The organism is Micromonospora sp. NPDC004704 (assembly GCF_053601675.1).
In genome coordinates this window covers 1-57671 of record NZ_JBSGCD010000011.1, presented here as the reverse complement: position 1 = coordinate 57671, position 57671 = coordinate 1, and the positions used below count along the sequence as shown (strand labels likewise).

Sequence of the window (57671 nt, the reverse complement as noted above, 5' to 3'; positions counted from 1 at the left end):
GTCCGGCTGCGGCAAGACCACCGCGCTGCGGGTCCTCGCCGGGCTGGAGGAGGCCGACTCGGGGCGGGTCCTGGTCGACGGCGAGGACATCACGAACCGGCCGGTGAACCGGCGCGACATGGGGATGGTCTTCCAGGCGTACAGCCTGTTCCCGCACCTGACCGCGCGGGAGAACGTGGAGTTCGGGCTGCGCCTGCGCGGCCGACCCGCCGCCGCCCGGCGGGAGCGGGCCGGCGACATGCTCGACCTGGTCGGCATCGGCGGTCACGCCGACAAGTACCCGCACCAGCTCTCCGGTGGTCAGCAACAGCGGGTGGCGCTCGCCCGCGCGCTCGCCATCCAGCCCCGGGTGCTGCTGCTCGACGAGCCGCTGTCGGCGCTCGACGCCAAGGTCCGGGTCCAGTTGCGCGACGAGATCCGCCGGATCCAGATCGAGGTCGGCACCACCACCCTGTTCGTCACCCACGACCAGGAGGAGGCCCTGGCGGTGGCCGACCGGGTCGGGGTGATGCGCGGCGGACGGCTGGAGCAGTTGGGGCCGCCGGCGGAGATCTACCTGCGTCCGGCGAGCGCGTTCGTGGCCGACTTCGTCGGCCTCAGCAACCGGCTGCCCGGCCGGGTCAACGCCGACACGGTGGAGGTGCTCGGCGCCACCCTGCCGCTGGTGGAGCCGGCCGACGCACCGTCGGACAAGACCGTGCCGGTGACCGCGCTGGTCCGCCCGGAGGCGGTCGACGTGGTCGCCCATCCGGACGGCAGCGGGCGCGTACTCGCGGCCAGCTTCCTCGGCCCGATCAGCCGGGTAACGGTGACGATGCCGGACGACACCCTGGTGGTCGCCCAGGTCTCCAGCTCCCGCCTGACCGAGTTCACCCCCGGCACCCCCGTCCGCGTCACCCTCCACCCCTCCCCCGTCGCCCTGGCCCGCTGACCCGCGCTTCCCGCGCTTCCCGCGCATGCGGCTGCTGTAGAGAAAGAGTGGCTATTCCGAGCTGGATGGCCACTCTTTCTCTACAGGAGGGGTCCAGCTCAGGGGATGGTGATGACGATCTTGCCTCGGCCGTGGCCGGTTTCCATGGCGCGGTGGGCGTCGGCGGCGCGGGAGAGGGGGAAGGTTTCGCGGATGTGTAGGCGGAGCAGGTTGCGGTGGTGCAGGTCGACCAGTTCGGCGAGCCGGGCGGCGGAGCGCAGGGCGGGGGTGAGCAGGATGCCGAGCGGTTCCGCCTGGTCGTGCTCGACCAGGGTGAGGATCCGCTTGCGGTCGGGCACCAGTTCCAGCGAGACCCGCAGCGCGTCGCCGCCGGCCCCGTCGAGCGCCGCCGAGACACCGCCGGGCGCGAGGGCCCGGACCCGGTCGGCCAGACCGTCCCCGTACGCGACGGGGGTGGCGCCGAGCCCGCGCAGGTAGTCGTGGTTCTCCTCGCGGGCGGTGCCGATGACGGTGGCGCCCCACAGTTGGGCGAGTTGCACCGCCACGGTACCGACCGCGCCGGCCGCCCCGTGAACGAGCAGCACATCCCCGGGACCCACGCCCAGGGTCTGGAGGGCGATGTGGGCGGTCTGCGCACCGGCGGTGAAGCCACCCGCGACCGTCCAGGGCAGGGACTCCGGCTTGGGCGTGATCTGGTCGGCGGGGATGACCAGCTGTTCGGCGTAGCAGTTGAGCTGGCCGAAGCCGAGCACCTCGGCGCCGACGGTCACCCCGGTCACCTCCGGCCCGACCTGGTCCACGATCCCGGCGAACTCGTTGCCGGGCACCCGGGGGAAACCCCGCCCGGTACCGGGCGGGGTCCAACCGGCACGGACCGCGCAGTCGTACGGCTGCACTCCGGCCGCCTTTATCCGGACCCGTACCTGGCCGGTGCCCGCCTGCGGGGTCTCCAGTTCCATCAACCGGAGCACCTCCGGGCCGCCGAACTCGGTGAACGCGGCTGCTCTCATCGCCACACATCCTCTCCTCGTGGAGAGGACAGTCTCCGACCTCAACATTGATTGAGGTCAAGCGTCGCGGACACCGCTGTCCCGCCCGGGCCGGAGCATCGCCGGATGCAGCAGGGGGGCCTCCCCGCGCCGGTACAGCACCGCCGGCCGACCCGTCGGCGGAATTCGCCGCTCCTTTGTGGCCACCACGAAGTCGTCGACCCCGGTGACCTTGCGATGGAAGTTGCGCGGGTCGAGCCGTACGCCCCAGACCGCCTCGTAGACCGCGCGCAGGTCGCTGATGGTGAACAGTTCCTGGCAGAACTCGGTGGCCAGGGGCGAGTACTCCAGTTTGGCGCGGGCCCGGTCGGTGGCGTCGCGCAGCAGCACATGGTGGTCGAAGGCGAGCCGGCCGGGGCTGAGCAGATCGTCGTCGACCGGCGCCCACCGGGCCGTCGCGGCGTCCGTGCCGGCGACCGGTGTCGGCAGGTCCGGTGCGATCGCCAGGTACGCGACCGACGCGATCCGCCCGCGCGGGTCCCGGTCCGGGTGCCCGTAGGTACGCACCTGCTCCAGGTAGAGCCGCCGACCGTCAATCCCGGTCTCCTCGGCGAGTTCGCGTACGGCGGTGTCGTCGAGATCCTCACCCGCCCGGACGAACCCGCCCGGCAGGGCTGGTTGGCCCATGAACGGCTCCTTGCCCCGCTCGATCAGCAGAACGTGCAACCGGCCCTGACGGATGGTCAGGATGACCAGGTCGATGGCGATCCGGAACGGGCTCGGTGGACGGGCAGGCACAGTGCGAGGGTAACCATAGAGTCCGCCCGTACCCGTCAGGCGGTTCGCGGCCGGCGGGTGGGACGGACCCCGGTTCGCCCGGATCGGACCGGCCCGACCGCTCGACCGGCGCGGTCCGGCGGCGGCGGTCATGCCGGGCCCGTGCCGATCCCGCGCGGCCCGCCGCTGATCGGCGCCGGCTGCCCACTGGCCCAGATCAGGTCGAACTCGCTGGCAAAATGGCGGTACCAGATCGGATCGCGACCGGCGTTGAGGGTGATCACCGCCTCCGGGCCGGCCGGCCGGTGGGAGTAGATGTCGACGGAGATCCGGCCGTCCACCTTCGCCGGGTCGACCAGGGTCAGGCCGAACGCCGGGACGAACTGGAGGAAACGCACCTCCAGCCGGCCGGTCACGTCGAGGCCGGCGGCCAGATGCTGCAACAGGTCGATGGTCGGTTGCAACCGGTGTTCGAAGACCCGCGCGTTGTCCGGTACGGCGTTGCGGCGGGCCGCCTCGCGAGGGCCGGGGCCGTCCGGGTCGAGGATGGCGACCCGGATCGACGCCCCGGCCGCCAGTCGCCGCTCCAGGTCGTGCAGGTGGCTGCGGATGGTCCGGCTCAGGGTGACCCCGACCAGGCGGATGTCCTCCGCGTCGTCGATCCGCAACACGGTTCCCGGGCCGGCGGCGGTGATCAACCGGTCGACGGACTCGGTCAGGCCCACCCTGCCCAACGACTTCGCCAGGTCCCGGATCGCGGAGTCGAGCCGGCGCATCCGCCGGCGGCCGGTCAACAGGTCGAAGACGATCAGACCGAGGATGGACAGGGTGGCGGCCGAGACGATCGCCGGGCTCGCCACGTCGAGAAGGCTGAGCAGGCCGACGGCCAACGCCAGGCTCGCGGTGAGGTACGCCTCCAACTCCCGACCCGCCAGTCGAAACCACCACGACCTGCGGGCGGGCGTACGCAACTCCTCCCGTCCCGGTCGCGGACCGCCGGCCGGCCTCACTGCCCGGCCCCGGTCAACCAGAGGTACGGCAGCAGCCGTTCCATCACCGCCGCGGCGTGCCGGGCGGCGAGGTCGTGATGCTCGTGTCCCTTGTTCCGGTCGGCCAGATCCGAGATGCCCCGGATGGTCAGCCACCCGCGCAGCGTCTGGTCGACGTTGATCTCCTCGTAGAACGCCTGGGCCACACCGCCCGCCTCGGTCTCCACCGCGAGCGTCCGTTCGTTGAACCGCTCCAGGTAGATCCGGATATCCGAGTCGGCATCAGTGATCACCGCGTCGCCGGATCCGACCGGACCACGGTGGATCCGGAAGTGCTCGTCCGGCTCGAGTTTGACGGTTCCCCGGTGCCGTACGAAGAACTCGTTGAGCCGGTGCAGCAGGACCGGCGCGATCGTCTGCGCCTGTCCCCGCCGCAGGATCCCGGTCGGTGTCTCCTTCCGGGCGTCGTAGTAGATCACCTCGTCGGAGATCACCACGTCGCCGATGTCCAGCCTCGACCTGATCCCACCGGCGATGCCGACCAGCAGGACGATCGGCGGCCGGTAGTGCTGGCGCAGGTCGCGGTAGGCGAGGGCGGCGGACCGGGGGCCGTGTTGCAGGGTCTGCATGGCGACCGTACGGAGGGTGCCGTGGTCGGTACGGACCGACGCCTCGTGCACCTGCGCCCCGCCGAACATCTGGTACGACGTGTAGTCCGTCATCCGGCCCAGCACGTCGACCACCGCCGACATCTCCTCCGGCAGGACGGTGAGGATGCCGATGTCGGCCCGCTGCCCGCCACCTCCCCGGTCTTCCCGGCCACGGCCGGCGGCCCGATGCCGGGGCGGTTCCGGCTCATGGTGGATCGTCTGGTTGCCGACGGCGGAACCACCGACGGTGATACTGCCCGATCCGGTGACCAGCGCCCCGATGTTGCGGGTGCCGTCGCGGTCCTCCGTCTCCCCTCCCATCAGGCACCCGCGCCGGGTACGGGCGCCGGTGCGGCTCCCTCCTGCTGCTGGGTCCCGATCGCGTCGCCGTACACGTTGATGCTGCCGCTGCCGGTGACCACCGCACCGGCGCTGAGCAGGGTCATCGCCCGCTGCCGGTACTCGCTGGTGTCCACGCCCCGACTCTGGAGGAAGTCGAGGATGGCGGCCAGGACCCGGCGCTCGATGACCCGCTGGTACTTCACGATGTCCTGGCTCTGGGTGTGGTTGCGGGCGTCCGGTGCGGTGCCCATCTCCCGGACGCTGGACTGGGCCCCGTAGTCGTAGCCCAGGGCCAACTCACCAGCGGCGGACGCGCTCGACCGGGCGAACGAGGCGACCACGCCGTCGTATCCGGCGCGGAGCAGGTTGAGCGGGGCCAGCGCGACGGTCAGCGGACTCCCGACGATGCCGCCGAGGATTCCCTTGAGGTAGGCGGTCGGTCCGGTGCCGTCCACCTGGTCGATGATCCGGTACCGCTCGTTGCAGGGTGGCAGGGCCATCGAGGTCAGTTCGGTGTAGAGCGACTTGCCCTGCACGGCGAAGTGGACGTACACGGTGGTGACCAGCTCACCGTGCCAGGAGACCACCTGGCAGACCAGGTAGTGCCGGGCCGGCGCCGTCGGGTACCGGACGACCTGGTCGACCTGTTCCTGCGGCAGGTACGGAACCAGCCGACTGGCCTCCGTTCCGGCGAGGAACACCCGGTCGGAGACGGTGAGCCCCGGCAGTTGCTGTTCCGGGTTGGCGGTCCCGATCAGGCCCCGCAGGTGGTCGCGTACGTGCGCGATGATGTCCTGTGCCTTGAACGGTGGCTGCTCGAACTCCCGTTCGGCCTCCGGCCGGTGCCGGCCGAGCGGGTCGGCGCCGCGGACCAGCCGCTGGGCGAAGCCCCAGGACTTCAGGATGTTGCCCGAGCCGATGAACGGCCAGTATCCGGCGTAGATGACGACGTTCCCGCCGCCCTGACGGTGGATCTCGTCGAAGCGCGGCGACGGCGCGGTGGTGGCGATCGGCTGCCCCGGCGCGAGCCGGTCGAGGTGCCACTGCCGCCACGCGCTCATGGCGACCGGCACCGCGATCAGCAGGGGCAACAGGACTAAAACGCCCAGGGTCAGGACGGTGTTGGCGGCGTAGATCTCCTCCAGGTCCTCGCCGGCGGAGAGGGCGGAGACGATGAAGGGGAGGCTGAGCAGAAACAGCGCGATCGTGGCGATCGTGTACTGAAGGAACAGCGTGAGGATCCGACCGAGGACGGCCAGGCCGCTGGACGGTTTGTCGCTCTGCATCTCCACCGCGGTCTTGCGCAGGACCCGCCAGGTCGCGACCCCCAGGTGGATGAAGAGCAGCACGTTCAGCGCGGCGAGCGCGGCGAACGGTGCGGCACAGAAGGAGATGACCAGCAGGCCGACGATGATCGCGTCGCGGATGTTCGCCATCTTCGCCGCGCGCAGGCAGTGATCGAGGACGGTGATGACGTCGTAACCGTACGACGGTGCGACCAGTCGCCTGACCTGGTGGTAGACCTGGTTCAGGCTCGCCCGACGGAAGCGGTCGTCGAGGTACGCACCGGCGCTGAGGTGCCGGGTGGCGCTGGAGACACGGTGCACGGGTGCCGGGCCACCGTTGGTGGATCCGTCGGGGTAGGCGCCGGGTGGGGCGGGTGCGGCCCGGAACTGGTCGGAACCGGTCGCCTGGTGCGGGAGTTCTGGATTCGTCATGACGTCCATCCATCGACTGTCGATTGTGCCGGGAGGCTTGCCGGACCTGCGTCGTGGAGCTGGCGTTGCGAGGTCGTGCCGGACGACGGAGCGGTTGGCGGTCGATCACCCGACCATTTTCGTCAGACTGACACTAAGTCGAAGGTAGAAGCCGATCCAAGTTCATGTCAAGTAGACGATTAGGTGTCGACCAGCAACAACAGCCCCGGCCGGTTCAGCGATGCGCGATAACGTAACCACCGACAGTGATCGACTGCGTCGGGTGAGCGGTCGCCCGCCGACCCCGACAAGCCGGCGACCGGGTCCACTGTGCCGGTTCCGACCGGCTGATCGACGCACCCGGACGTGCCGGTCGGACACCGCCCCACCTCGGTCGATGGCGGAAACGATCCGTCCGCGAGGGACGCCGGCACCCGCCTCCCGACCACCGTCCACCACCCGTACCGAGTACGGCGCCGAGAATCCCCGCCATCGGTCTCCACTGGTCCGACCAGGCCAATTTCACACTTGACCGATCGGAATTGCCCGGATCCGGTCGGATCACCGACAGAACCACGTGGATCGATCGTTGACGGCGGGCGCCAGGCGTGGTCTGATCGCGGTCGCGAAGATATCTCGCATTCTGCGAGCCAGCAGGGAGGACAACACATGTCCATGTTCCGTCGTACCGCGCTCGTGGTCGCCCTCGTCGCGACCCTGAGCTCGGTCGATGCGCTGTCGGCCACCACCACGGCCCGATCCGGCGCGGCAGCCAGACCGGTCGCGGAGGTCGCGGCCCTACCGACCGCCGCGGTGGCGCTCGGCGACAGTTTCATCAGCGGCGAGGGCGCCGGGGCGTACACCCCGGTGGTCGACGTCAACGGCGTGGCCCAGGGCTTTCCGGGCTGGTCGGCGCCGAACAACAACGCGTTCTTCTGTCACCGGTCCGCCAACGCCTCGCTCAACCAGGCGAACCTGCCCGGCATCCAGAGCCGGTTCAACCTCGCCTGCTCCGGCGGCCAGCCGTACGACATCGCCACCGCCTCGGTCAACCGGGCGAAGGGCCGTACCGTCGCCTCGCAGCTCGACCAGCTCCGCGCGGTCGCGCAGACCCACGACATCGACCTGGTCCTGATCGGACTCGGCTCGAACAACAGCTCCTTCACCTTCGGCGACGTCGCGTCGAAGTGCGCCAACCGGTTCGTCGCCGACGCCTGGACCGGCTGGTGGGAGTTCTGGGCCTACCTCGGTGGCCCGGTCGAGCAGGCCCCGTGCAGCTCCGGTGACCTGGCCACCCCGGCACAGGTCAGCGCCGCCACCGCCGAGACGACCACCGCCGTACGGCAACTGCTCAGCACCCTCGACCAGATCGACCCCGACGGCCAGCACCGGGTCGTCTTCCAGGACTACACCAACCCGCTCCCGTTCGACCTGGAGTCCAGGTTCCACGAGGAGGACGGCCGCGACGACAGCCGGGACAAGTTCCGTGACCTCGGCGCGGAACGGTACGCGGCCGGCTGCCCGATCCACCGCGCCAGCCTCGCCGCCGGTCACCTCTTCTCCGGCAACCTCGGCTCGCTGGTCCAGTCGGTGCACAACACGATGCGGGCCGAGTTCCCCGGCGACGACCTGGTGTACCTCAACGTCCAGCGGGCCTTCGACGGCGCCCGGCTCTGCGAGGCGGCGAACAGCCCGGCCGGTACGCTCGCCACCCCGATCCGGCTCCAGGACGGGCCGACCGGCGTCTTCCTGCAGAGCCTCTCCGGGTACGACAAGATCGCCATTCAGCGGATCGCGAACAGCTGTGTGTCGTACTTCCAGACCTGCCAGGAGTCGTGGCACCCGAACGCCGCCGGACACGCGGTCCTCGGTCAGTGCCTGACCGGGGCAGCCGCCACGGTCAACCGCACGGTGGCCTGCGTACGGTCCGGCAACGGGGCGATCAGCGTCTCCTGATCGCTTCCCAACTCTGCGACGGCACCGGCCGCCGCCTCCCGCGACTGCACGGGGGACGGCGGCCGGTGGTGTTCAGGACGGTCCGGTCAGCTCCACGGGTTGGCGGGCTGGTCGTTGATGTGGGCCCAGAACCGGGTGTTGGCCGCCGGGGTGCCGTTGGCCCAGAAGCTCCACCCGCTGCGGAGCGTGAACCGACCGGCGCTGTAGACCCCGTCGTGGAACTCAGCCATCCGCCAGCCGGCACCGAAGCTCGTCGCGCAGACCGCGTTCGCCGCCGCCAGGCTGGTGAGCTGCGAACCGAGCACCGGGGCGGTGATCTGCACGCTGCCGCTGGACCAGCCGGCGTACTGGTTCGGCACGATGCCGGCCGGGACCGGGGCACCGGTCCCCAGCAGGCAGAGCAGCGGCAGGGACGCGGTGGCCGGGGTGTCGCCGAGGTAGGCGTTGGTCAGTTCGTCGGCGCCGACCCGTACCACGTTGTCGGCGCGCTGCTCCAGCACCCGCCAGGTCATGCCGGCGTGCGTCACCGGCACGGTTCCGGTGTACAGGAGCAGGTTGGGTGAGCCGGTCCCGACGTTCGACAGCACGTTGGGGGTGGCCCGGCCGAGGATCGCCGCGGTCACCGTGGCCGGGGTGGCGGTCGGGTTGGTGGCCAGGTAGAGCGCGGCGGCGCCGGCCACGTGCGGGCTCGCCATCGAGGTGCCGCTGATCGTGTTGGTGCCGGTGTCCGACGAGGGCCAGGCCGAGGTGATCGCGGTGCCGGGGGCGAACAGGTCGAGGCAGGGACCCCAGTTGGAGTACGTGGTGTCCCGGCTGTCGGCGCTGGTGCTGGCGCCGACCGTGATCGCGGTGGGGGTACGGGCCGGGGAGAGGGCGCAGGCGTTGCCGTTGTTGTTGCCGGCGGCGAGCACGTACGTGACCCCGGAGTTGATCGAGTTGGTGACCGCGTCGTCGATCGGCTGGTACGCCCCACCGCCGAGGCTCATGTTCGCCACCGAGGGACCCGAGTGGTTGGCGGTGACCCAGTTGATCCCGGCGATGACGCTGGCGAAGCTCCCGCCCCCGCCGCAGTCGAGGACCCGTACGGGGACCAGGCGTACCGCCTTGGCCACCCCGTACGTGGTGGAGCCGATGGTGCCGGCGACGTGGGTGCCGTGACCGTTGCAGTCGTTGGTGCCGTTGCCGTCGGCGATGGCGGTGTAACCGGGGAAGACCCGACCGCCGAACTGGGTGTGGGTGGGCCGGATCCCGGTGTCGATGACGTACGCGGTGACGCCGGCGCCGGTCTGGTCGTAGTTGTAGGTGTTGTCCAGCGGGAGATTGCGTTGGTCGATCCGGTCGATGCCCCAGGTGGCGGGAGTCTGCGCGACGTCGATGCCGACCCGCTGGTCCGGTGCCAGGTAGGCCACCGAGGGGTCGTCGCGCAGGGCGGCGATCTGAGTCGGGGTGAGCCGGGCGGAGAAGCCGTTCAGGGCGGCGTCGTACCGGTGCTCGATCGCGACGCCCAGGGCGGCGGCCCGGGAGACCGCGGACCCGGCCCGTGCGGCGTCGGCGGTGCCGGGTTTCCCGTTCAGCACCACGATGTAACTGCCGGGGATGGCGGTGCCGGTCGCGGCGAGCAGTGGCGCCGGTCCCGCGACCCGGCCGGGATCGGCGCCGGAGGCGACACCGGGGGCGGCCAGACCGCCGGCCACCAGCGCGACGCCCAGGACCACGGACGCGGCTGAACGCCACCGGCTACGGACGGGTCGAGCGTCGTGCGGGGCCGGTCCGTTGCCGGATCCGACGTGCTGACTGTCGTACATGGACAGTGCCTCCTCGGGGACGACCGATCGGCCCGAGAGCCCATCTGATCAGGGCTTTTCCGGATCGAACGGCAAGCGATGACCTTCAATGGCTGGCCACACTTTTTCATCGATCCGGTCGCGAGTCACCACATTGGACAGTGCTACTTGTCGATCTATCACCATCAATGTCAACTGACATTTGCGCTCAGACGGGCACACCGCCGAGGATCAGCCGGCCGTACCGGAAGTCCGGCCGCCCAGTGCCCGCGCCCGGTGCGCCGCGTCGGCGACGAGCCGCCGCAGCGACCCCGGCTCCACCCCCGGCCCGGCCACCACCGCCGGCAACAGTCCGTCGAGGTCCAGCTCCGGCAGACCCGGCGGTACGGGCGGCAGCGCGGCCACCGGCAGCGCGAACGCCTCCGTCGCGGCGACCCCGACCGGTCCCGCCCCGAACCCCGGCACCGGGCTCGATGGCTGCCGTCGCAGGTCCCCGAGCAGCTCGGCGGCGCCCCGACCGCGCAGGAGCAGCAGCACGAACGGATCCGCGTCGATCAGCCACGCCGACTGGTAACAGAGCGCCGCCGCGTGCCGGCACGGGAACTCCCAGTCCGGGCAGGAGCAGTGCGGTTGCAGGTCACCGATCCCGGGCAGCAGCCGTACGTCGACGTCGTGTGCCGCGTCGACCAGTTCCTGCGGGACGTCCCCGTCGAGCAGGGCGGCGAGGTGACCCGCCTTCGCCGTGATCGCCCCGAGCAGCCGCTCCCACTCCGGGCCGGTGAGCCGCTCCACCTCCACCACCGTCCGGTACGAGCCACCGGCGTCGTCGTACACGGTGGCGGCGAGCCGCCCCGGGCTCACCGTGATCGAACCGACGTGTCCCCCGTACGCGAACCGCCGCCCCTTGCGGAGCTGGATGCTGTCCAGCGCGGTCTCCTCCATCGCGGTCAGCCAGGCCCGTCCCCACCACGACCGGGCGAAGCGCGGGATCCGGCGCAACCCCTTCGGGAACGCCGGAAAGCCCAGCACCTCGCCGCCGCCACTGCCGCCGTCGGTCATGCCGTCTCCCGCAGGGTCACCAGTTCGGCCAGTTCGTCGTCGGTCAACTCGGTCAGCGCCGCCGCGCCACCGGCCAGGACCGCGTCGGCCAGCCCGCGCTTGTCGGCGATGGTCCGGGCGATCAGGTCCTCCACCGTGCCCTCGGCGATCAGCCGGTGCACCTGCACCGGCCGGGTCTGCCCGATCCGGTACGCCCGGTCGGTGGCCTGGTCCTCGACCGCCGGGTTCCACCAGCGGTCGTAGTGGATCACATGGTCGGCGCGGGTCAGGTTGAGCCCTGTCCCGGCGGCCTTCAGCGAGAGCAGGAACACCGGGACCTCGCCGGCCTGGAACCGCTCCACCAACTCCTCGCGCCGGTGGACCGGGGTGCCGCCGTGCAACAGCCGGGTGGTGATCCCGCGCCCGGTGAGGTGCCGTTCGAGCAGCCGGGCCATGGCCACGTACTGGGTGAAGACCAGGGCCGCTCCCCCACCGGCGAGGATCGTGTCGAGCAGCTCGTCGAGCAGTTCCAGCTTGCCGGACCTGCCGCGCAGCCGGGGCTCCTCCTCGGCCAGGTACTGCGCCGGATGGTTGCAGATCTGCTTCAACGCGGTCAGCAGCGCCAGCACCAGACCCCGACGGGCCATCCCGGTGCTGAGCCGGATCTGCTCCAGGGTCTCCCGGACCACCGCCTCGTAGAGCCCTGCCTGCTCCGGTGTCAGGGTCACCGGCCGGTCGGTCTCGGTCTTTGCCGGCAGCTCCGGGGCGATCCCCGGATCCGTCTTGCGCCGGCGCAGCAGGAACGGGCCGACCAGCCGGGCGAGCCGGTCGAGGTCGGCCGCCCCGTCCGGGCGCACCCATCGCTCCCGGAACGCGGGCAGCGGGCCGAGCAGCCCCGGCGTGGTCCAGTCGAGGATCGCCCACAGCTCGGTCAGGTTGTTCTCCACCGGTGTGCCGCTCAGCGCCACCCTGGCCCCGGTATTGATGGTCCGCAACGCCTTGGCGGTGTCCGACGTCGGGTTCTTGACGTGCTGCGCTTCGTCGGCGACGACCATCCCCCAGCGCTGACCGGCCAGCCGGGCGGCGTCCAGCCGCATGGTGCCGTACGTGGTGAGGGTGAACCCGTCGGCCGGGTCCAGATCCCGACCGGTCCCGTGGAACCGGCGTACGGGCACACCGGGGGCGAACCGGCGGATCTCGCGTTCCCAGTTGCCGAGCAGCGAGGCCGGGCAGACGACCAGGGTCGGCCCGGCGGTCTCCGGATCCCGGCTGCGGTGCAGGTGCAGGGCGATCAGCGTGATGGTCTTGCCGAGTCCCATGTCGTCGGCGAGGCAGGCGCCCAGGCCGAGCGAGGTCATCCGGATCAGCCAGCGCAGACCGCGAAGCTGGTAGTCGCGCAGGGTCGCGGCCAGTCCGGCGGGTGCGGGCAGCGGCTCGGAGCCGCCGTCGGCGTCGACGATGCGCCGCCGCAGGTCCTCCAGCCAGCCGGTCGAGCCGACCCGCACCGACCGCCCGTCGATCTCGACCGTGCCGGTCAGCGCGGCGCCGAGGGCGGCGACCGGGCTCAGCGCAGGCAGGACCCGTTGCCGGGCCCGGCGTACGGTCTCCGGGTCGACCAGGACCCACCGACCGCGCAGCCGGGCGATCGGCCGGTGCGCCTCGACGAGCTGGTCCATCTCCGCCGCGCTCAGCGGGGTCCCGCCGAGGGCCACCTGCCAGTTGAACTCCAGCAGCCGGCCGTCGCCGAACAGCCCGCCGCTGCCGGCCGGCAGGTCCCGGCCGCCGCCGAGCAGCGCGGTGGTGCTCAACTCGGCGACCAGTTCCCGGGGCCAGTGCACCGCCACCCCGGCCGCCGCCAACCGGGCGGCGCCGCCACCGAGCAGGTCGGTGACCTCGTCGTCGTCGAGTACGAGGGTGTCCGGCACCGCGTCGTCGAGCAGGCGCCCCAGCGGCGGGAACACCCGCCCGGCGCGGCGTACGGCCAGGCTGGTGTCGGTACGGGCACTGTCCGACCGGCCCGCCCACGATCCCGCCCCGCCCGTCGGCGCCCAGAGCGTACGGGCGTCGACCAGCGAGCCGGGGTCGCCCCGGTCGGCGACCTGGAGCACCGCCCGCAGCGGCTGGGTGCCGACGTCGTCCGGATCGGCCTCGATCCGCAGCGACAGCCGGATCCCGGTGTCCACCGCGGCGATCTCCCCGGCCCAGTCGCGCAGTTCCGCGGCGGGTTGTGGTGCGTCGGCGGCGTAGGGGCCGGTGGCGTCGGGGCGCCGGGGCAGGGTGTCGGCGACCGCGTCGAGGAACCGGCGTACCAGCGTCACGGCGTCGGGGAGCCGGGGCGGGTCGTGCTCGGGCAGCGGGATCGCCCGCGCGGTGGCCGGCATCGCGGCCCCGAGTGCGGCGACCCGCTCCAGGTCGGACTCGTCGAACGGGCCGATCCGCCAGGCGTCGAACCCGTCCGGGGAGATGCCCGGCAGCAGCCGCCCCCGGCCGACCAGGTGCAGGGCCTCGTCGGCGGCGGCACCCCAGAACACCGCCGCCGGGTGGGCCGTACCGTCGTCGCGGCGGGCCCGTACGAGCAGCGGCAGGGCGTCGCGTACGGGCAGCCGGCGGGCCTCGACCGTACGGGTGGTGACCGCCGTCGGGTCGGCCGGATCCGGGGTGAGGACGGTGAGCTTGCCCGGCTCGCCCACCGGCTCCGGTGCACCCTCGGCGGTCCAGAAGGCCACCGTCCCGGCGCGGGGCGGATCGGCCGGCTCGAACAGGACGGCGCACCGCGTCAGCTCGACCCGCGGCCCCTCCCCGGTGGGATCGCCCGCCGCGACCAGCCCGCCGGTCACGCGCCCAGCCTGCGGTAACGGCGTACGGCGAGGGGGAAGAAGACCACGATCAGCAGGGTAGGCCAGAGCACCGCCATCAGCAGGGCGTGCTGGGCGATCCAGGAGTCACCACCCCACCCGGGGTTGCCGAACAGCTCCCGGGTCGCGGCGACGGTCGAGGAGAGCGGGTTCCACTCGGCGATCGCACCGAGCCAGCCCGGCATGGTCTGCGGCGCGGCGAAGGTGTTGGACAGGAACCCCAGTGGCCACACCAGGATCTGTACGGCAACCAGCGCCTCCGGGCCCTTGGCCAGCAGGCCGAGCCAGATCCCGACCCAGAGCAGCGCGAAGCGCAGCAGCAGGAGCAGCCCGATCGCGGCTGCCGCCCGTACCGGGCCCTGGTGCCAGGACCAGCCGACGGCGAGCCCGCAGCCGATCATCAGGGCCAGGCCGACGACCGAGTTGAGCAGGTCGGCGGTGCCGCGACCGACCACCACCGCCGACGGTGCCATCGGCATCGACCGGAACCGGTCGGTGACGCCCCTGGCAGCGTCGGTGGCGACCGCGGCGAACGTCGTCTCCAGCCCGAAGACCATGGTCAGGGCGAACATCCCGGGTAGCAGGAACTCCCGGTAGTCGCCGCCGCCCGGCACGGTCATGCCGCCCCCGAGCAGGTAGCCGAACATCAGCACGGTCAGCACCGGGAAGAGCAGCGCGATGACGATCTGCCACGGCTGCCGGGCCCAGTGGGAGAGGTCCCGATGGGTGATCGTCCAGCCGTCGGCGACGGCCCAGCGCAGCCGGCCGAGCACCGACCGGGGCGGGGGTGGGGCGAGGGTCGTCACGCGGTCACCTTCTGGTTGTCGGAGGCGGCGGTGCCACTGTCATCGGCGGTGGCCGGCCGCCCGGTCAGGTGCAGGAAAACCTCGTCGAGGGTGGGGCGGCGCAGCGAGATGTCCTCGGCGTCGACCCCGGCGGCATCGAGTCCCCGGACGACGGCGGTGAGCGCGGGGACCCGGTCCGCGACGGGTGCGCTGATCCGCCGGGTGTCCGGGTCGACCTCGGGCTCGGCGCCGGTGATCCCGGCGATCACCGAGGCGGCCACGGGTAGTTGGGCGCCGTCGGTGACCACCACGTCGATCCGGTCCCCGCCGAGCCGCGACTTGAGCTGGTCGCTGCTGCCCTCGGCGATGCTCCGGCCGTGGTCGATCACCGAGATCCGGTCGGCGAGCTGGTCGGCCTCGTCCAGGTACTGGGTGGTGAGCAGGACCGTGGTGCCGCCCGCGACCAGGCCCCGGACGGCGTCCCAGACCTCGGCACGGCTGCGCGGGTCGAGGCCGGTGGTCGGTTCGTCGAGGAAGAGTACCGGTGGGGCGAGGATCAGGCTCGCGGCGAGGTCGAGCCGCCGGCGCATGCCGCCGGAGTAGCGGCCGACGGGTTTGTCGCCGGTGTCGGCGAGACCGAACCGGGCGAGCAGTTCGTCGGCCCGGCGCCGGGCGGTGGCCACGGGCAGGTGGTAGAGCCGGCCGAACATGACCAGGTTCTGCCGGCCGCCGAGGATCTCGTCCACCGCGGCGTGCTGGCCGACCAACCCGATCTGGGTGCGTACCGCGACCGGGTCGCGTACGACGTCGTAGCCGGCGACCAGGGCCCGGCCGGCGTCGGGTCGGAGCAGTGTGGTGAGGATGCGTACGGCGGTGGTCTTGCCGGAGCCGTTCGGCCCGAGCAGGCCGTGCACCGTGCCGGGTTGTACGGAGAGGTCGAATCCGTCGAGTGCGGGGCGCCCACCGTAGCGCTTGACCAGACCCTCGACCTGTACGGCTGCCGCTGCCACTACCATCCGGACCCCTTAAGATCGTACGGCGTACGGAGCAGACCGTACACCGTACGGTTGGCGAGTGCCAACCCGAATCGCGAGCGTCCCCGGGAGCGACCATGACCACCGAGTACACCGGCAGCGGAGACCCGGCCCGGAGCATGGCCCTGCTCTGGCGCGGACCGGAGAAGCCGGCGCCCCGCTCCGGGCTGACCGTCGACCGGATCGTCGACACGGCGATCGAGCTGGCCGACGCCGAGGGCCTCGCCGCCCTGTCCATGCGCAAGCTCGCCGAGCGGCTCGGCGTCGGGGTGATGTCGCTCTACACGTACGTGCCGAGCAAGGCCGAACTGGTCGACGTCATGCTCGACGCGGTGCTGGGGCGGATGGACCGGCCGGACGAGGGTGACCTGGACTGGCGGACCCGCCTCGAACACATCGCCAGGGAGAACCTGACCACCTACCAGCGACACCCGTGGATGCTCGAGGTCGCCGTCCAGCGCCCCCCGATGGGCCCGCACCTGATCGCCAAGTACGACTACGAGCTGCGGGCGCTGTCCGGTATCGGGCTGACCGAGGTGGAGATGGACTCGGTGCTCACCCTGCTGCTCGGGTACGTCGCCGGTGCGGCCCGGGGCACGGTGGAGGCGGCCCAGGTCGAACGCCGGACGGGGATGACCGACGAGCAGTGGTGGGCCGCCCAGGCCCCGCTGCTGGAGCAGGTCCTCGACCCGGACAGGTACCCGGTCGCGAGCGCGGTCGGCAGCGCCGCGGGCGAGGCGAACCAGGGCGCGTACGACCCGAACGGGGCCTTCGAGTTCGGCCTGGAGCGGGTGCTCGACGGGATCGAGGTCTTCGTCCGACGTACGGATCACTCCGCCGGCCGGAGCCAGCCGGCGGAGTGAGTCGCCAGCTACCGGCCGATGGTGTCGAGTTCCGCGACCGCGTCGGCCGACAGCTCCAGGTCGGCCGCGGCGATGTTCTCCCGCAGGTGGGCCAGGGACGAGGTGCCGGGGATGAGGACCATCGCGGGCGACCGTTGGAGCAGCCACGCGAGCGCGACCTGCTGCTCGGAGACTCCCAGCCGGGCGGCGACGTCGACGAGCGTGTCGTGCTGCAACGGGGTGAAGCCGCCGAGCGGGAAGAACGAGGCGAAGGCGATGCTCTCCGCGGCGCACCGGTCGAGCAGGTCGTCATCCTGGCGCCGGGCCAGGTTGTAGAGGTTCTGCACGGTGACCACCGGCGCGATCGCCTGCGCCTCGGTGAGCTGCCCCGGGGTGACGCCGCTGAGCCCGAGGTGACGGATCAAGCCTTCCTGGCGCAACTCGGCCAGGGCACCGAACTGCTCGGCGAGGGGTTCGTCGGAGGTGCCCTCCGCCGAGCCCACCCGCAGGTTGACCACGTCGAGGACGTCCAGGCCGAGGTGCTGGAGGTTCTCCCGTACCTGGGCCTTGAGGTCCTCGGGACCCAGCGATGGGATCCAGGAGCCGTCCGCGCCCCGGCGGGAACCGACCTTGGTGACGATCCGCAGGTCGGCCGGGTACGGGTGGAGGGCTTCCCGGATGATTTCGTTGACGACCACCGGACCGTAGAAGTCGGCGGTGTCGATGTGGGTGACCCCGAGTTCCACCGCCTCGCGCAGTACGGCGATCGCCTGGTCGCGGTCCTTCGGGGGACCGAAGACGTGGGGTCCGGCCAGTTGCATGGCCCCGTAACCCATCCGGCTGACGGTGAAGCCGTCGATGCCGGTGAAGACGCCTCCGGTGGCAGTGCGGGTCATGTCGCCTCTTTCGCGTCGAAAAGTACATTCAGGCTATCGACCCCAGTAGCGACCAGCTCGGTGTCCGCGCTACTGGGGTCGGCCCGTGTGCTCCTCGACTGTGCGCCCTCGTGGACGCGGGTGACTGAGTCCCGGTTTTCCTGGGAGTGGCAGGGCCACCCAACCCGTCTAGTCCTGCCGTCCCTGCCATTTCGCGAGGAAGATGCGACCGAGGTAGCCGGTGATGATCCAGGCGCCGATCGCCGGGAGCAGCCGGAACTCCATCGCCCCGACGATCATCGCGATGGTGACCCCCAGCGCCACCGCCCCGACCACCAGGGTGACCAGCCCGAGGGCACCGGCCTGGAGCCGGTTGGCGGTGACCCGCCCGCCGGCCGACACGGCACCGGTCGAAGACGCCGCCGTTCCCGGTCGGGGGATCTGCTCCGGGTCACGGGCGGGCAGGTCGACCCGCAGCTCCGCCGGCACCCGGTCGTCGATGTCCAGCGCCTCCGCGCCCCGGTACAGGGTGGGCTCGATCCGGACCGCGATCGCGTCGGTGCCGATGAGCTGACGTCCGCCGTCCGGCCAGGCCAGCAGCACCGCGCACTCGTCGAACCGTACGGTGTCCGGCTCGCCCTCCGTCGGCACCAGGCTGACCCCCGACTCCCCCACCACGAGCCGCGACGACACGTTGCCCAACCCCTGGTACGTCGTGCCGCGTACCGCCTCCTCGGAGCCGGTCGGCGCGGCGGTGAAGCCGGCCCAGTCGGCGGTACGCCCGTGCGGTGTCATCAGCAGCGCCGAGCCGAGCGCGATCCCGGTCACCTCGTGCACCTGGTCGACCGTCACCGCCTTCAGCTCCCGCACCAGCTCGTCACCGGAATGCAACGGGTGGCCGGTGAGCAGGTTGAACGCGGCTCCGGGCAGACGTGCGGCGTCGGCCTCACCGGTGGCGAGCGACTCGGTGGACTTGCCGACCACGGCGGTCACGTCGGCCTCGTCGATCCGCCCCACCCGCAGCTTCGCCAGGACGTCCACGAAGCCGCCGAGCACCGCGTCCTGCTTCTCCGGCAGGGCGTCGGCGATCGCGGTGATGACGGCGAACCCGTCGCCGCGCGGGTCGTAGTTCGCCGCCGCCGTGTAGGACAGCCCGCTGCGCTGGCGCAGGCTGCGGAACAGTTCCCGTTCGAGTACGCCGGTGAACACGGTGGCGGCGGCGGTCCTCGGCACCACCGCGTCCCACGCGGTCGCCCGCGACGAACCGTGGAAGAAGGCCGGGGTGACCGGCAGCGCCGAGGACGCCACCGGTACGGTCTGCCGCTGTCCCGACGGCAGGTCGAGCGTCAGGCCCGGCGGCACGTCGTCGCCGGCGATCCAGAGCACCGCGTTCTCCCGGGTGAAGTACCGGGCCACCCAGTCCCGCAGGTCGTCGGCGGACAGCCCGGACAGCCCCCACTCGGGGTAGCTGAGCAGGCCGTAGTCACGGGCGCCGTGCCGCCACAGCGACATCTGGTCGGTCGCCGAACCGTTCCGGCTGCTCCACTCCGTACGCAGGATGGTCTTCTCGGTTTCCAGCCGGTCGGTGGCGAGGTCCCGCAGGGACCGGCAGACCCCGACCAGGAAGGCGGTGATGTCGGCGGCCGACCCCTGCATGTGGAAGTACGTGATGACGCTGCCGGTGGCCCCGTTGTAGTGGTAGTCCGCGGTGCCGACCGGGAAGAGCACCAGGTGTTCCAGCAGGTGGGTGATGCCCCGACGGGCGAGCGTCTCGTCGGCCTGCCCGACCCGGAACATCAGCCCCGCGTGCATCGGACCGGTGGTTCCGGCGAGCAGGGTCGGTACGCCGTCGACCTCGATCTGGCGGATCATCGCGCGCCACCCTTCTTGATCGCCCGGTCACGGAACTGCGTGAACAGATCCACCGGGTTGCCGAGGTAGGCCCACGGTGTTTCGCTGGCCAGCGGTCCGAGCCCGGCGAAGAGCCGGGCGGCCGACACGTAGTCGTCCATCATCGTGAGCATGAAGGCGAAGGTGTTCTCCACCGCGACCCAGCCGACCGTCCTTCGGTACGCCGGATGCAGGATCGACCGGGCGGCCGCCTCCTGCACCTGTTCGCGTACCTCGGGCTTGCGGAAGTAGCGGGCCCGTTCGTCGCCCTTCAGCTCCAGCAGCGCGTGTTCGATGTGCGCCTCCAGGACGAGGACCGCGTTCGGTGCCCCTTCCGGCGCGGCGAGCATCTCCGTACGGGCGAAGCCGTGCATCTCCTCCAGCGTGCCGCTCCACTTCGGAGCGAGCTGCTGGAGGAGTTGGGACTGTGCGGGCAGGTGGTGCGGGTCGTGCTCGGCGAGCCGGTCGTACCGGCGGCGGGCTTCCGACTTGCCCAGTTCCAGCCCTCGGGCGGTGATCAGGCGCTGGGTCCAGATCGCCGCGTCGCTCGGGTCGTACGCGGCGGCGTCGATGAGCACCTGTTCGGCTTCGCGGAGGATCTCGTGGAAGCAGATGAACTGGAGCCGGCTGACGTTCTGTGCACGTGCCCCGGTGCGTACCTTCCATGCCTGCTCGATCAGCCGCGAGCCCAGCAGACCGGCGGCGAGGGTGTCGGCCGGGTCGGCGCCGAGCCGCTCCCGGGACAGTTGGTCGGCCGTCTCGGACTCTCCCGCGAAACGGATCAGCCGGGTACGTCCCGCCGTTTCCTGGTCGGCGAGGATCGCGGTCACGCCGTCCCAGTCCCGGCTTTGCAGGGCGGTACGGAGGCGGGGCAGTTCGGGGTAGGCGGCGGCCGGATCCGCGGTGACGGCCAGGGGTGGGGCGGCGGGCATGGCGAAGATCATAAGCAGTGTCGCCCCGATCCGGTGGCCCCGGGCGTGACGCCCGGAGCGCGTCCCGGATCCGCGGTTCAGAGGGTCACGGGTAGGGCCGCGAGGCGCCAGGTGCCCGGATCGGGCAGCCGGCCGGATCCGGTAGGTGTGTCGGCGAGCGCGAGGTCGGGAAAGCGGTCCAGCAGCCGGGTGAGCGCGACCTCGGTCTGGGTCCGGGCCAGCGCCGCCCCGAGACAGAAGTGCGGGCCGTGGGCGTAGCCGAGGTGGGCCGACGGTGCACGGGCCGTGGCGGCACGATGCCACGGCCCGCGCAACACGTCGTACGGGCTGCGCCCAGCCGTCGGGCCTCCGGTCAGGCTCGTGTGCGGAACGGGGCAAGGGTCGCACGGATCTGGTCACCCGCGCCCCAGTCGTCGTCGAACTGGGCCAGCACGGCGAGGTGTTGTCGAAGCTGGACAATCGGCATGCGGGCCCGCCAGTCGGCATCAAGCGAGGTCAGGTCTGCATAGACGTCGAAGAACCGGTGCGCCTCGGGCGGGGGCGAGGTGGACCACACATGGGCGAGGTCGACCTCGGCCCACATGTAGGACACCGCCGGGTCGATCAGCGCGGGCTGCCCGTCCGCGGTGGCCAGGATGTTCTGTGCCCACAGGTCACCGTGCGTCAGACAGGCCGGCCGATCCGGCAGCAGGTCGGGCAGCCGGTGACACAGCCGCTCCAGCGCCGCTCGGTCCCCGCGGTTGAGTGCCGCCTCGACGCGCGGCTGCCCGAGCCATCGAAGCAGCCGGTGCTGCGCGAAGAAGGCAAAGCCGTCGTCATTCCAGGTATTGGTCTGACGGCGGCGGCCCAGCCAGTTGTCGCGGTGCCATCCGAAGCGAGGGTGGGTCGTGCTCGTGTGCAGGCGGGCGAGCAGGTGCGCGAACTGCTCCCAGAAGATCTCGCTGCGCGGCCTCGGCCGCAGCACCGACAACACCAGCAGTTCCCGGTTCGCCAGGATCACTTCGGGTGTCGCCACGCCGCCGAGCTCACGCAGGGCGGCCAGCCCTTCGGCCTCCGCGACGAAGACATCGTCGGCGGGCGCGTCGGTGAGGGCCTTGACGAACACCGGCGGCGCGTCCCGGCGGGTGGCTATGCCCGCGAGCGCCGCGAGCCCGCCCGTCGCCGGCTCCACCGTGACGACCTCGCGCATCCCGGCCCGGAGCAGGCACTCACGCAGGAACGACGTCGAGCGTGTCACGACGGACTCCTCCCGTCCGGGGTCTTGCTCGCCAGATCCGTCTTCTTCGTGGGCGGCAGCCACCGCCGCATCCGCTGGGACCCGACGGTGGCTGCACACTCCCACGAACAAAACCCCCACGAGCAGGACCCGCGTCACCACAGGTCCGGACGGATCTCCTGTTGGAGCCTAGGACAGGTGGGTGGGCTCCACCGGCGGCAGCGGGTCGGAGTAGACGACCGTGAGCGAGGTGTTCGCGGGGGTGAACCGCTTCCACTGGGTCTGGTTGGTCTCGCTCGCGGCGCGCAGCCCGACGGTGGCGGTGGTACTGGACGCGGACGCGCCCTCCTGGATCAGGTTACGCAGGGCGGCGCCGCCGAACGCCACGTTCCGCGGCGACTGCCCACACCCGCTGTACGCGGATGCGCTGACCTGGCCGAGCTGCGCCACCCAGGGCCCCTGGGTGCTCCAGGTCGTCGACGGGCTGATCGGGGAGGTCTGCCAGAGCTGCACCGGGGTGGGCTGGCACGACCAGGAGTGGTTGAGGAGGATCTGGAAGGTGGCGTTCTCGATGACCTTCCCCTGCAACGTCGCCGTGTCGAACTGGAACAGCGAGCGCCACACCCCGGTCGAGCCGGCGTCGGAGAGGTAACCGACCCGAGCCACACTGTCCAACCAGTACGGCTGGTTCGGGTACTGGCTGCTCACCGAGGTCCAACTCGCCGAACCCGACCAGTTCTGGCTGAGTGCCGCGGCGTCGCCGGTGGGCAGCGAGAACACCGCTCGCCGGGTCCCGTCCGGGTTGGCGTAGACCCGCTGGGTGGCCGTACGCCATCCGACGATCTCCACCGACGCGCCGGTGGCCCGGGCGCGTGCCGCCTCGTCGGCGCCGGCCGGGGATGCCGCGGATCCGGCCGAGGCCGGTGCCGCCACCAGACCGAGCAACAGACCGGCCAGCACAGTGGACGTACCGAGCATCCGGCTCAGACTGAACTTTCGCCCCCGCATGGACATCGCCTCCAGGACATGTCTGCATCGGCGTCCACCGGTCGCGGGCGCCCGAGCGTGGAGCCTAGGGACGGGGTCGGCGGACCGGAAGGGTGGATCGACACGTTGACGCCAGAATGTCAGGCCGCTTGACGGACGAAACATCACAATCGATGATCTAGGCATCGGCGGTCGGTGACCAACAAACCACCGACAGGCAGACATGATGACCTACGGGGAGGTTGCCATGCCGGACGACCGCGGCCCGATCAGCGACCGCGAGCGCCGGATCGTCCACCTGATCATCGCCGACTACAGCGACGAACAGATCGCCGCGGACCTCTTCGTCGCCGTACGGACCATGCAGCGCCAGTTGCGCCGCCTGATGGATCGGGTGGGGGCGCCGAACCGCTGTGCGCTCGGTGCGATCGCGGCCCACCGGGGCTGGCTCACACCCGAGGCGCTCGGCGAACCCGACTCCCCGCACCGGCCGGAACACGCGCCGACGGCAACGACTCTGGCCGCCTGACGTACGCCGGGGCTCACCGTCCCGCCGGGCCCGCATCCTGGCGACAGCGGACCAGAGAGAACCGGCCGGGGACGAGTCCGACCTGATGTGAGCAACCTTCGGCAAATGGCCGGGTTGCACCGTTTGCCATGTATAGGCTCTGCGTCACGAACCGTCACCGACCGTCACGAGTACGACCGAGGCGGGGAGGTACTCAGCTACCGCGACGCGGAGGCAGTCGATGATTCTCGGACGTACGTTGCGCGCCGTTGCGGCCCTCTTCACCGCCGCCACCCTGACCGCCGTCGCCGCGCCGACCGGGACAGCCTCGTCCACCGAGGTGCCACCGGCGGTCACCGGCATCGCACCCGCGCGAGTGGACGTGCCGCCCGCCCTCGCGGACGCGCCGCCCCTGATCACCGACGTGCCGCCGGTGGCCACGGATGTGGCGCCCGAGGTCACGGACGTGCCGCCGCAGGTCGCGGACGTACCACCGGCCTTCAGGGTCGTACCGCCCTCGGTCACCAGCATTCCGCCGACGGTCAACAGCACCGACATCCGGTTCTCCCACCCGGCGCAGACGCTGCACTACGGCACCGCCGAACAGGTGGGACTCGACCCCCGGTGGATCGACCAGATCGCCGTCGACATCAACAGCTACCTGCAACCGTCCCCGACGTACCCGGAATATGCCGGCGCGGTCGCGCTGGCCGCGCACCAGGGCGTGATCGTGGCCCACGACGTCGCGGGGTACGCCCTGCGTTACGCCGACGACACCCCGACCGAGCTGCCACGGGACCAGTGGATCGCGATGCAGGCGAACACCATCTTCGACGTGGCCTCGATGACCAAGCTGTTCACCGCGATCGCGGCGGTGCAGCTCGTCCAGGCGGGCCGGATCGGCCTGAACACCCCGGTCGCGCAGTACATCCCGGCGTTCGCGGCGAACGGCAAGGCCACCATCACGATTCTCAACCTGCTCACCCACACGTCCGGGCTGCCCGCCGACCCGGACCCGTCGCTGTGCGCGTACGCGAACAACGACGAACGCTGGGCGGCCGTCTACGCGGTGAAGCCGATCGCGCCGCCGAACACGATCTTCCTCTACAGCGACATGAACATGATGACCCTGGGACAGGTGATCGCGACGGTCACCGGACAGACCCTCGACCGGGTGATCGCGGAACAGATCACCGTGCCGCTCGGCATGACCGAGACGATGTTCAACCCGCCCGCGTCGCTCAAGCCCCGGATCGCCGCCGAGGAATACCAGCGGTCGATCGGTCGGGGCCTCGTCCGGGGCAGCGTGCACGACGAGAACGCGTACTGCCTCGGCGGGGTGTCCGGTCACGCCGGGGTCTTCTCCACCGCGTACGACCTGGCGGTGCTGGCCCAGACCCTGCTCAACGGCGGGGACTACGAGGGCACCCGGATCCTCTCCCAGGAGTCGGTACGCGAGTTGTTCACCAACTACAACCAGATGTTCCCGGGCCACGCGCACGGCCTCGGCTTCGAGCTGGAGCAGCGCCGTTACATGGGTGCGCTCAGCTCACCGGTGACGGCCGGACACACCGGATTCACCGGCACCTCGATCGTCATCGACCCGCTGGCGCACTCGTTCGCCATCCTGCTGACCAACCGGGTGCACCCGAGCCGCATCTGGGGCAGCAACAACCAGGCGCGGGCCGCCGTCGGCACCGACCTCGCGCTCGCCCTGCCCGTACGCCTCGTGCGGGGCGAAACCGACTGGTTCGCCGGGACCGCCAGCAACACGAATGCCACGCTGACGATCCCGCTCGTCGTACCCGACGGCGGCGCCGGCCTTTCCTTCGACCTCTGGTACGACACCGCCGACACCGACCTCGGTGCGGTGGAGGCGTCCTCCGACGGCGGCGCGACCTGGCGCCGGGTTCCGCTCTCACTGCGGCCGGACGGCCACCCCTGGCAGACAGACGGGGCGTTCTCGGGCTTCGAGGGCCGGCAGTGGTTGCAGGCGTCGGCACGGTTGCCCGGCGGGGTCACCGAGCTGCGCTGGCGCTACACCACCGGCCCTGCCCCGCACGGTCGCGGCGTCTACGTCGACGGCGTACGGGTGGACGGTCCGGAGGGTCCCCTGTTCGACGACAGCCGACCGGAGGACGGGGCACTGTTCCAGCCGGACGGATGGACGAGAAGCCGGACCTGATCCGTACCGGCAGCGGTCAGCCGGGCGTACCTCCTCAGGAGATGAAGTCCTGGGCGGTGAAGATGCCCTTCCTCGCCAGGACAACGGGCTTGTGGAGCCTGCTCACGGTAAGGAACGGGATGAAACCCGGGTCGTAGAAGTCGCCGTGCGGATCGAGGTTCTTGACGGCCTGGGATCCCGGCGCCGAGTTGCGCTGGAGCGCGTACCACTGGTCGATGACAAAGGCGTCCGGACCCCAGGTCGAATGGTCACCCAACGCACTGCCCTGCGCCCGGTCCACCACGACCAGTGCGTGAGACGCCTCCCCCGGGGTGGCCATGAAACACACCTCGATAGTGCTGGTCGGGTTGAACAAATCCCTGAACATCGACCCCAGGTGTGCCACCACCAGGCAACAGATGTCCACGCACGTCCCCAGGCACACCCCCTTCTTCGCCGCGAGAAGGCGTTCCTGACCGACCCGCAGGTACGCCCGCCCCATGGCGGCGTAGATCTCCGGGTCGGTCTTGCCCCGGAGTTCGGGGTCCAGCCCGAGCTTGATCTGGGCGCTGAGGGGCTTCAGTTGCGCCCCCGGGCCCACGAGGCTCGGCGCCCAGGCGGTGTACCCACTCTGCGTCACCAGGTCGTTCTGGTTCAGCGTGTTCCAGGGGTTGGCCACCACCACATTCGCCAGCACGGAGGAGTTGATCGCCTTCTGTACGCCCGTCATGATCTGCGCCTTCGTCTTTACTACGGTGTGAACTGCCTCGGTCACGGCGAACTCCTCAGTCAGCGCGGTTCGGGGTTACCGCGCTCAACCTTCCAATGCGAACGCGGCTCAGGTATGTATACCGTCACCACCCGTGGCGACACCCTCACGAGTCGCATGCGAGACAGCCGGGCAATTCCACAGCGCGGCCGGCTTGACCTTGACACAGTGACAAGGTCTTGACTGGGGTCAGGGAGGTGGTCCCGATGACCATGCCAAAACAGGACACGGATGCGATTCGAGCCCTCCGGGGGCTGGAGCACAGCAGCTCGTCGGTACGGCTGCGGGCAGCGCTGGCGGTCGGTACGACCCCTGACCCGCAACTCATCGACAAGCTCATCGAGCGGTGCGCGATCGAGCCCGAGTTCTACGTACGCGAAATGCTCACCTGGGCACTCACCCGCCAATCAGCGGCACTGACGGTCCCGAAGCTGATCGACGAACTCCGCTCGGAGCGTACGCAGGCACGAAGCCAGGCGTTGCACACGCTCTCCAAGATCGGGGATCGGCAGGCGTGGCCGGCGATGACCCGGGCGCTGCTGACCGACGCCGACGACGAGGTGGCCCGGAGCGCCTGGCGGGCAGCGGTCATACTCGTGCCCGCAGGTGAGGAACCCCAGTTGGCCGGAGTGCTGGCGACACAACTCGGGCGGGGCAAGCGTGAGACGCAGTTGAGCCTGAGCCGGGCGCTGATCGCGCTCGGCGAGATGGTCGTGCCAACGCTGCGCGCCGCGATGACGGATCCCGACCCTCGGGTACGTCAGCACGCGATCGCCACGGAACGGCTGTCGCGCGACCCGGATGCCGGATTCGAGTACGCGATCGATGAGGCGAAGCGCGTCATGGCCCTGGGTGGGACCGGTCAGGAGGGGTGACAGGCAGTGTTGATCGGTGATGTGGCGCGACGGTCCGGGGTCAGCGCCCGCATGCTCAGGCATTACGACACGCTGGGCCTGGTACGCCCAACGGGTCGTACCCACGCCGGCTATCGGGAGTACTCCAGCGAGGACATCCGCCGGATCTTCCATATCGAGAGCCTGCGGTCACTGGGGTTGTCGCTGCGTGAGGTCGGGCGCGCACTCGACGAGCCCGGCTTCACGCCCTCGGTCCTGGTTGACGACCTCATCGGGCAGACCCGGAAGCGCATTGCGGCTGAGACGGAGCTGCTCACCCGACTCCAACGGATCGGTGCCGCGGAACCCGCCGGCTGGGAGGAGGTCCTCCAGATCGTCGCGCTGCTCCACGCGTTGGGGTCGGAGAGCGCCGGGAAACGCCAGCAGGCGGCCCTGTCCTCCGTGGTTCCGGTGCCGGTGGAGGCACTGGTCGAGGCGGTGCTCAACGAGACGGACCCGAACGTCGCCGGAGCCCTCCGATGGGCATTGGCGCAGTCGGGCGATGCCGGCTTGGCACCGCTGGCGCAGGGCCTCGGCGCACCAGCAGCCGACGTACGCAAACGCGCCGTCCAGTCCATTGCCGAGATCCCGAGCGGTGACGCGACCGTACTGCTGCGGGAAGCCCTCGCGAACTCGGACCTCGTGGTCCGCAGGTACGCGGCCCTGGCGCTCGGGGCACGCGGGGTGGCCGACGCGGTCCCCACGCTCGTCGACATGATCGTCGCGGAGACGAACGACGTCGACGCGGCCGACGCGCTGGGCGCGCTGGCAAGTGATCCCGCGTTGGCGGACCAGATCGCCACCAGGCTCGTTGACCGCCTCGCCCCCGACACCGTGGAACCGCCCGCACGTTTGCGGCTGACCCAGGCGCTCGCGGACATCCCGGGGACCACGGCAACACGTGCGCTCGCGGATCTGTCGAATGACGACGACCGTGCCGTCGCCCTCACCGCCACGTACATCCTTAAGCTGCGCGACGCGCGCTAACGAACCTCCCCGGACGGCCACCCAGATCATCGGGACGACGCCGCTGACGCTGTGGCGGTCCACTGCCCCTGGAGCGGCAGCAAACCGTCACAGCCGGCGTGGGGGCGTCGGACGAAGTCAGTCAGTGGTGCTTGGCGAGGGTCACGAAGGCGCGCCACACGTCCGGGACGAAGGTCAGCGCCGGACCGGTCGGGTCCATGCTGTCCCGCACACCGACAACACCGGGAAGGTTCTTCGCCACCTCGACACACGTCGAGCCCCCGTTGTCGCTACGGGTCGACTTCCGCCAGATAGCACCGGTCAGATCCATAACGCTGCCGCCCTTCTGATCGGTACATGCAGATCACTCTGCGGGAGACTCGTCCACGAGTGCCGGTTCAAGACCGCTTCGCGAGGAGCACGAAGGCCTGCCACGCGTCCGGGGCGAAACTCAGGGTGCCGCCGTCCCGATCCTTGGTGTCGCGTACCAACACCCGGCCGGGCAGGTTGTCCGCGACCTCCACACACGCGCCACCGTTCGTCCCCGACCTGGTCGACTTCCGCCAGACGGCACCGGTCACGTCCATCATGCAACCGCCTTCCTGATCAGTCCGAATGATCACCCTGCGGCAGACGCGTCCACGCTCGGCCAGCTCAGGGCCGCTTGGCGAGGGTCACGAAGGCGCGCCACGCGTCCGGGACGAAGGTCAGCGCCGGACCGGTCGGGTCCTTGCTGTCCCGCACACCGACAACACCGGGAAGGTTCTTCGCCACCTCGACACACGTCGAGCCGCCGTTGGGGCTACGGGTCGACTTCCGCCAGATGGCACCGGTCAGGTCCATGACGCTGCCGCCCTCCTGATCGGCTCGGGTGATCGCTCTACGGGAGACACGTCCACCGTGCCGATTCAAGACCGCTTGGCGAGGATGACGAAGGCGCGCCACGCGTCCGGGCCGAAACTCAGGGTGCCGCCGTCGCGGTCCTTGGTGTCGCGCACGAACACCCGGCCGGGCAGGTTGTCAGCAACCTCCACACAGTCGCCGCCGTTCGTGCCCGACCTGGTCGACTTCCGCCACTGAGCGCCGATCATGTCCATGTCTGGGCCACTTCCCTCACGATGTCCAGCGTCTGCCTGGCGGGGAGAGCTTCGCTGGTCAGCTTGTCCCACCGCACACTCAGCCTAGCAACGTCCACCTGCCGCTCCACGATGTCGGCGTCGAGTTGGTTGTCGATGTAACCCGCCCGAGCCCCGTTCGGCAGGTCGGCGATGACGAACCCGCCCTGCAGGCCCGAGTACAGACCGTGGTCGAGCGGGATGACGCTGAGGTGGATGTTGGGGTGCCCGATCTGGGCGAGCAGGTGTTTTGTCTGCTCGGCCATCACGTCGGGGCTCCCACACCTGCGGCGGAGCACCATCTCGTCGATGACCAGGAAGATCTCCGGTGGGTCCTCCCGCTCCAGAATCGCCTGCCGCGACATCCGCTCGGCGACCTTCTCTTCGAGTCGGGCGCCCGACAGGCCACCTACCTGGAACAGCGCTCGCGCGTACGCCTCGGTCTGCAGCAGGCCGGGAACGAACGCGGGCTGATATCCACGCAGCGCAAGGGCCTCGCGCTCGTACTCAAGCCACTCGCGGAGCCAGATGGGCGAGCCGTAGTCCCGGACCAGTTCCTCCCAGAGGTTGATGAAGAAGCCGCCGGTCTCCAACGCCTCGTCCGCCAGCTTGAGGAACTGTTCGGTGGGCGTTGCCTTCCCCTGCTCGATGTTGCTGATCTGCGAGTCGGAGCAGAAGGTCCGCTGGCCCAGTGCGACCTGAGTCATGTTCGCGGCGACACGCCGACGCCTGAGTTCACGGATCAGATATTCCGAGGGCGAGATTCCCACGCGTTCCACACCTCTCCAGGATTTCAAGTCTGGTCCCATCACAACAATGATCAATGGCGATCGCCTGACGATGCGGGCGGATCGGTTCCGAGAGTATGCGTATCCACAGCAGAGTGTCACTAGCGGAACTGCTCGGAGCTGTCGGCAAAAGCCCGGGTGGGACTGCGGGGCCGCCTCGCGCCTTCCCCCAACCCGTATGTGCGGCGGGGCGGCCCCTTCCATTCCGGAGAGGAGACAGATATGCAGAACCACGACGGTGATCAGCCGGCTGTGCCCGTACCGCCGCCGCGTGAAATGGCCCCGGACCTTCCGCCGGCCCCCGGCACCCGGCGACGTCCGCGAAACGCCGGCCGATTTGGTACGGCGGACAATGCGTTGCCGAGCGAGTTCTTCGCGGTCGGGGTTTCCGGCCGCGTCCGGCGCGACCGCACGGTGTGAGGCATGGAGGAGTTACCGGTCGGTCGGCGGGTGGCCTACTGGCGGGGGCGGCGGAAGATGTCCCAGCAGCTTTTCGCCGACCGGATCGGTAAGTCCAAGAGCTGGGTCGACAAGGTGGAACGGGGCGAACGCCGGCTGGACAGCCTTTCGACGCTGCACCACCTCGCAACGGTCCTACAGGTCGGCGTCGAGGCACTGCTCGACCGCACGGCGCACACCGCCCGCGTCAGGCCGGCTGGCTTGATCGACCTCGAACCCGTCCGGATGGCCCTCGCCCGCTTCGCCCCGGCCGCCGGGTCGGGTGGAACGAACAGCCGCCCGCTGCTGGACGAGCTGAGCCGGTCGGTCGGGCACGCGTGGCTGACCTTCCAGCACGCCAGGTACGAAACCCTGGTCAGCGCGCTGCCGAAGCTCCTGCGGGATGCGCAGGCGGCCGAGACGGGCCACGCCCGGGACGGTGCTGCACGCGCCGCGCACCTGCTCGGGGAGGTCTACCAGGTCATCTCGTCGGTGACGCGGAAGCTGGGCGCGGTCGACCTGGCTCGGCTGGCCGCCGAACGGTCGATCGCGCTCGCGCAACGCGCGGACGATCCGCTGCTGGCCGGCACCGGGACGACCAGGTTCGCCAACGCGCTCCTCGCGGCCGGCGACAGTCGAGCCGCGTTCGAGGCGAACGTCGTGATGGCGCACCGTCTTGCGCCGAACGGCGCCACCTGGTCAGATCCCGACCGGGTCTCCGTGTACGGGTCGCTGCTGTTGCAGGGGGCGATGGCGGCGGCCCACATGGGCGACGATGCGAGCGTACGAGAACTGCTCAGGGAGGCGAAGGTGGCTGCCGACAGGTTGGGCACCGACGACAACCGGTACCGGACGTCGTTCGGGCCGACGAACGTCGAGCTGCACCGCGCGGCAGCAGCGGTCGAGTTGGGCGAGGGTCGGCGGGCGGTATCCGTCCACTCTCGACTTTCCCGGCGGGCCTTCGATCGGCTGCTGCCGGAGCGCCGGGCGCAGCACCTGCTCGACGTCGCGCGCGGTCACCTCCTGGTCGGGGACCTGACCCGCGCCGGGGAGGCACTCTTGGAAGCCGACCGGCACGCGCCAATCGAGGTCCGGGGTCGGCCGGTCGCACACGGCGTGATGACGGAGATCCTTCGGCAGACCAGGGGCGTACCGCCGGCACTGGTGACGGAGTTGGCCGACCGGATGGGAGCACTGGTGTGACCGACGATCACGACACCATCGACGATCCGATGGGCGCTCCGCACCGGCCGGGCGACGACTGGCGTTGCCGGGACGACAACGAGGAATGGCCGTGCCAGGTCTTCCGCCGACGGATGTGGACGCTCTACCGGCACAACCGGCGCCAACTGGTCGAGGTGATGGGGCGCTTCCGGGACCGCGCGGCGGACGACCTGGACGACCTGAGCCGGGAGCAGGCCGACGCCCGGTTCCTCGGCTGGGTTGCCGATCCCCCGGTACGGCGTCGGTTGAGATCGGTCTGAGCCCAACGATCGGAATGCTGTCGAATCGTGCTTGCCAGACCTCCGAAACCTTGGCACCATGGCTCGCATGATCGAGAGAAAGGGCTTTGACGCCCTCGCGCGATGAACGCGCATACCCGGCGGCGACAGCTACGCCGCAAGGGAATTTCACGGGACATGGCCCTGGACGTGGAGCGGTGGCAGGCTGCTGCCGCGATGCGTACGGAATGGGCCGGACACGGTTTCTCGACCGCACCAGCCGACCGCACCACGGCAGAAGCGGCAATCGACGAACTGTACGGACTCATCGGCAGGCCACCACCGCGTTTCACCTGGGTCGACTCACCGCAACAGGCCACGGAACTGCTGCCGGGCAGCGGAACACCGATCCGACTGTGGGAGGGCGCACCCCCGGACACGGCCCGACCCTGGGCCGTCGCGATCGCACTCGCCGCCCTCGCCCACCAACTCCGTACCTCGATGAATCGGCGAGTCCCGTCGGCGCCCGACAACTGGTGGGGGCTGACACCGGAACAACGGCTCACCCGGACGCGACCGCCGCTGGAGGCACTGACGTCCGGCGTCGGGCTCGACGATCTGCTTGACGCGGCCGTACGCGACTCGCTCCGACAGTCGGTGAACGACGGGGTACGCGTCCCGCTGCGGACCGCGCTGGCGCCGAAGGCGGTGGAGATCAACGGGCTGGGCTGGTACGGCCAGCACGACGTCCACTGGATCGCGCACTACGACGTCCGGCAGCGGTTGGGCCGGCGTACGTTCAGCGCGGACGACATCGCCCAACTCGATCTGTGGACGGCCATCGCCCGGTCCTGCGGGTGGTGGTGGCCGCTGGACGGGCGGTGCGTACTCACCGAGCGAACCGCCGAGGTGCACACCGAGGCCGCTCCCGGCGCGTGGCACGGGGAGACGCGTACCCACCACCCTCGGGCGATGGCCATCCGGTACGCCGACGGGAGCGGCGCGTACGTCTGGCACGGCACTCCGGTGCCGGAGTGGGTGATCAACGAGCCGACGGTCGAACGGATCCTGGCCGAACGCAACGTCGAGGTACGTCGTTGTGCGATCGAGCGTATCGGCTGGGACACGTACATCGACCAGGCCGGGCTCAGTCTGGTCGCGGTCGCGGCCGATCCCGGCAACCCCGGCTGCGACCTACAGCTCTACGACCTGCCCCGGCAGGTGTGGGGTGCCCCGGCCCGGGTCCTGCTGGCCGTCAACGGCTCGGTCGAGCGCGACGGCCACCGGCGCCGCTACGGGCTCAGCGTGCCGGCGAACATCGACGACCCGGTGGCCGCCGCCGGCTGGTCGTACGGGCTGTCCGGAACGCAGTACGCCACCCTTCTCCGCCGTACCTGACCTCAGAGGTGATGAGCATGATTCTTGTTGATGTGAACCCTGCCGATTCGACCGCAGCCGACCTGACCCTTGGCGACCTCAGCCGGCGTATCGGTCTGGACGTGCTGGAGCACCTGGAGCGGCAGGTGACGATCCCGGTCGTCGACGGGCTACAGGCCCAGGGCGACCTGATCGTCATCCCGCTCGACATCCTGGACGACGTGACCGTGTCCGGACAGGCACAGTGGCGCCCGGTACCGGCGAGCGGGGTGGAACTGCTGCGCGGCGCGGGCGGCGGCAACCCGCACACGCTTGTCGCCGATCCGGGCGTGTGCGAATGGACGATCGACGTCCGGGACAACCAACTGCTGGCCATCGGCGTGCTCCGGACCACACGGCCGGCGTACCTCATCCACCCCGAGCACGGCGGAACGGGTATCGCGCCCGGCACGTATCTCGTTCGCCGCCAGCGGGAACGCAGCACCCAACGGGGAGTCTCCGCGGTGCAACTGATCGCGGACTGAGGCCACACGGGGGGCCGTCAGCCGTAGCAGCGCCGGTCGGACCTGGTCCAGGTCCGACCGGCCCTGTCGGTGGCCTGTTGTACGTTCCCGCCCATGCTGGAAGGACTGACCCGGATCCGATGGGACGAGTTGGAGCACGCGTACGGCTCCGCCGAGGACGTGCCCGACCACCTGATCGCCCTGCGTTCACCGGACCCCGAGGTACGGGAAAAGGCACGCTGGCACCTCTACGGCAACATCTTCCACCAGGGCACCCGGTACGAGGCGACCGCCTACGCGGTGCCCTTCCTGTTGGAGCTGCTGGCCGACCCGGCCACCCCGGAGCGCTCCGCCATCCTGGAACTGCTGACCTCCCTGGCGATCGGTTACGACGAGACCTGGCTCCCCGAAGGTTTCCCGATCGCGTCGTACCGGCAACGGGCCGCCGGCGGCGAGCGGCTGCTCGGTGCGGCGCCGGAGCTGGCGGACGACGAGGACAACGAGGGTCGCTACACCTACTACGGATCGCTGTCCGACGAGGACCAGCAGCGCTTGTTCGCATACATCGAGCTGGCCGTCCACGACGCGGTCCGGGTGGGGGTACCGCTGTTCCGGACCCTGCTCGCCGATGACTCCGCCGAGATGCGCACCGTGACCGCGTACGCCCTGGGCTGGTTCGGTGAGGACGGGCCCGGCAGCGTGCCGGCGTTGGTCGGTGCGGCGGGCGACCCGCAGGCCGAGGTGGCGGCAACCGCCCTGGTCGCGCTCGGGTTGGTCGGCACCGGCAACACCGACGCGGCCCGGACCGTGGACGCGGCACTGGCCGACCCCAGGGACGTGGTGCGTTGGGGTGCGGCGGTCGCCGCCGCCCGGCTGCACGGTCCGGCCGCCGACCCACGGGTGGCCGCCGAGTTGCTGAGCTGGTCGGGCGGGCAGAGCGACCGTCGGGCCGGCGTCCCGTTCCACGATGGCGACCTGGCCGGGTACGCCTGCCTGGCGCTGCGGCAGCTCGGCGACGCCCAGGCCGACCCGGCCTTCGACGCGCTGCTTGCCCGGATTCCGGGAGTTTCGGGACCGGAGGCGCTTCCGGCAACTTCACCCTGATGCTCGGCGCGTACGGTCTGCCGCACGACGTCGAGGCCATGCGCGGTTACCTGGCGTGATCGGCGCGGGCCGCCGGGATGCGTGGCAGGGTCACCCGAGATTGACGTAACGTCACGGTATGTGGGATATGGGGTGGTGGCGGCGTACGGCCCGGTTCCACCCTTACGCCCTTGATGCCGCTGCCGCCGTCGGGCTGTTCGCGATCAGCATCGGGGAGCCGCTGGTGGACCCCTCCCCCACCCGGATCGAGCTGAGCGCCGGCGAGATCGCCTTCAGCGCCATGGTCTGTACGGCCGTCGCGCTGCGTCGCCGCTGGCCGCTGCCGGTGCTGGCGTTCTGCAGCGCCGCCACCGCGGCCTCGATCGCGTTCGGCGCCGCCCGCAACCTCTCCACCTTCGCGGTCGTGATCGCCGTCTACACCGTCGCCGCGACCACGAACCGGGCCACCGCGGTCGTCGCCGGTACCTTCACCGCGCTGCTCCTGGTCGCCGGTGCCATCTACTCCTCGTCCAACGGCTCCTGGCTCGACTCCGAGAAGATCGTGCTCGCCCTCTGGAGCGGGCTGGCGACCGCCGTCGGTGACGCCGTACGCAACCACCGCGACTACATCGTCGCGGTCGAGGAACGCGCCACCCGGGCCGAGCAAAGCCGGGAGGAGGAGGCGCGGCGGCGGGTCGCCGAGGACCGGCTGCGCATCGCCCGTGACCTGCACGACGTGATGGCGCACAACATCGCCCTGATCAACGTGCAGGCCGGGGTGGCCGGGCACGTGCTGCGTACCAACCCGGAGGCGGCCGAGCAGGCGCTCGGGCACGTACGGCAGGCGGGCAGGGCGGCCCTCGACGAACTCGGCACGGTGTTGGGCGTACTGCGGCAGTCCGATGACACCGCCGCTCCGACCGAGCCGACGCCCACCCTGAACCGGCTCCAGGAGTTGGTCGACTCGTTCCACCGGACCGGGCTCGCGGTGAAGTGGCGGCTCTCCGGTCAGCCGTACCCGCTCGCTCCGGCGGTGGACCTGGCCGCGTACCGGGTGGTGCAGGAGTCCCTGACGAACGTGCACAAACACGGCGGCGAGTCCGCGCAGGTACGACTCGGGTACCAACCGGACGAGCTGACCATCGTGATCGAGAACGACGCCCCGCCCGGTGAACCGGCCGCCAAGCCGGTTGCGGGGACCGGGCACGGCCTGCTCGGCATGCGGGAGCGGGTGACCGCCGTCGGCGGCACCATGCACGCCGGGCCGGTGCCGGGCGGGTTCCGGGTCCGGGCCGTCCTGCCCGCCCGGCAGGAGAAGGCGTCATGACCATCCGGGTGCTGCTCGCCGACGACCAGAACCTGATCCGGGCCGGATTCCGGGTGCTGGTCGACTCCGCCCCGGATCTGGAGGTGGTCGGCGAGGCGACCACCGGCGTGGAGGCCGTCGCCCTGGCCCGGACAACCCGGGCCGACGTGGTCCTGATGGACATCCGGATGCCGGATCTGGACGGTCTGGGCGCAACCCGGCAGATCACCGAGGACGAGAGCCTGTCCGGCGTACGGGTGCTGATCCTGACCACCTTCGAGGTGGACGAGTACGTCCTCCAGGCGCTCCGGGCCGGTGCCAGCGGTTTCCTCGGCAAGGGGGTGGACCCGGCCGAGCTGCTGGACGCGATCCGGGTGGTGGCCCGGGGTGACGCGCTGCTCTCCCCGGTGGCCACGAAGGGCCTGATCGCCCGGTTCCTGTCCCAACCGGAGGATTCGGCCGCCACGGTGCCGGCCCAACTCGACCTTCTCACCGAACGTGAGCGCGAGGTGCTGATGCTGGTCGCCGCCGGGCTCTCCAACGACGACATCGCCGAACGGCTCGTACTCTCGCCCCTGACGGCGAAGACGCACGTCAACCGGGCAATGACCAAACTCGGGGCGCGGGACCGGGCGCAGCTCGTGGTGATCGCGTACCAGAGCGGTCTGGTACGCCCCAGCGAACCGCCACCACGCTGAGTAGTCGCTCCGATATACCACCTCTGTAGTACGTCAGGTGTCTACGGGCAGACGACGACGCGCACCCCGAGCAAAGGCGATGGTTGTTGCCATGCGCCGCTGGGTGCGGCACCGCCCCGACAAGGAGCACCCGACATGATCGAAGTGAAGAACCTGGGCAAGCGGTACGGCGAGAAGGTCGCCGTCGACGATCTGAGCTTCACCGTGCGGCCCGGCATCGTCACCGGCTTCCTGGGACCGAATGGTGCGGGCAAGTCCACCACCATGCGGATGATCGTCGGACTGGACGCACCCACCTCCGGCAGCGTCACCGTCAACGGCCGCCGGTACGCCGACCACCCCGCGCCACTGCACGAGATCGGCGCGCTGCTGGAGGCCAAGGCCGTGCACACCGGTCGGTCCGCGTACCACCACCTGCTCGCCATGGCCGCGACCACCGGCATTTCCAAGCGCCGGGTGGACGAGGTGATCGACCTGGTGGGGCTGCACGAGGTCGCCCGCAAGCGGGCCGGCGGCTTCTCGCTCGGCATGGGGCAGCGCCTCGGCATCGCCTCCGCCCTGCTCGGCGACCCGGCGACGATCCTGCTCGACGAGCCGGTCAACGGGCTCGACCCCGAGGGCGTGCGGTGGATCCGCAACCTGCTCAAGGACCTGGCCGCCGAGGGTCGTACCGTCTTCATCTCCTCGCACCTGATGAGCGAGATGGCGTTGACCGCCGAACACCTGGTCGTGGTCGGCAAGGGCCGCCTGATCGCGGACGTGCCGATGGACAAGTTCTGCGAGCTCTCCTCCTCCACCCGGGTACGCGTCCGCTCGCCCCAGTCGCACCGGCTCAGCGAGCTGCTCGTCGGCCCGGACGTCGAGATCAGCAGCGCGGAGCGCGGCGTACTGGAGGTCTCCGGACTCAGCACCGAGCAGATCGGCGAGCGGGCCGCGCTGGCCGGCGTGACCCTGCACGAACTCTCGGTCCAGCAGGCCTCGCTGGAAGAGGCGTTCATGGAGCTGACCCACGACTCGGTCGAGTACTCCGCGACCACCCCCGAGCCCGTACTCGCCGGAAAGGCGGCCTGATGAGCACCGCGACCCTCGAGACCACCCGCTTGGTCTCCACCCCCGCCCCCCGTACGCGCACCCCCCGAACCGGACGGGTCACCCTCGCCCGGGTCATCCGCTCCGAGTGGATCAAGCTCCGGTCACTGCGGTCGACGGTGGTCAGCCTGCTCGCCACCATGGGCGTGGTGATCGCGCTCGGGCTGCTGTTCGCCGGTGTGGTCTCCGGTCGGATCGGCGGGGAGTCGCTGGGCATCGGCGCGGGCAGCACCGCTGACCCGGTCGGCGCCAGCCTCGGCGGGGTGCAGCTCGGACAGTTGATCATCGGCGTGATCGGGGTGCTCCTGGTCGCGGGCGAGTACACCACCGGGATGATCCGGGCCACGCTCGCCGCCGTACCCCGGCGGTTGCCGGTGCTGTGGGGCAAGACCATCGTGTTCGGCGGCGTCACCCTGGTGGCGATGCTGGTCGCCACGCTCGCGGCGTTCTTCGGCGGCCAGGCACTCCTGGGCGAGCACGGCGTCAGCCTGTTCGACACCGGTGTGCTCCGCGCGGTCGTCGGAGGGGCCGTCTACCTGACCGGGGTCGGCCTGCTCGGCCTGGCCCTGGGCGCGCTGCTGCGGGCCACCGCCGCCGCGATCGGCGCCCTGTTCGGCGCCATGCTGGTCGTACCCGGTCTCTTCCCGCTGCTGCCGAGCAGTTGGAACGACGCGGTCGGACCGTACCTGCCGTCGCACGCCGGAGAGTCCTTCATGGCGGTCACGCCGAGCGCCGGGATGCTCGGGCCGTGGGCGGGACTCGCGGTCTTCGCCGGTTACGTCGTCGTCGCCCTGGCCGCCGCCGCGATCATGCTCAAGCGACGGGACGCGTGACGCCCCGCCCCTGACGGGGCACCCGGACGATTCCCGAACCCGACCGAGCACCGCCTGCCACGACCCTGTGGCGGGCGGTGCTCGTTTCTGTGGGAGCAGTCAGGCGCCGGTTGATCCACGGCTGCGCAGCCCTGTGACGGACCGTTCCCCACAGGGTCCAGCAGCCGACGATCGAGGTATCCCCTCGACGGACCCGGATCCGCCGGTTATTGATCTTCGTCATCGTTCGATGAACAACCATCAATACCCAATAGACCGGACATTCTTTCCTTAAGCATCACATCAACTTTTGGCTACGGGTACAAAAGTCTTACGGCTGAGTACGTAACTTTCGCTTTACATGACCGTCATCAATGCCTAGTCTTCGATGCCAAGGGTCGCCGGATGCGGGGGTGGCGCGGATGACGGACGCAGACACAACGCCGATCGACAACGCATCCGACCAGGTCATGCTGCGGATGACCGGTATCACCAAGCGGTTCTTCGGGGTGACCGTGCTCGACCGGGTCGACCTCGACGGCCGCCACGGCGAGATCCACGCCGTGATGGGCGAGAACGGCGCCGGCAAGTCGACATTGATGAAGATCCTCGTCGGGGCGTACCAGCCGGACGGCGGGCGGATACTGATCGACGGCACCGAGGTGCAATTCGGCCACCCCCGGCAGGCCCTGGAAAAAGGCGTCAGCATCGTGCACCAGGAACTCAACCTGCTGCCCGAACGGACCGTCGCCGAGAACATCTTCCTCGGCCGGGAACCACGCCGGCGGCTCGGCGTCGACCGGCGCGCGATGGAGACCGCCGCCACCGAACTGCTCGCCACCCTCGGCGCCGACGACGTCATCGGAGCGCGTACGCCGGTCGGCCGGCTGCCGGTGGCCCAGCAGCAACTGGTCGAGATCGCCAAGGCGCTCTCCTTCGAGCCCCGCATCCTGGTGCTGGACGAACCCACCGCCGCGCTCTCACCGCACGAGGTGGACGCGCTGTTCACGCGCATCCGGCGGCTGCGGGACAACGGCCTGACCGTGCTCTACATCTCGCACCGGCTCAAGGAGATCTTCGAGCTGACCGACCGGATCACCGTCCTCAAGGACGGCCGGGCGGGTCGACACGGTGGACACCGCACGGGTCGACACCCGCCGGCTCGTACAGCTCATGGTGGGGCGGGAACTCGACCACTACTTTCCGCCGAGGGCGACGCCGGAACAGGTCGGGGAACCCCGGTTGACCCTGCGCGGCGGCGGCGCCGGGATCCTGCACGACGTCGACCTGGAACTGCGGGCCGGTGAGATCGTCGGCCTGGCCGGTCTGGAGGGGTCCGGGCGTACCGAGCTGGCGAAGCTCCTGTTCGGCGCGACCCGACTCACCGCCGGCACCCTGACCATCGGCGGGCGGACCCGGACGCTGCGCTCGCCCCGGCACGCGATCCGCCACGGCATCGGCCTGCTCACCGAGGACCGCAAGAGCGAGGGACTGGTGCTGCCGCTGTCCGTACGCGACAACAGCCTGCTCGCGATCCGGGCGATGGGGACCGCCGGCCGACGCGGCGCCGGTGGGACCGGGGTGGGGGTGCGGGACCTGCTGGACCGGGTGCAGTTGCGCGGCGGCGCCCCGCACCGGGAGGTTCGTTACCTGTCCGGCGGCAACCAGCAGAAGGTGGTGCTGGCCAAGTGGCTGGCCACCGGAGCCACCGTACTGATCTTCGACGAACCGACCCGGGGGATCGACGTCGGCGCCAAGGCGAGCATCCACGAGCTGATGCGCGAGCTGGCCGCGAGCGGGGTGGCGATCCTGATGATCTCCTCCGAACTGCCCGAGGTGATCGGGATGGCCGACCGGATCGCGGTGATGCGACACGGCACCATCGCCGGCTGGCTGCCGCCCGGCTCCAGCGAGGCCGAGATCATGCTGCTCGCCACCGGTGAGCCGGACCCGACGGGCGCGGCCGACGCCGCCCGGGTGGCCGCCATCGCCGGGGCCGGGACCCGGGACACCATCCAGGACGGTACGACGGAAGGCGCCGCCCGATGACCGCGCAGACCCTCTCCCCCGCCCTCGGCCGAACCGGGCTGCCCCGCACCGGTTTCGCCAGCGCCCCGGTGTGGCTCGTCTTCGGCGGTGTCTTCGCCGTCGCCTGGTTGCTGGTCGAACTCGACGGCGGCGACTTCATGACGGTCAGCAACCTCCAGAACATGGCCGTCCGGTCGGTGGCGCTCGGCCTGGTCGCGGTCGGCCAGACCATCGTCCTGATCGGCGGCTCGCTGGACCTGTCGGTGGCGTACACCGTCGGCGTCACGGCCGTGGTCGCGTCCTTCGTGATGCAGGGCGACCCGGACAGGATGGTCCTCGGGGTGCTGGTCACCCTCGCCCTCGGGGTCGTGATCGGACTGGTCAACGGCCTGGTCATCACCGGGCTCAAGGTGAACGCGTTCATCGCCACGCTGGGCACCTCGCTGGTGATCAGCGGCATCCTCAACGCCCTGTTCACCAACTTCACCGGGTCGGTCCCGCGCGCCTTCCAGGGCCTGGGCTACAACGCCGTCGGGCCGGTGCCGGTCTCGGTGATCCTGCTGCTGGCCGTGGTCGGCGGCGCGTGGTGGGTGCTGCGGCACACCCGGTTCGGCTACCACCTCTACGCGGTCGGCGGCAGCGAGGAGGCCGCCCGGCTCTCCGGCGTACGGTCCGCACGGGTGATCGTCACCGCGCACGTCCTGTGCAGCGTCACCGCCGTACTGACCGGGCTGTTCCTGGTCAGCCGGCTGCGCTCGGGTGCGCCCTGGGTCGGCACCGACGGCGGGTACGACCTCGAGTCGATCGCCGCCGCGGTCGTCGGCGGTACGGCACTCGCCGGTGGCCGGGGCACCGTCGCCGGCACCCTGGCCGGGGTGCTGATCCTCGCCGTCATCGACCAGGTGTTCAACCAGTACGAGGTGAACGCCTTCCTCAAGACGCTGATCCGGGGCGTCATCATCGTCGGTGCGGTCGCGCTCTACGCGCTGCGGACCCAGCGGGACGAGGCGGGGCTGTGACGATCACCGAGGAACCGGCTCCGGTCGTACCCCCGAAGGACGCCGCCGGGCGACGGGCCTGGACCGCGCTGCGGGCCGTGCCCCCGATCTGGGTCATCCTGGTGGTGGTGATCGCGGTCCTGACCTGGCGCAACCCGGTCTTCATCGAGCCCGACTCGTTCGTCAACTTCCTGCGCCGATCGGCCCCGCTGGCCATCCTCGCCGCCGGCCAGGTCTACGTGATCATCTCCGGCGAGTTCGACCTGTCGGTGGGAGCGCTGGTCACCGCGGTCGTCGTGGTCGCCGCCCGCCTCTCCGACGGCGAGCCCGCCAACACCTGGTGGCTGATCCTTTTGCTGCTGGCCGGGGGTGTGCTGGTCGGGCTGGTCAACGGCCTGGTCACCACCCGGCTGCGGGTCCCGTCGTTCATCGCCACGCTGGGCATGCTGCTGGTGCTCAACGGCGCGGTGTTCCTCTGCTCCGGTGGCGCGCCCAGGGGTTCGCTGGCGGACAACTTCCGGCAACTGGGCCGGCGCGGCATCGAGGGCCTGCCCGGACTGAACATCCTCCCGTACGCGCTGCTCATCCTGATCGCCGTCGGGGTCGGGCTGTGGCTGCTACTGGGACACAGCCGCTTCGGTCACCAGGTCTACGCGGCCGGGGGCAACCAACGGGCCGCCGCCCTGTCCGGCGTGGACGTACGCCGGGTGCGTACCACCGCGTTTGTCATCTCCGCGCTCTGCGCGGTGGTGGCCGGGATCCTGCTCGGCGGCGCCACCGGCGTCACCGCCGAGGCCGGGGTCGGCTACGAGTTCCAGGCCATCGCCGCCGTCGTGCTCGGCGGCGCGGTGCTCGGCGGAGGGCGGGGCAGTGTGGGTGCGGCGATAGCGGGCGCGCTCACCCTCCAGGCGCTCTTCTCACTGCTCAACCAGTTCGGCCTTGCCCAGTCGCTCCGGCAGGTGGTGCAAGGCGTGATCATCATCGGCGCCGCCGCGTACGCGGCACGCAGGATGCGCCGCTCGGGCTGACCATCGGCGGGGTCAGGTCCATTCCACCGTTCTCTTTCGAAGAACTCCGCGTTCCCGAATCGGAAGGAGAAAGGCCCGATGCGTTCACCCACCACACTGCGCCGCCTCGCGCTCAGCGCGGCAGCGGTGCTGGCCCTGGCCGGCTGCAATTCCACCGCACCGGAGGACGGAGCGGAGAGCGACGGCGGACCAGCCGGTAGCGGCACCGGCAACCAGTCGTCGTTCTTCGTCCAGGCCGACTACGACGAACAGGTCAAGCAGCGGGACATGGCCGCGACCGGCCCGGCCGACTCACCGTGGTTGCAGGCCATCGCCCCGCAGATGACCGACACCGCGAAGTTCACCAAAGCCGGCCCGCACAACATCTGCTTCTCCAACGCGGCGGTGAACAACCCTTGGCGACAGGTCGGCTGGACCACCATGCAGGCCGAGGCAAAACTGCATCCGGGCGTCACCCTCACCGCGGTCGACGCCGAGGGCAAGGACGAGAAGCAGATCAGCGACATCGAGGGGCTGATCGCCGGCAAGCGGTGCAGTGCGCTGATCGTGTCGCCGAACACCACCAAGGCGCTCACCCCGGCGGTCGAGAAGGCCTGCGCGGCCGGGCTGCCGGTGGTGGTCTTCGACCGGGGTGTGGAGACCGACTGCGCGACGACGTTCATCCACCCGATCGGCGGCTACGCGTTCGGGGCAACCGCAGCCGAGTTCCTGGTCGGCAAGGTCAAGAAGGGCGGCAAGATCCTCGCCCTGCGCATCCTGCCCGGTGTCGACGTACTGGAAACCCGCTGGTCGGCGGCGAAGGTGATCTTCGACCAGGCGGACGCCAACGTGGTCGGGGTGGAGTTCACCGACGGGGACGCGGCCAAGGTGAAGACCATCGTAAACGACTACATCGAGCGGTTCGGCTCGATCGACGGTGTCTGGATGGACGCCGGGGCCACCACGGTCGCGGCGATCGAGGCGTTCGAGGACGCCGGCGCGGAGATCCCGCCGATCAACGGCGAGGACCAGCAGGACTTCCTGAAGATCTGGCAGGACAAGAATCTGACCGCGATCGCCGCCACGTACCCGACCTACCAGTGGCGTACGCCGGTGATCGCGGCGGTGGACATCCTCGCCGGCAAGCAGGTGCCGAAGGAGTGGGTGCTGCCCCAGCCGACCATCACCGACGCCAACCTCGCCCAGTACGTCCTGCCGGACATGCCGCCGCTGCACTACGCCCTGTGCGGCTGCGAAAAGATGCCCGGCTTCCCCGCCGACTGGGGCGGCAGGTAACCGCGTCGTCGACCGGGGCCCGGCGGTGCCGCCGCCGGGCCCCGACCCACCGGAAGGAGCAGCGTGTACGGCATCGGCGCCAACACCTGGATCTGGGTCTCCCCGCTCACCGACGAACGGCTCGCCGCGCTCGCCCCGCAGATCGCCGGCTGGGGCTTCGACACGATTGAACTGCCGATCGAGTCGCCGGGCGACTGGGATCCCGGACGTACCGCAGACCTGCTGGCCTCGCTCGGGCTCAGCGCCACCACCTGCGCGGTCATGCCGCCGGGACGGGACCTGGTGACCGACGACCCCGACGTGGCCGCCGGCACCGCCGACTACCTCCGAGCCTGCGTACGGGCGGCGGCCCGGATCGGCGCCCGGGTGGTGGCCGGGCCGATCTACGCCCCGGTCGGGCGGACCTGGCCGCTCGACCCGACCGGCCGGCGGGCGACGATCCGGCGGCTGGTCGACCGGCTGCGCCCGCTCGCCGACGAGGCGGCGGCACACCGGGTCACGCTCGCCCTGGAACCGCTGAACCGGTTCGAGACGAGCCTGATCAACACCGTCGAACAGGGTCTGGAGGTGGTGGCCGCGGTGGACAGCCCCGGTCTGGGGCTGGCCCTGGACACGTTCCACATGAACATCGAGGAACGTGACCTGCCCGCGGCGCTGCGTTCCGCCGGCCGGTGGTTGGCGCACGTGCAGGTCTGCGCGAACGACCGGGGAGCGCCCGGCAGTGACCATCTCGACTGGCCCGGCATCATCGACGCGCTGACCGAGGTGGGCTACTCGGGGCCGCTGTGCATCGAGTCATTCACCTCGGAGAACCGTACGATCGCGACCGCGGCGGCGATCTGGCGACCCCTCGCGCCGAGCCAGGACGAGTTGGCGACCGCGGGGCTGGCCTTCCTCCGGGCGCTGCTGCTGGGGTGGGAGACGCCGGCTCGGGCCGGACTCTGACCGGCTCCCGACGCACCCGACGACAGTCCCCGCCGGGTGGCTGCCACCTGCCCTTTTCCTCTTATCCGCAATGCCAATTCAGACATTGACTTATATCGATGCTTGACGGCAACCTGTTGTTGCAAAACGAATGCGTGGGGGACGGTCCCCCGGTCGGCGGCGCATTCCAGCGGTACCACCACCACCGCTGCCCGTCGAGAGGAGACGGCATGCGTCGCCGTTTCTCAGTGTTGGTCACCCTGTCCGCCGTCATCCTGACGTTTCTCGTACTGCCGGCCCGACCGGCCGCCGCCGCGCCGTTCCGCGCGCTGCTCTTCTCCGAGACCGCCGGCTACCGGCACGACTCCATTCCGGCCGGCATCACCATGTTCAACCAGCTCGCTGCCGAGAACGGCTTCACCGTCGTCGCCTCCGAGGACTCGGCGGTCTTCACCCCGGCCAACCTGGCCACCTTCGACGTCGTGATCATGTTCCAGACCTCCGGCATGGTCTGGGACAACGAGGCCCAACGCCAGGCGATCCAGGGCTACGTCGCCGCCGGAGGGGGCATCGCGGCCATCCACAACGCCACCGACATGGGCATCGAGGCCACCTACCCCTGGTGGGACAACCTGGTCAACGGCGGCGCGCACATGCCCGCGCACTCCCCCGGCGTACTGCCGGGCACCGCACACGTCGCGGACAGGGCACACCCGTCAACCGTCGGCCTGCCGGACCGGTGGAACCGCAGCGAGGAGTGGTACAACTTCGACCGCAACCCGCGCGGCGACGTACACGTGCTGGTCACCGCCGACGAACGGACGTACGACCCGGGCGGTGCGGCGATGGGCGCGGACCACCCGATCTCCTGGTGCCGCGAGGCCGAGGGCGGGCGGGTCTGGACCACCGCCATGGGTCACGCCGCCTCGTCGTACAGCGAAACGCTGTTCCGCCAACACATCCTCGGTGGCGTGCAGTGGGCCGCCGGTGACAAGCCCGGCGACTGCGGCGGCACGATCTGGGGCAACTTCGAGAAGGTCGCCCTGGACGAGAACACCGCCGACCCGATGGCGCTCGACATCGCCGCCGACGGCCGGGTCTTCTACGTCCAGCGCGCCGGGCAACTGAAGATCTTCAAACCGTCGAACAACTCCACCGTGACCTCCGGCACGCTGAGCGTCTACACCGGGGGTGAGGACGGCCTGGTCGGGATGGCACTGGACCCGAACTTCGCGACCAACAAATGGATCTACCTCTACTACTCGCCGTCGGCCGCCACCACCGACATCAACCGACTGTCCCGGTTCACCGTGAACGGCGACACCCTCGACCCGGCCAGCGAACGGGTGCTGCTCGACGTCCCTGCCTACCGGTCGCGGACCAATCCGGAACCGGGCCACACCGGCGGGTACGTCGCCTTCGGCCCCGGCGGCAACCTCTACCTGTCGGTCGGCGACGACACGCCCCCGAACTACGACCCGGCCTGGCAGGGTTACGCCCCGCTGGACTGGCGGTCGGGCAGGTCGTTCCTGGACGCGGCCCGCTCCGCCGGCAACACCAACGACCTGCGCGGCAAGATTCTGCGGATCCACCCCGAGGCCGGCGGCACCTACACCATCCCGAGCGGCAACCTCTTCTCCCCCGGCACCGCGAACACCCGGCCGGAGATCTACGCGATGGGCTTCCGCAACCCGTTCCGGTTCCAGGTCGACCCGCAGACCGGCTGGATCAACATGGCCGACTACGGCCCCGACCGGGGTGGTCCGACCACCAACCGGGGACCGGAGGGGCTGGTCGAGATCAACGTGATCAAGCAGGCCGGCAACTTCGGCTGGCCGTTCTGCCACGGCAACAACCAGGCGTACGCGCCGTACAACCCGGACACGGGGGTGGTCGGGGCGAAGTTCAACTGCAACGCCCCGGTCAACAACTCGCCGAACAACACCGGTCTCACCACCCTGCCCCCGCTGGTCCAGCCCCAGGTCTGGTACGGCTACGGCGTCTCGCCGCAGTTCCCGGAGCTGGGTGAGGGCGGAGCGGCCCCGATGGGCGGGCCGGTCTACCGGTACAACGCCGCGTCCACCTCACCGACCAAGTTCCCGGCCTACTACAACGGGGTGCACTTCTTCTACGAGTGGGCCCGCAACTACGTCAAGGAAATCCACTTCGACTCCACCGGCGCCCTGGTGAAGATCAACCCGTTCCTGCCGACCGCCTTCTTCAACAAGCCGATGGACATGCGGTTCGGGCCGGACGGTTCGCTCTACGTACTGGAGTGGGGGGCGAACTTCGGCGGCGGGAACAACGACTCCGGGCTCTACCGGATCGACTACTCCAGTGGGGACCGCTCACCGATCGCCAAGGCCACCGCCACCCCGAACAACGGCCGTACGCCGCTGACCGTGCAGTTCTCCAGCGCGGGCTCGTACGACCCGGATCCGGGTGACGTCATCACGTACGCCTGGGATCTCGACGGGAACGGCACGACCGACTCGACGGCGGCGAACCCGTCGAGGGTCTACACCGCCAACGGCAACATCACCGCCCGGTTGACGGTCACCGACAACACCGGCAAGAGCGCCTTCGCCAACGTACCGATCACGGTCGGCAACACCGCACCGACGGTCGCCATCACCGGACCGCCCAACGGCGGCATGCTCGACTTCGGTCAGCAGGTCGCGTACACCGTGTCGGTGACCGATCCGGAGGACGGTGCGGTCAACTGCGCCCAGGTGTTCATGAACCCCGCCCTGGGGCACGACGACCACCAACACCCGACCAGTGACTACGCCGGGTGCTCCGGCAACGTCTCCACCGAGCTGCTCGGCGGACACCCGGACGGGGCGAACCTGTACTACGTGCTCAACGCCCGCTACCAGGACAACGGCGCCGGTACGGTGGCCCGGCTGACCGGCTACGCCAACTCGATCCTGCAACCGAAGCACAAGCAGGCGGAGTACTTCACCGGCCAGTCCGGCACCCGGGTGGTCGACCAGGCCGGGGCGGAGAGCGGCAAGCGGATCGGCGACGTCAGCAACAACGACTGGGTCATGTTCGATCCGATGAGCCTGCAGGGCATCACCTCGGTCAGCTACCGGTTGTCGAGCCCGACCGGCGGTGGCTCGATCGAACTGCGGGCCGACTCGCCCACCGGGCAACTGCTGGCAACCGCCCCGGTGGCGAGCACCGGCGGCTGGGACACGTACGTGAGCCAGCCCGCCGTACCGGTCAGCGCCCTGTCCGGTACGCACAAGCTGTACATGGTGTTCAAGTCGTCGGTGGACAACAACTTCGACCTCGACTCGTTCACCTTCGGCGGCGCCGGTGTCGGCACCACACCCTCGGGTGGCATCGCCGGCCGGACCTGGACGCTCACCGCGACGTCCAGCGGCAAACTCGCCGACGTCAACGGGCAGTCGACGGCCGACGGTGCGGTGGTGCACCAGTGGGCGGCGACCGGTGGCACAAACCAGCGCTGGCAGGCGGTCGACGCCGGTGGTGGCACGGTGCAGCTCAAGGCCGTACACAGCGGCAAGTGCATGGCGGTGACCGGCGGCTCCACCGCCACCGGCACCGGGATCACCCAGGTCACCTGCGGCACCACGGCGAACCAGCGGTGGCAGCCGGTGGCGACCTCCACCGGCGTCTACGAACTCAGGGCCGCGCACTCCGGTCTCTGCCTGGACGTCAACGGCAACTCCCTCGCCGACGGCGCGACGCTGATCCAGTGGACCTGTAGCGGTGGCGCCAACCAGAGGTGGCGACTGACCCAGGTCGCCTGAGCCCTGCCCCCGTCCCGGGCGGTACGCGTCCCCGTACCGCCCGGGACGTCCCCGCGCTGTCTCGTGCTGCCGAGTTGGCTTCGGCGGCCGAGTTAGCTTTCGCGGGCCGGGGGTATGCGCGTGGTCATGATCGGTTCAAGAAGTCGTCGCGGGGTGTTGATCGCCCTGGAGACAGAATCGTGAACGGGGTCGGTGCGATCGAAGCCGGGTCCGGGTTCGACCCGGATCTCCGGGACCGGGACGACCACACCGCATTCCTGGCAGCGTCCCTCGTGATCGAGCGGACCTCGGTCCTGATCGTGGCTGAGGGTGCGTTTCACTCCCGCCGGGGAGTAGAACTCGTCCCCCCAGTTCATCAGCCCGTGGACGATCGGCCACAGTGCGATGCCCTTGGCGGTCAGCCGGTACTCGACGGTTCCGGCCACGTCATCGTCGCGGGTGAGGACACCCTCCTGCACGAGGGACTTCAGCCGGCTGGTCAGGATCGCGCGGGGGATCCCGAGTTGGGTGGCGAAGTCGCCGAAACGGCGTACCCCGTAGAACGCGTCGCGGACGATGAGAAGGGTCCAGCGCTCCCCGACCACCTCCAACGTTCGCGCGAGCGAGCAGTTGCGGTCGGCGTAGGTGCTGGGGAGAGGCATGTTCCCACCCTACCTCATCAGTTCAACCATTGAACCGCACGTGCTACGGTGAACAAGTTCAACGACTGAACTGATCCGGACTCACCCTGCGGTGATGGGACCAGGCCCGGTCGGCGACGCGTCCTGGCATCAGATCAAGCTAGAGAGGCTGCCTCATGTACCAGTTCCTTGTTTCCTTCACCGTCCAGCCGGAGCACCGCGACGACTTCGTCCGGGTGGCCAAGAAGACCGGGCGTGACTCCCTCGCCAACGAGCCCGGCTCCCGTCGGTTCGAGGTCCTCGCGGACGAGGAGAACCCGAACGTCTTCTACCTGAACGAGGCCTACGCGGACGCCGACGCCTTCAACGCCCACGCCAGCGGTCCCTACTTCAGCGCGTTCTTCGCCGAGGCCAGCACCTACGCCGAAGGCCCGACGTGGCTCATGAAGGGAAACCTCGTCGGCGAAGAGGTCACCGCCTAGGCCACGACCGGCGGCGACCCGCGATCACCGCGGGCCGCCGCCTCGGATCGACACGACCCGTCGACCGGGAACAGCGCTAGCGCTGCCGCAACATCGCCCCGGCGGGACCCGTCGGTGCCGGTACGGCCTCGTCCACCTCGACCGCCGGCTGCGAAAACTGCGCGTGGTAGAGCCGGTGGTACGCCCCCTCCACGGCCAGCAGCTCCGCATGGGTGCCCTGCTCGACGATCCGACCGCTCTCCATCACCAGGATCAGGTGCGCGTCCCGGATGGTCGACAGCCGGTGCGCGATCACGAAACTGGTCCGGTCCGAGCGCAGCGCGGCCATCGCCCGCTGCAACAACACCTCCGTACGGGTGTCCACCGAACTCGTCGCCTCGTCCAGGATCAGCAACGACGGGTTGGACAGGAACGCGCGGGCGATCGTGATGAGCTGCTTCTCACCGGCGCTGACGTTGCTCCCCTCCTCGTCGATCACCGTGTCGTAACCGTCGGGGAGGCTGCGTACGAACCGGTCGACGAAGGTCGCCCTGGCCGCCGCGAGGATCTCCTCCTCGCTCGCCTCCGGATTGCCGTACGCAATGTTCTGCCGGATCGTGCCGCCGAACAACCAGGTGTCCTGGAGCACCATGCCGATCTCGGAGCGCAGCGTGTCCCGACTCAGGTCGGTGAGATCGACCCCGTCCAGGGTGATCCGGCCACCGTCCAGCTCGTAGAAGCGCATGACCAGGTTGACCAGCGTGGTCTTGCCCGCACCGGTGGGTCCGACGATCGCCACCGTGTGACCCGGCTCGGCCACCAACGACAGGTCCTCGATCAGCGGCTTGTCGTGCTCGTACCGGAAGGAGACCCGTTCGAACTCGACCCGGCCGTGCCGGTCGGTGAGCGGGGTCGGTCGCACCGGGTCGGGGCTCTGCTCCTCGGCGTCGAGAAGGTCGAAGACCCGCTCCGCCGAGGCGACCCCGGACTGGAGCAGGTTCGCCATCGACGCCACCTGGGTCAGCGGCTGGGTGAACTGCCGCGAGTACTGGATGAACGCCTGGACGTCACCGAGGCTCATCGCACCCGAGGCGACCCGGAGGCCGCCGATCACCGCGATCGCCACGTAGCTCAGGTTCCCGATGAACATCATCGACGGCATGATGATGCCGGAGACGAACTGGGCGCCGAAGCTCGCCTTGAACAGCTCGTCGTTCTTCGCGACGAAGGACGCCTCGATCTCGCGCTGCCGGCCGAACACCTTGACCAGCTCGTGGCCGGTGAACGCCTCCTCGATCTGGCCGTTCAGCGCCCCGGTGTGCTTCCACTGGGCGACGAACTGCTTCTGCGACCGCTTGGCGATCTGCTTGGTCACCCAGACCGACAGCGGCACCGCGACCAGTGCGACCACCGCCAGCAGGGGCGAGATCACGAACATCATGACCACCACGCCGACCACGGTCAGCAGCGAGGTGAGCAACTGGCTCAGGGTCTGCTGCAGGCTCGTCGAGATGTTGTCGATGTCGTTGGTCACCCGGCTGAGCAGCTCACCCCGGGGCTGCTTGTCGAAGTACGGCAGTGGCAACCGGTTGAGCTTGTCCTCGACGTCGGACCGGAGCCGGCGGATGGTCCGCTGCACCACACCGTTGAGGATGTAGCCGGCCAGCCAGGAGAGCAGGCTGGCACCGGCGAAGAGGATCATCACCAGCAGGAGCACCCGACCGAGCCGGTCGAAGTCGATGCCGACCCCGGGCACCACGTTCGCCTTGGCGATGATGTCGGCGAACGAGTCGTTGCCGGCCGCCCGTGCCCCCTCGACCGCCTGCTCGGTGGTCGTCCCCGGCGGCAACTGCTTGCCGATCACGCCGGAGAAGATGATGTCGGTGGCGTGGCCGAGGATCTTCGGACCGATGACGCTCAGGCTCACGCTGGCGATCACGAGCGTGATCACCCCGATGAGCTGCAACCGGTGCGGCCGCAGCCGACCCATCAGCCGCTTGGCCGAGGGCAGGAAGTTCATCGACTTCTCGGCCGGCATGCCCGCGCCCATCCAGGGCGGGCCGCCGCCGCGCCGCCCGGCTTCGGGCAGCCGGGCCGGCGCGGTACCGGTGGTCTTCTGGCTCATCCCCGTACTCCGTGTCTGGTCTGGTGCCGGCTGGCTGGTCACGCGACCGCCGCCACGCTGAGCTGGGATTCCACGATCTCGGCGTACGTGGGGCAGGTGTCGATCAGTTCCTGGTGACGGCCGATCCCGACGATCGCCCCGTCCTCCAGGACGATGATCTGGTCGGCGTCGACGATGGTCGAAACCCGCTGCGCCACGATCACCACGGCGGCGTCCGAGGTGACCGGCCGCAGTGCGGCCCGCAGCCGGGCGTCGGTGCCGAGGTCGAGCGCGGAGAACGAGTCGTCGAAGAGGTAGATCTCCGGCTTGCGGACCAGTGCGCGGGCGATCGCCAGCCGTTGTCGCTGGCCACCGGAGAGGTTCGTCCCGCCCTGGGCGATCGGCGCCTCCAGCCCCTCCGGCAGCGCCTCGACGAAGTCGCGGGCCTGCGCGATCTCCAGGCTGGTCCAGAGCTCGTCGTCGGTCGCGTCCGGGTTGCCGTAGCGCAGGTTGCTCGCGATGGTGCCGGAGAACAGGTACGGGCGCTGGGGCACCAACCCGATCCGCTGCCACAGGATGTCCGGCGAGAGTTCGCGTACGTCGACGCCGTCCACCAGCACCGTGCCGCCGGTCGCGTCGAAGAGTCGGGGCACCAGGCCGAGCAGGGTGGTCTTTCCCGCTCCGGTGCTGCCGATGATCGCCGTGGTCTGGCCGGCGTGGGCGCGGAACGAGATGTCCCGCAGGACGGGGGCAGCCGCACCCGGGTACTGGAACTGGACGTCGCGCAGTTCGAGTTCGCCGTGGGCGGTGACCTCGGTGACCGGTTGCGGTGGCGGGACGACCGAGGAGTCGGTGTCGAGCACCTCGACGATCCGCTCGGCGCAGACCGCAGCGCGCGGCACCATCATCAGCATGAAGGTCGCCATCATGACCGACATCAGGGTCAGCATCAGGTAGCTCAGGAAGGCGGTCAGCGCGCCGATCTGGATCTGGCCCGCGTCGATCCGGGAGGCCCCGAACCAGAGCACGGCGACGCTGGAGGCGTTGAGCACCAGCATCACGATCGGGAAGATCAGCGCCATCAGCCGGCCCGTACGCAGCGCGGTCGCGGTCAGGTCGGCGTTGGCGGTGTCGAACCGGCGGGTCTCGTACGGCTCCCGGACGAACGCGCGGACGACCCGGATGCCGGTGATCTGCTCGCGCAGCACCCGGTTGACCGTGTCGATCCGGGTCTGCATCAGCCGGAACTGCGGCACCATCTTGCGGATGATCAGCCCGATGGACAGCACCAGTACCGGTACGCAGACGACCATCAGCCAGGAGAGGCCGATGTCCTCGCGCATCGCCATGATCACACCGCCGACGCAGGTGATCGGAGCCGCGACGAGCAGGGTGCAGCTCACCACGACCAGCATCTGCACCTGTTGCACGTCGTTGGTGTTCCGCGTGATCAGCGATGGTGCGCCGAACTGGCCGACCTCGCGGGCGGAGAAGCTCATCACCCGGCCGAAGATCGCCGTGCGTACGTCCCGGCCGAAACTCATCGCGGTCCGGGCGCCGTAGAAGACAGCCGCGATCGAGCAGGCGATCTGTACGCCGCTGACCAGCAACATCCAGCCGCCGGTGTGCAGGATGTAGCCGGTGTCGCCCCGGGCGATGCCCTTGTCGATGATGTCGGCGTTGAGGCTCGGCAGGTAGAGCGAGGCCATGGTGCCGACGAGTTGCAGCAGCACCACGTAGGTGAGCGGTCGTCGGTACGGCTGCAGGTAGGTACGGAGTAGACGAGTCAGCATCGGTGACCCCCCGAATCAGAGATGCGGCGGCCGGTCATGACGGATCCGGCTGGTGTTGGCGAACGCCATCGAGCAGTACGGACACGATCTGCTCCGCGGTCATCGGATCACCATCGGTGATCATGGGATGGGAGCCGGAGAAGGCCAGCACCCGGAGCAGCCGGGCCACCTCCCCCACGGTGAAACGAAACTGGTCACCGTCCGGTTCGACAATCCGGGCGATCTCGGCCTGGATCCGCTCGTTGGTCGACCGGACCGTGGCGCGGTGGGCCTCCCGGTCGGGCGGCTGGCTGTGCGGGCCGAGGGCGGTGACGAGGTTGATCACCCTGAGCAGCCGCCGTTGGATGATTCCGGTCGCCTCGACCAGCCGTTCGCGTAGCGGCAGGGTCGAATCGACCTTGGCGAACTCCGTCCAGTCAGGCTCCGGGTCCAGCGCGGCGGCGACCGTCGCCTCGATGAGGGCCCGTTTGTCCGGGAAGACACGGAAGATCGTCCCCTCGGCGACGCCCGCGGCCTCGGCGATCTGCCGGGTGGTGACCTTGGTGCCGTACTCGCCGACCAGCGGCAGCGTGGCGGCGATCAACGCGGCGCGGCGCTCGTCCGGTGGCAGCGGCCGGGCCCGACCGGAGCCGGGACCGCACTGTGGCGGTGGGCCCGGCTCGGACGAGATCCCGCTCGGGGAGGTGTTCACGGGGCGACCTTAACTGAGTGAGCAACTCACTCACAAATGAAATGGCACTCACTCCGGGTCGGAACCGCCCCGATTCCGACCCGGAGCCGCCCGGCCCACCGGGACCCTGCTGTCACCGGGCAGTCTGGCGCAAAGGAAGGAGCAATTCGAGGTATTTAATTCGGACAAAAGGCGTACCGGTCAACCGGAGCCGGCTGATCCTGCTGCTGTGCGGCGTGACGCTGGCCGCCGCCGCCATCACCGCAGCCGGTCCGATCGGCTTCCTGGCCCTGGCCGCGCCGCAACTGGCCCGCCGGCTGACCCGAGCGCCGAGCATGCCGCTGATTCCCTCGGCGATGATGGGCGCGCTGCTCCTGCTCGGTGCGGACCCGCTCGCACAGCGGGCCCTGGCCCCGTTCCAGATCCCGGTCGGCCTGGTCACCGGGGCGCTGGACGGCGGCTATCTGATGTGGCTGCTCACCCGCACATCCACCCGGCGGCCGTAAGTACGTCTTTCCACTGTGGATGACCCTAGGTGATCAAGCGTGCGGTCGCGCAGAGGTGTCCTGGCCCGGTGGCAGCGGTCCCCGGCCGCCACGCAGGCCCGTACGCCGGGATGATCCTCAGCGGGATGGGTGGCACCTTCGGCTGATCCGTGGTCCGGCGCATGGACACCTCGGTACCGACGATCGGCCGCTGGCCAGAAATTGATCAATCGGCGAGGCATCAATGAATCTTGACAACCGATGCGACGCACAACACACTTCGGCCAACTGCGTGATCTTCCCGTACCGCCCCGGTAATCGACCTGCCGTGGGCGGTTTCCGTGCACGCCTCGACCGGAGGAACCTCTCATGAGGAGTATCAGAAAACCGGCCAGAGTCAGTCGGCTGGTAGCACTACTCACCGTGCCCGCAGCCCTCGTCCTGGGCGCCCTGCCCAGCCTCGCCAACTCCGCCGACAACGGACAGGTGGAGCCGACCCGGAAGTCCAGCACCGAGCAGAACGGCGTCGCGCTCATGCGCATCGTCGCCGCCGACAAGGGTGAGGTCGACAAGCTCGCCGACCTCGGTGTCGACCTCGTCGAGTACAGCAAGCCGCTGGACAACGGCATCGAGGTGCACGCCGTGCTGAGCCCGGAGGAGACCGAGGCCCTGCGTGGCCTGGGCTTCGACGTCCAGGGCAAGATCTCCGACCAGGACGACTACCGGGCCAACGTGGCCGAGCGCAAGGCCGCGATCGCGGCCACCGAGGCGTTCGCGCTCGAAGCCGACTCGCTCACCGTGCTGCGGGCCGAGTGGTTCACCAGCCTCGACGGCAACCGCTTCCTCTCGTTCGAGATCAAGTCCGACGCGGGCGCCGACTCCGCCACCGTGATCAGCGCGAGCTGGGACACCGGCATGAACACCCCGCCGGCCTCCGGTGGCACCGCCACCATGTCCCGGTTCACCGATGCCGGCGAGTACATGTACCACCGGTTCACCTCCCCGCTGGCGCTGAACACCCCCGAGCCGAACAAGGTGACCTTCACCAGCAGCAAGGGCGGCACCGTCAAGGCTTCGGTGACCCAGTGGCTGGGCAAGCCGAAGGAGGCGCCGGGCGAGCACTACGTGTCGGACTTCGTCGACCACTACATGGACCCGACGGAGATCACCGAGCGGATCACCGGACTCGCGGCCGAGTTCCCGAACATCACGCAGATCATCGACCTGCCGAACCTGACCAACGGGTACCGTCGCCAGGCGCAGGCCCAGTTCGGCACCGCGGCGGCGAGCACCTTCTACGTCACCACCAAGGCGTGGGGGCACGAGGGCGGTAACGACACCACCGTGTCGCTGGTGAACCCGGGCGCCGCCAACCAGTCGCTGACCGTACTGGTCGCCGGCAAGACCGTGATGGTCTCCCTGGCCACCGACGCCGCCGGTGCCCCGAGCAGCACCGCCGCCCAGGTGGTGGCCGCGCTGAACGCGGACGCCGCCGCCTCCGCCCTGTTGACCGCGAGCACCTACCGCGGCAACGCCGGCACCGGCCTGGTCGCCGCCGCCGGGGTGACCCGGCTCAGCGACAACCTCCAGGCACCGGCGAGCATCTCCCGCGAGCCGTTCCAGATGAAGGCGCTGCGGATCGGCCGGGCCAAGGACGGTTCCAAGCCGGGCGTGTACCTCTACTGCCAGCAGCACGCGCGGGAGTGGGTCACCCCGATCACCTGCGTGGAGACCGCCGAGCGGTTGCTGCGCAACTACGAGCGGGACACCAAGACCCGCAACCTGGTCAACGGTCTGGACATCTTCATCCTGCCGGTGGTCAACCCGGACGGCGCGCACTACAGCATGTACGACTTCAACTCGCAGCGTAAGAACATGACCAACCACTGCCCCGCGAACGCCGCCGACCCGGCGAACCGCAACTCCTGGGGCGTCGACCTGAACCGCAACCAGAACGCCGGTTCGCTGTTCGACGGCTACAACGGTGCCTCGTCGAGCTGCACCAGCGGCACCTACGCCGGCCCGAGCGAGCAGTCCGAGCCGGAGGCCAAGAACGAGGACTGGCTGATCAACACGTACCCGAACATCAAGTTCTCGATGAACACCCACTCGTACGGTGGGTACTTCATGTGGGCGCCGGGTGCGTACAAGACCGCCGGTCGTGAGGTGCTCCCCCGGACCGACTTCGGTACCGAGAACTACTTCTGGAACGCCTCGTCGAAGATCCTGAACGCGGTCCAGTCCCACCGGGGTACGGCGATCTGGCCGGGTCGTACCGGTCCGACCACCGACGTGCTCTACTCGGCGGCCGGTAACAGCGCCGACGCCCACTGGTACAACAAGGGCATCATCGCCTGGAACTTCGAGGTCGGTGCGGACAAGTACAACCCGGCCACCAACCGTTGGGACGCGGTCGGTTTCCAGCCGGACTTCAGCGAGGGTCACGAGGAGGCCATGGAGTTCTCCAGCGGCCAGATCGCGATCCTCGAGGTGGCCAAGGCGTACGCGGCGGACAAGTCCAAGCCGACGGCCGAGCTGGTCGTGAAGAGCAAGGGCGCCGGTACGACCGACTTCACCTTCACCACCAGTGAGGCGGCGAACGTCTACTACACCCTGGACGGCAGCGAGCCGACCACGTTGTCGCTGAAGCTCGGCTTCGCCGGTTACCGGGAGGGTCCGGAGCGGATCACCATCACCGCGAAGACCACCGTCCGCTGGCTGACCGTCGACATCGCCGGCAACGTCGGCACGGTGCAGGAAAAGACCCTGAACGTCCCCAAGAGCTAACCCCTCACCACCCCCGTGTGGCCGCCGCCCCTCCCAGGACCGGCGGCCACACCCCAACCCCCTGCCAACCGCGTTGATCATGAAGTTAGCGACCTCCCAGGGCCGGCGGTTTCTAGGATTCAGTGCAACTGATCTTGGTTGTGCTGGAGGTGCTGGTGGCCAGGCCGGGTGTGGTGACGTTCGGGCATCGTCAGGT

Annotated in this window: 52 protein-coding genes (1 of these 52 running past the window's edge); 26 read left to right on the top strand and 26 right to left on the bottom strand. The window is 70.0% G+C overall.

Annotated elements, in window-relative coordinates; genetic code table 11:
- A protein-coding gene (locus ACWEFB_RS17405) for an ABC transporter ATP-binding protein (protein ID WP_452286537.1) crosses the window boundary here: on the top strand, window positions 1-931 show its 3' portion. It extends 167 nt beyond the left edge of the window; only the last 931 of its 1098 coding nucleotides appear in the window; its start codon lies beyond the left edge, outside the window; the stop codon is at window positions 929-931.
- Window positions 932-1029: 98 nt separating this feature from the next.
- Here ACWEFB_RS17405 and ACWEFB_RS17400 read toward each other — a convergent pair whose 3' ends face one another.
- The 5 genes from ACWEFB_RS17400 to ACWEFB_RS17380 all read right to left on the bottom strand — a co-directional run bounded on the left by ACWEFB_RS17400 (window position 1030) and on the right by ACWEFB_RS17380 (window position 6396).
- Window positions 1030-1941 (bottom strand): NADP-dependent oxidoreductase, encoded by a 912-nt coding sequence (locus ACWEFB_RS17400; protein ID WP_452286819.1) that lies wholly within the window; start codon window positions 1939-1941, stop codon window positions 1030-1032.
- A gap of 57 nt (window positions 1942-1998) precedes the next feature.
- Window positions 1999-2718, bottom strand: coding sequence for an NUDIX hydrolase (locus ACWEFB_RS17395; protein WP_452286535.1), 720 nt, complete (start codon window positions 2716-2718; stop codon window positions 1999-2001).
- A gap of 128 nt (window positions 2719-2846) precedes the next feature.
- Window positions 2847-3707: a hypothetical protein gene (locus ACWEFB_RS17390; RefSeq protein WP_452286533.1), complete on the bottom strand. Its 861-nt coding sequence runs from the start codon at window positions 3705-3707 to the stop codon at window positions 2847-2849.
- The gene (locus tag ACWEFB_RS17385; RefSeq protein ID WP_452286532.1) at window positions 3704-4657 is read right to left on the bottom strand and encodes a 5'-methylthioadenosine/S-adenosylhomocysteine nucleosidase family protein; all 954 of its coding nucleotides are present in this window, start codon (window positions 4655-4657) and stop codon (window positions 3704-3706) included. The genes ACWEFB_RS17390 and ACWEFB_RS17385 overlap by 4 nt, the downstream gene beginning before the upstream one ends.
- Window positions 4657-6396 carry a hypothetical protein gene (locus ACWEFB_RS17380; RefSeq protein WP_452286530.1) on the bottom strand — a complete coding sequence of 580 codons (1740 nt, stop codon included), beginning with the start codon at window positions 6394-6396 and terminating at the stop codon, window positions 4657-4659. The genes ACWEFB_RS17385 and ACWEFB_RS17380 overlap by 1 nt, the downstream gene beginning before the upstream one ends.
- 648 nt (window positions 6397-7044) lie before the next feature.
- Between ACWEFB_RS17380 and ACWEFB_RS17375 the strand changes: the two genes are divergently transcribed.
- Window positions 7045-8331, top strand: a complete 1287-nt coding sequence (locus ACWEFB_RS17375) for a hypothetical protein (RefSeq protein ID WP_452286528.1) — start codon at window positions 7045-7047, stop codon at window positions 8329-8331.
- A gap of 86 nt (window positions 8332-8417) precedes the next feature.
- Here ACWEFB_RS17375 and ACWEFB_RS17370 read toward each other — a convergent pair whose 3' ends face one another.
- From ACWEFB_RS17370 to ACWEFB_RS17350, 5 genes are all read right to left on the bottom strand, one after another.
- Entirely contained in the window at window positions 8418-10136 is a 1719-nt protein-coding gene (locus tag ACWEFB_RS17370) for a S8 family peptidase (protein ID WP_452286526.1), read from the bottom strand.
- A gap of 210 nt (window positions 10137-10346) precedes the next feature.
- A complete protein-coding gene (locus ACWEFB_RS17365) occupies window positions 10347-11174 on the bottom strand; it encodes an SWIM zinc finger family protein (RefSeq protein ID WP_452286524.1) in 828 nt (275 codons plus the stop codon).
- Window positions 11171-13990, bottom strand: a complete 2820-nt coding sequence (locus ACWEFB_RS17360) for a DEAD/DEAH box helicase (protein ID WP_452286522.1) — start codon at window positions 13988-13990, stop codon at window positions 11171-11173. Before ACWEFB_RS17360 ends, ACWEFB_RS17365 begins: the two co-directional genes overlap by 4 nt.
- Window positions 13987-14814, bottom strand: coding sequence for an ABC transporter permease (locus tag ACWEFB_RS17355; RefSeq protein WP_452286520.1), 828 nt, complete (start codon window positions 14812-14814; stop codon window positions 13987-13989). Before ACWEFB_RS17355 ends, ACWEFB_RS17360 begins: the two co-directional genes overlap by 4 nt.
- Window positions 14811-15809, bottom strand: coding sequence for an ATP-binding cassette domain-containing protein (locus ACWEFB_RS17350; protein ID WP_452286518.1), 999 nt, complete (start codon window positions 15807-15809; stop codon window positions 14811-14813). Before ACWEFB_RS17350 ends, ACWEFB_RS17355 begins: the two co-directional genes overlap by 4 nt.
- Before the next feature lie 95 nt (window positions 15810-15904).
- Between ACWEFB_RS17350 and ACWEFB_RS17345 the strand changes: the two genes are divergently transcribed.
- Window positions 15905-16690 (top strand): TetR/AcrR family transcriptional regulator, encoded by a 786-nt coding sequence (locus tag ACWEFB_RS17345; RefSeq protein ID WP_452286516.1) that lies wholly within the window; start codon window positions 15905-15907, stop codon window positions 16688-16690.
- An 8-nt stretch (window positions 16691-16698) separates the two neighbouring features.
- On the opposite strand, the gene ACWEFB_RS17340 is transcribed toward ACWEFB_RS17345, so the two are convergent.
- The 6 genes from ACWEFB_RS17340 to ACWEFB_RS17315 all read right to left on the bottom strand — a co-directional run bounded on the left by ACWEFB_RS17340 (window position 16699) and on the right by ACWEFB_RS17315 (window position 22590).
- Window positions 16699-17565: an oxidoreductase gene (locus ACWEFB_RS17340; RefSeq protein ID WP_452286514.1), complete on the bottom strand. Its 867-nt coding sequence runs from the start codon at window positions 17563-17565 to the stop codon at window positions 16699-16701.
- Between the two features lie 168 nt (window positions 17566-17733).
- On the bottom strand, window positions 17734-19416 hold the full coding sequence (locus ACWEFB_RS17335; protein WP_452286512.1) for a M16 family metallopeptidase: 1683 nt from the start codon (window positions 19414-19416) through the stop codon (window positions 17734-17736).
- Window positions 19413-20366 (bottom strand): hypothetical protein, encoded by a 954-nt coding sequence (locus tag ACWEFB_RS17330; protein WP_452286510.1) that lies wholly within the window; start codon window positions 20364-20366, stop codon window positions 19413-19415. The genes ACWEFB_RS17335 and ACWEFB_RS17330 overlap by 4 nt, the downstream gene beginning before the upstream one ends.
- A gap of 77 nt (window positions 20367-20443) precedes the next feature.
- Entirely contained in the window at window positions 20444-20683 is a 240-nt protein-coding gene (locus tag ACWEFB_RS17325; RefSeq protein ID WP_452286508.1) for a cytochrome P450, read from the bottom strand.
- 35 nt (window positions 20684-20718) lie between these two features.
- A complete protein-coding gene (locus tag ACWEFB_RS17320) occupies window positions 20719-21603 on the bottom strand; it encodes a fructosamine kinase family protein (protein WP_452286506.1) in 885 nt (294 codons plus the stop codon).
- Window positions 21604-21771: 168 nt separating this feature from the next.
- Window positions 21772-22590, bottom strand: a complete 819-nt coding sequence (locus tag ACWEFB_RS17315) for a hypothetical protein (RefSeq protein ID WP_452286504.1) — start codon at window positions 22588-22590, stop codon at window positions 21772-21774.
- Window positions 22591-22816: 226 nt separating this feature from the next.
- Here ACWEFB_RS17315 and ACWEFB_RS17310 point away from each other — a divergent pair, with 226 nt between their 5' ends.
- Window positions 22817-23098, top strand: a complete 282-nt coding sequence (locus ACWEFB_RS17310; RefSeq protein WP_326559026.1) for a helix-turn-helix transcriptional regulator — start codon at window positions 22817-22819, stop codon at window positions 23096-23098.
- A 220-nt stretch (window positions 23099-23318) separates the two neighbouring features.
- Window positions 23319-25262, top strand: a complete 1944-nt coding sequence (locus tag ACWEFB_RS17305; protein WP_452286502.1) for a serine hydrolase — start codon at window positions 23319-23321, stop codon at window positions 25260-25262.
- A 34-nt stretch (window positions 25263-25296) separates the two neighbouring features.
- Here ACWEFB_RS17305 and ACWEFB_RS17300 read toward each other — a convergent pair whose 3' ends face one another.
- Window positions 25297-26016 carry a hypothetical protein gene (locus ACWEFB_RS17300; protein ID WP_452286500.1) on the bottom strand — a complete coding sequence of 240 codons (720 nt, stop codon included), beginning with the start codon at window positions 26014-26016 and terminating at the stop codon, window positions 25297-25299.
- A gap of 200 nt (window positions 26017-26216) precedes the next feature.
- Between ACWEFB_RS17300 and ACWEFB_RS17295 the strand changes: the two genes are divergently transcribed.
- Together ACWEFB_RS17295 and ACWEFB_RS17290 are read left to right on the top strand one after the other, a co-directional pair.
- Entirely contained in the window at window positions 26217-26885 is a 669-nt protein-coding gene (locus ACWEFB_RS17295; RefSeq protein ID WP_452286498.1) for a HEAT repeat domain-containing protein, read from the top strand.
- 6 nt (window positions 26886-26891) lie between these two features.
- Entirely contained in the window at window positions 26892-27890 is a 999-nt protein-coding gene (locus tag ACWEFB_RS17290) for a MerR family transcriptional regulator (protein WP_452286496.1), read from the top strand.
- Window positions 27891-28011: 121 nt separating this feature from the next.
- Here ACWEFB_RS17290 and ACWEFB_RS17285 read toward each other — a convergent pair whose 3' ends face one another.
- The 5 genes from ACWEFB_RS17285 to ACWEFB_RS17265 form a co-directional block, all read right to left on the bottom strand.
- Window positions 28012-28200 carry a DUF397 domain-containing protein gene (locus ACWEFB_RS17285; RefSeq protein WP_452286494.1) on the bottom strand — a complete coding sequence of 63 codons (189 nt, stop codon included), beginning with the start codon at window positions 28198-28200 and terminating at the stop codon, window positions 28012-28014.
- 67 nt (window positions 28201-28267) lie between these two features.
- The gene (locus ACWEFB_RS17280; RefSeq protein WP_452286818.1) at window positions 28268-28450 is read right to left on the bottom strand and encodes a DUF397 domain-containing protein; all 183 of its coding nucleotides are present in this window, start codon (window positions 28448-28450) and stop codon (window positions 28268-28270) included.
- A 73-nt stretch (window positions 28451-28523) separates the two neighbouring features.
- Complete coding sequence (locus ACWEFB_RS17275; protein WP_452286492.1) at window positions 28524-28712, bottom strand: DUF397 domain-containing protein; 189 nt, start codon at window positions 28710-28712, stop codon at window positions 28524-28526.
- 65 nt (window positions 28713-28777) lie between these two features.
- Window positions 28778-28966, bottom strand: coding sequence for a DUF397 domain-containing protein (locus tag ACWEFB_RS17270; RefSeq protein ID WP_452286490.1), 189 nt, complete (start codon window positions 28964-28966; stop codon window positions 28778-28780).
- Complete coding sequence (locus tag ACWEFB_RS17265) at window positions 28957-29793, bottom strand: helix-turn-helix domain-containing protein (RefSeq protein WP_452286488.1); 837 nt, start codon at window positions 29791-29793, stop codon at window positions 28957-28959. Before ACWEFB_RS17265 ends, ACWEFB_RS17270 begins: the two co-directional genes overlap by 10 nt.
- A gap of 402 nt (window positions 29794-30195) precedes the next feature.
- On the opposite strand from ACWEFB_RS17265, the gene ACWEFB_RS17260 reads away from it, so the two are divergent.
- The 16 genes from ACWEFB_RS17260 (at window position 30196) to ACWEFB_RS17185 (ending at window position 48555) form a co-directional block, all read left to right on the top strand.
- On the top strand, window positions 30196-31413 hold the full coding sequence (locus tag ACWEFB_RS17260; protein ID WP_452286486.1) for a helix-turn-helix domain-containing protein: 1218 nt from the start codon (window positions 30196-30198) through the stop codon (window positions 31411-31413).
- Entirely contained in the window at window positions 31410-31694 is a 285-nt protein-coding gene (locus ACWEFB_RS17255) for a hypothetical protein (RefSeq protein ID WP_452286484.1), read from the top strand. The genes ACWEFB_RS17260 and ACWEFB_RS17255 overlap by 4 nt, the downstream gene beginning before the upstream one ends.
- Window positions 31695-31850: 156 nt before the next feature.
- Complete coding sequence (locus ACWEFB_RS17250) at window positions 31851-33050, top strand: DUF6745 domain-containing protein (protein WP_452286482.1); 1200 nt, start codon at window positions 31851-31853, stop codon at window positions 33048-33050.
- A 17-nt stretch (window positions 33051-33067) separates the two neighbouring features.
- Window positions 33068-33553, top strand: coding sequence for a hypothetical protein (locus tag ACWEFB_RS17245; RefSeq protein ID WP_452286480.1), 486 nt, complete (start codon window positions 33068-33070; stop codon window positions 33551-33553).
- A 93-nt stretch (window positions 33554-33646) separates the two neighbouring features.
- Window positions 33647-34636, top strand: a complete 990-nt coding sequence (locus ACWEFB_RS17240) for a hypothetical protein (RefSeq protein ID WP_452286478.1) — start codon at window positions 33647-33649, stop codon at window positions 34634-34636.
- A gap of 118 nt (window positions 34637-34754) precedes the next feature.
- Window positions 34755-35942, top strand: a complete 1188-nt coding sequence (locus ACWEFB_RS17235; RefSeq protein WP_452286476.1) for a sensor histidine kinase — start codon at window positions 34755-34757, stop codon at window positions 35940-35942.
- Window positions 35939-36619: a response regulator transcription factor gene (locus ACWEFB_RS17230; RefSeq protein WP_452286474.1), complete on the top strand. Its 681-nt coding sequence runs from the start codon at window positions 35939-35941 to the stop codon at window positions 36617-36619. The genes ACWEFB_RS17235 and ACWEFB_RS17230 overlap by 4 nt, the downstream gene beginning before the upstream one ends.
- A 135-nt stretch (window positions 36620-36754) precedes the next feature.
- A complete protein-coding gene (locus ACWEFB_RS17225) occupies window positions 36755-37690 on the top strand; it encodes an ABC transporter ATP-binding protein (RefSeq protein WP_452286472.1) in 936 nt (311 codons plus the stop codon).
- Window positions 37690-38541: an ABC transporter permease gene (locus ACWEFB_RS17220; protein ID WP_326559041.1), complete on the top strand. Its 852-nt coding sequence runs from the start codon at window positions 37690-37692 to the stop codon at window positions 38539-38541. Before ACWEFB_RS17225 ends, ACWEFB_RS17220 begins: the two co-directional genes overlap by 1 nt.
- 401 nt (window positions 38542-38942) lie before the next feature.
- Complete coding sequence (locus ACWEFB_RS17215; protein WP_452286470.1) at window positions 38943-39827, top strand: ATP-binding cassette domain-containing protein; 885 nt, start codon at window positions 38943-38945, stop codon at window positions 39825-39827.
- Window positions 39763-40569 (top strand): ATP-binding cassette domain-containing protein, encoded by an 807-nt coding sequence (locus ACWEFB_RS17210; RefSeq protein ID WP_452286468.1) that lies wholly within the window; start codon window positions 39763-39765, stop codon window positions 40567-40569. Before ACWEFB_RS17215 ends, ACWEFB_RS17210 begins: the two co-directional genes overlap by 65 nt.
- On the top strand, window positions 40566-41567 hold the full coding sequence (locus ACWEFB_RS17205) for an ABC transporter permease (protein WP_452286466.1): 1002 nt from the start codon (window positions 40566-40568) through the stop codon (window positions 41565-41567). The genes ACWEFB_RS17210 and ACWEFB_RS17205 overlap by 4 nt, the downstream gene beginning before the upstream one ends.
- Entirely contained in the window at window positions 41564-42574 is a 1011-nt protein-coding gene (locus ACWEFB_RS17200) for an ABC transporter permease (RefSeq protein ID WP_452286464.1), read from the top strand. The genes ACWEFB_RS17205 and ACWEFB_RS17200 overlap by 4 nt, the downstream gene beginning before the upstream one ends.
- 78 nt (window positions 42575-42652) lie before the next feature.
- Entirely contained in the window at window positions 42653-43849 is a 1197-nt protein-coding gene (locus ACWEFB_RS17195) for a substrate-binding domain-containing protein (protein WP_452286462.1), read from the top strand.
- A 63-nt stretch (window positions 43850-43912) separates the two neighbouring features.
- A complete protein-coding gene (locus ACWEFB_RS17190; RefSeq protein WP_452286460.1) occupies window positions 43913-44794 on the top strand; it encodes a sugar phosphate isomerase/epimerase family protein in 882 nt (293 codons plus the stop codon).
- 209 nt (window positions 44795-45003) lie between these two features.
- Window positions 45004-48555 carry a ThuA domain-containing protein gene (locus tag ACWEFB_RS17185; protein ID WP_452286458.1) on the top strand — a complete coding sequence of 1184 codons (3552 nt, stop codon included), beginning with the start codon at window positions 45004-45006 and terminating at the stop codon, window positions 48553-48555.
- 92 nt (window positions 48556-48647) lie between these two features.
- Here ACWEFB_RS17185 and ACWEFB_RS17180 read toward each other — a convergent pair whose 3' ends face one another.
- Window positions 48648-49196, bottom strand: coding sequence for a winged helix-turn-helix transcriptional regulator (locus tag ACWEFB_RS17180; RefSeq protein ID WP_452286456.1), 549 nt, complete (start codon window positions 49194-49196; stop codon window positions 48648-48650).
- 155 nt (window positions 49197-49351) lie between these two features.
- Between ACWEFB_RS17180 and ACWEFB_RS17175 the strand changes: the two genes are divergently transcribed.
- Window positions 49352-49657, top strand: a complete 306-nt coding sequence (locus ACWEFB_RS17175; protein WP_326559049.1) for a putative quinol monooxygenase — start codon at window positions 49352-49354, stop codon at window positions 49655-49657.
- A 76-nt stretch (window positions 49658-49733) separates the two neighbouring features.
- On the opposite strand, the gene ACWEFB_RS17170 is transcribed toward ACWEFB_RS17175, so the two are convergent.
- From ACWEFB_RS17170 to ACWEFB_RS17160, 3 genes are read right to left on the bottom strand one after another with little or no spacing between them, the layout of a single operon-like run.
- The gene (locus tag ACWEFB_RS17170; protein WP_452286454.1) at window positions 49734-51761 is read right to left on the bottom strand and encodes an ABC transporter ATP-binding protein; all 2028 of its coding nucleotides are present in this window, start codon (window positions 51759-51761) and stop codon (window positions 49734-49736) included.
- Window positions 51762-51799: 38 nt separating this feature from the next.
- The gene (locus ACWEFB_RS17165; protein WP_452286452.1) at window positions 51800-53533 is read right to left on the bottom strand and encodes an ABC transporter ATP-binding protein; all 1734 of its coding nucleotides are present in this window, start codon (window positions 53531-53533) and stop codon (window positions 51800-51802) included.
- Window positions 53534-53567: 34 nt separating this feature from the next.
- Window positions 53568-54224: a TetR/AcrR family transcriptional regulator gene (locus ACWEFB_RS17160; protein WP_452286450.1), complete on the bottom strand. Its 657-nt coding sequence runs from the start codon at window positions 54222-54224 to the stop codon at window positions 53568-53570.
- 41 nt (window positions 54225-54265) lie between these two features.
- On the opposite strand from ACWEFB_RS17160, the gene ACWEFB_RS17155 reads away from it, so the two are divergent.
- Both ACWEFB_RS17155 and ACWEFB_RS17150 read left to right on the top strand, forming a co-directional pair.
- Window positions 54266-54709, top strand: coding sequence for an iron chelate uptake ABC transporter family permease subunit (locus tag ACWEFB_RS17155; RefSeq protein ID WP_452286816.1), 444 nt, complete (start codon window positions 54266-54268; stop codon window positions 54707-54709).
- A 402-nt stretch (window positions 54710-55111) separates the two neighbouring features.
- Window positions 55112-57475 (top strand): M14 family zinc carboxypeptidase, encoded by a 2364-nt coding sequence (locus ACWEFB_RS17150; protein ID WP_452286448.1) that lies wholly within the window; start codon window positions 55112-55114, stop codon window positions 57473-57475.
- Window positions 57476-57671: the final 196 nt, after the last annotated feature.

Coding starts and splice junctions, on each gene's coding strand:
- ACWEFB_RS17400 (WP_452286819.1), bottom strand. CDS start 1,941: ATGAGAGCAGCCGCGTTCACCGAGTTCGGCGGCCCGGAGGTGCTCCGG.
- ACWEFB_RS17385 (WP_452286532.1), bottom strand. CDS start 4,657: ATGGGAGGGGAGACGGAGGACCGCGACGGCACCCGCAACATCGGGGCG.
- ACWEFB_RS17380 (WP_452286530.1), bottom strand. CDS start 6,396: ATGACGAATCCAGAACTCCCGCACCAGGCGACCGGTTCCGACCAGTTC.
- ACWEFB_RS17375 (WP_452286528.1), top strand. CDS start 7,045: ATGTCCATGTTCCGTCGTACCGCGCTCGTGGTCGCCCTCGTCGCGACC.
- ACWEFB_RS17370 (WP_452286526.1), bottom strand. CDS start 10,136: ATGTACGACAGTCAGCACGTCGGATCCGGCAACGGACCGGCCCCGCAC.
- ACWEFB_RS17365 (WP_452286524.1), bottom strand. CDS start 11,174: ATGACCGACGGCGGCAGTGGCGGCGGCGAGGTGCTGGGCTTTCCGGCG.
- ACWEFB_RS17350 (WP_452286518.1), bottom strand. CDS start 15,809: ATGGTAGTGGCAGCGGCAGCCGTACAGGTCGAGGGTCTGGTCAAGCGC.
- ACWEFB_RS17345 (WP_452286516.1), top strand. CDS start 15,905: ATGACCACCGAGTACACCGGCAGCGGAGACCCGGCCCGGAGCATGGCC.
- ACWEFB_RS17340 (WP_452286514.1), bottom strand. CDS start 17,565: ATGACCCGCACTGCCACCGGAGGCGTCTTCACCGGCATCGACGGCTTC.
- ACWEFB_RS17335 (WP_452286512.1), bottom strand. CDS start 19,416: ATGATCCGCCAGATCGAGGTCGACGGCGTACCGACCCTGCTCGCCGGA.
- ACWEFB_RS17330 (WP_452286510.1), bottom strand. CDS start 20,366: ATGCCCGCCGCCCCACCCCTGGCCGTCACCGCGGATCCGGCCGCCGCC.
- ACWEFB_RS17315 (WP_452286504.1), bottom strand. CDS start 22,590: ATGCGGGGGCGAAAGTTCAGTCTGAGCCGGATGCTCGGTACGTCCACT.
- ACWEFB_RS17310 (WP_326559026.1), top strand. CDS start 22,817: ATGCCGGACGACCGCGGCCCGATCAGCGACCGCGAGCGCCGGATCGTC.
- ACWEFB_RS17305 (WP_452286502.1), top strand. CDS start 23,319: ATGATTCTCGGACGTACGTTGCGCGCCGTTGCGGCCCTCTTCACCGCC.
- ACWEFB_RS17295 (WP_452286498.1), top strand. CDS start 26,217: ATGACCATGCCAAAACAGGACACGGATGCGATTCGAGCCCTCCGGGGG.
- ACWEFB_RS17285 (WP_452286494.1), bottom strand. CDS start 28,200: ATGGATCTGACCGGTGCTATCTGGCGGAAGTCGACCCGTAGCGACAAC.
- ACWEFB_RS17275 (WP_452286492.1), bottom strand. CDS start 28,712: ATGGACCTGACCGGTGCCATCTGGCGGAAGTCGACCCGTAGCCCCAAC.
- ACWEFB_RS17270 (WP_452286490.1), bottom strand. CDS start 28,966: ATGGACATGATCGGCGCTCAGTGGCGGAAGTCGACCAGGTCGGGCACG.
- ACWEFB_RS17265 (WP_452286488.1), bottom strand. CDS start 29,793: ATGGGACCAGACTTGAAATCCTGGAGAGGTGTGGAACGCGTGGGAATC.
- ACWEFB_RS17260 (WP_452286486.1), top strand. CDS start 30,196: ATGGAGGAGTTACCGGTCGGTCGGCGGGTGGCCTACTGGCGGGGGCGG.
- ACWEFB_RS17250 (WP_452286482.1), top strand. CDS start 31,851: ATGGCCCTGGACGTGGAGCGGTGGCAGGCTGCTGCCGCGATGCGTACG.
- ACWEFB_RS17245 (WP_452286480.1), top strand. CDS start 33,068: ATGATTCTTGTTGATGTGAACCCTGCCGATTCGACCGCAGCCGACCTG.
- ACWEFB_RS17240 (WP_452286478.1), top strand. CDS start 33,647: ATGCTGGAAGGACTGACCCGGATCCGATGGGACGAGTTGGAGCACGCG.
- ACWEFB_RS17235 (WP_452286476.1), top strand. CDS start 34,755: ATGTGGGATATGGGGTGGTGGCGGCGTACGGCCCGGTTCCACCCTTAC.
- ACWEFB_RS17230 (WP_452286474.1), top strand. CDS start 35,939: ATGACCATCCGGGTGCTGCTCGCCGACGACCAGAACCTGATCCGGGCC.
- ACWEFB_RS17225 (WP_452286472.1), top strand. CDS start 36,755: ATGATCGAAGTGAAGAACCTGGGCAAGCGGTACGGCGAGAAGGTCGCC.
- ACWEFB_RS17220 (WP_326559041.1), top strand. CDS start 37,690: ATGAGCACCGCGACCCTCGAGACCACCCGCTTGGTCTCCACCCCCGCC.
- ACWEFB_RS17215 (WP_452286470.1), top strand. CDS start 38,943: ATGACGGACGCAGACACAACGCCGATCGACAACGCATCCGACCAGGTC.
- ACWEFB_RS17205 (WP_452286466.1), top strand. CDS start 40,566: ATGACCGCGCAGACCCTCTCCCCCGCCCTCGGCCGAACCGGGCTGCCC.
- ACWEFB_RS17195 (WP_452286462.1), top strand. CDS start 42,653: ATGCGTTCACCCACCACACTGCGCCGCCTCGCGCTCAGCGCGGCAGCG.
- ACWEFB_RS17185 (WP_452286458.1), top strand. CDS start 45,004: ATGCGTCGCCGTTTCTCAGTGTTGGTCACCCTGTCCGCCGTCATCCTG.
- ACWEFB_RS17180 (WP_452286456.1), bottom strand. CDS start 49,196: ATGCCTCTCCCCAGCACCTACGCCGACCGCAACTGCTCGCTCGCGCGA.
- ACWEFB_RS17175 (WP_326559049.1), top strand. CDS start 49,352: ATGTACCAGTTCCTTGTTTCCTTCACCGTCCAGCCGGAGCACCGCGAC.
- ACWEFB_RS17170 (WP_452286454.1), bottom strand. CDS start 51,761: ATGAGCCAGAAGACCACCGGTACCGCGCCGGCCCGGCTGCCCGAAGCC.
- ACWEFB_RS17165 (WP_452286452.1), bottom strand. CDS start 53,533: ATGCTGACTCGTCTACTCCGTACCTACCTGCAGCCGTACCGACGACCG.
- ACWEFB_RS17155 (WP_452286816.1), top strand. CDS start 54,266: ATGGCACTCACTCCGGGTCGGAACCGCCCCGATTCCGACCCGGAGCCG.